Source organism: Streptomyces angustmyceticus (assembly GCF_019933235.1).
GTDB classification, from domain to species: Bacteria; Actinomycetota; Actinomycetes; order Streptomycetales; family Streptomycetaceae; genus Streptomyces; species Streptomyces angustmyceticus.
On the sequence record NZ_CP082945.1, the window covers coordinates 6,779,212 to 6,835,894 of the forward strand.

The following is a 56,683-nucleotide window of genomic DNA, read 5'->3' on the forward strand; positions in this document are numbered from 1 at the left end:
TGCCGGGTCCTGGGCGACGACCGTGATCGCGGGACGGACGAGATCGGCGAGTTCGAAGTCGTCGAAGCCCACCAGCGCGACGGGGCGCGGGCGTTCGCCCAGGACGCGCACGGCGGTGACGGTGACCCGGTTGTTGCCCGCGAAGAGGGCGGTGACCGGCTCCGGGGCGTCCAGCATGCCGGTGGCGGCGGCGCGTACCCGGTCGGGTGCGGTGGAGCCCAGCGACAGCCAGGACTCGTCGACGGGCAGGCCCGCTTCGGCCATGGCCGCGCGGTAGCCGCGCAGCCGTTCGCGGGCGGTGTGGATCCGCGGCTGGTCGCCGATGAAGCCGATCCGGCGGTGGCCGTGCGCGATGAGGTGGGCCACCGCGTCCCGGGCCCCGCCGAAGTTGTCGGAGACCACGACGTCCGCGTCGATCCCGCCGGGCGGGCGGTCCACGAACACGGTCGCTATCCCGGCCGAGATCTCCGGCTCCAGGTAGCGGTGGTCGTCGGCGGCCGGGATGATGACCAGCCCGTCCACCCGCCGTGCGCACAGCGCCAGCACCAACTCCTGCTCGCGGGACGGGTCCTCGGCGCTGGAGCCGTTGATCAGCAGCGCGCCGTGGCCGCGGGCGACCTCCTCGACGGCGCGGTTGAGCGGGCCGTAGAACGGGTCCGCGAGGTCCTCCAGGACCAGGCCGATGCTGGCCGTGCGCCCCTTGCGCAGGATCCGGGCCGAGTCGTTCCGGCGGAACCCCAGGGCGGTGATGGATTCCTGTACCCGTCGCTCGGTGTCCGGCGTGACGCCCGGTTCGCCGTTGACCACACGGGAGACCGTCTTGAGGCCGACCCCGGCGCGCGCCGCGACATCCTTCATCGTGGGCCGGGTGCCATAGCGGCGGGAGGTGCCCCGCGCGGTGTCGGTCACGGTGTGCGGTCCTGATTCTGTCGGCGTCGGCTGTGGCGTCGAGCATAGCCTCTAGACAACGTTGTCAATCAGGGGAAGACTGGCGTTCTCACGCCGGGCCGGTACGCTCGGCCCCCGGGCCCACCAGGAGATTCCACACCGATGCAGACCGATCTCAGCGCAGCGTTGGACATTGGCGGCACCAAGATCGCCGGTGCTCTGGTGGACGCCCGCGGCAGACTGGTCGAACGGGCCGCCCGCCCCACCCCCGCCGACAAGGACGGGGCGACGGTGATGCGTGCGGTGGCCGAGGTGGTCGCCGAGCTGGCGGCGGGGCCCGGCTGGGCGCGGGTGACGGCCGTCGGCATCGGCAGCGCGGGCCCGGTCGACGCCTCCTCCGGCACCGTCAGCCCCGTCAACATCCCCGGCTGGCGCGACTTCCCGCTCGTCGCCGGAGTACGGGCGCTCGTCGGGGAGCGCCCGGTCGTGCTGGTCGGCGACGGCGTCGCGATGACCGCGGCCGAACACTGGCAGGGCGCCGCGCGCGGCCACGCCAACGCGCTGTGCATGGTGGTCTCCACGGGCGTCGGCGGCGGCCTCGTCCTCAACGGCCGGCTCCACACGGGCCCCACGGGCAACGCCGGGCACATCGGGCACATCAGCGTCGAGGTCGACGGCGATGCCTGCCCGTGCGGGTCCCGCGGCTGTGTCGAGCGGATCGCCAGCGGCCCCAACATCGCCCGCCGGGCACTGGCCAACGGCTGGCGGCCCGGCCCGGACGGCGACACCAGCGCGGCCGCCGTCGCCGCCGCCGCGCACGCCGGCGACCCGGTCGCCGTCCGCTCCTTCGAACGGGCCGCCCGCGCGCTGGCCGCCGGCATCGCCGCGACCGCCACGCTCGTGGAGATCGACATAGCGGTGATCGGCGGGGGAGTGGCGGGCGCGGGCGAGGTCCTCTTCGCCCCCTTGCGGGCCGCCCTGCGGGACTACGCGACGCTGTCGTTCGTGCGGGACCTGACGGTCGTCCCGGCCCAGATGGGAACGGACGCCGGGGTGGTGGGCGCCGCCGCAGCCGCCGGGCAACGGCCCCGCCCCGACGCCTGCGTCCCCGCGCCCTGACGCTTCCGGGGGCTCGGACCGGCCGGCGAACAGGCAGCCGCTGCCGAGCGACGGAGTGGGGCGCATACCGTACCCGCGCGGCCCTTCTCACCTCACGGGCCGCCTCCACCCCGCGCCGTCGCTCCCCGGGCCGCTCCCGCTAGTGCCACCTCTCGTAGGCGGCGGAGGAGTCGCAGGCCGTTGTCCGCGGCTGGGTGCCGTTGGCCACGCTGCTGGTCGTCATGCACTGTCCGTTGGACACGTTCTGCCACACCTTGAACAGGCCCCGGGGCTCCTCGTAGAAGACGCGCCACTTCTGGGTGTCGGGGAGGAGGCTGCACTCGTCCATCCAGAGACCCGGGTGTGCGGCGGTCGGCCCGGTGATGCACCGTCCCGTGTTCTGATTGACGAAGCGGTACATGCTGCCCGGGAGGAACTCCGCGAGCCACTTCTGTTCCGGCCCACCGGTGCAGTTCCACATCTGGAGCTTCGCGGCGTTCTCGGTGGCGTTGTCGAGGCAGTGGCTCGAATTCCAGATGCTCATCGTGTTGAACCCCGCGGCCTGCGCCGGCGCGCCGGACAGAGCGATGACCGGCATCGTCAGCGCGGCGGTGACGAGCGCGAGCAGAGCGCGTCGTTTCGACATGGGGCAACTCCACTTTTCACGTGAGGATTCATGGGGTCGTACGCGCCGCGGTCGGCGGCCGTACTCCGCCACCCGGCCCGGCAGAGCAGGCAGCAGAGTAGACCTCGCGCCGGTGTATGGGCATGGACGCGTACAAAAGAGGCCGGAAGTTGCCGTATCGCGGGAAACCTGTCGTGCGCCGGGTACTCCGGACGGGCCGAGTGGTCCGCGCCCGCCCGAAGTCGTCAACTCACTTACTGCTAGCCGCAGTTGGGAATCAGCAGGTGAACTTCGCGTCCGCCCAGTCGGCGTGGTCGTAGTCGATGCCGTCCCCGCCGTCGGTCACGACGAGCCGGACGGACCGGGCTCCGGCGAGCGGGGCGCTGACGGCCTTCGCGGCGTCGGCGCCGGTCATCGTGGGGCTCGTGGCGACCTTCTTGCCGTCGGCCCACACCTGGAAGCCCACCGAACCCCGGTCACCGGCCTCGTCGTCGATGCCGACCTGCGCCGTGAAGGCGGAGCACCGCCCGCCGGTGTAGAACTCCACCTCGCTGGGGGCGTGCGCCCCGAGGCCCTTGGCGTAGCCGGTGCCGCCGATGCTGAGCGGCCTGCCGTCCCCGGCGTCGCGCTCGCCGACGCTGGTGTTCTTCTCGACCGGGCCCCAGCCGTTGCCGGCGGTGAGCCAGGGGAGGGCGGCGGCGTCGGTGGTTCCGGACGGTGGCGGCACCACGACATGGGCGGTGCCGGGCAGCGTGTCGGTGATCCGTGCGCCGCGGGGCGAGCGGTAGTCGGCGGTGAGCGGCAGATCGTAGGCGCCCGGCGTGGTGCCGGCCGGTGCGGTGATCTGCCAGCCGGTGCCGAGCGTCCGGCCGCCGGGCAGGGCGCGGGCCGTCGCGGGGGAGGTGGCACGGACCCGCCAGCCCTGCGGGGCCTTCAGCGTGACGGTGAGGTTGCGCGCGGGGGTGCCGCCGAGGTTGCGGACGGTGGAGCGGAGGGCGGCGGGGGTGCCGGCCTCGGCCAGCGGCGTACCGTCGGTGCCGGTCTCCACGGCCGGTGGGTAGCCGGCCCAGCGCTTGTCGGCGGAGACCCGGTAGACGGTGGTGCCGTGTGCCGGGACGGTCGCCGAGACGGTGCCCGTGGTGTGGGTGTCCTGGTGCCGCCACAGGTCGCGCAGCCGGTAGCCGTCGGCCCGCGGGAGGCCCAGTTCCGCGGCGGTGGTGGTGATCCGCTGCGGCCGCCCGGTCTCGTTGAACAGCGCCACCGCCCGGTCGCCGTCGGCCAGTTGCCGCACCAGCGTCCAGCGGCCGGATGCGGACTTCAGCACCGTGGCCTGCTTGCCCAGGCGGTCCTGGTCGACGGCGATGAGGTCCTTGTTGGCCAGGATCTCGAACGTCTCCGGGCCGGCCTTGCGCAGGTCGGAGCCGATCAGCAGCGGGGCGGCCATCATCGACCACAGGGAGAAGTGGCTGCGGTACTCGGTGTCGGTCATGCCGCCGTTGCCGACCTCCAGCATGTCCGGGTCGTTCCAGTGGCCGGGGCCGGCGTGCGGGGCCAGCGGCAGGTTCTGCTTGGCGATGTCGAGCATGCTCGACCACGAGTCACTGATGTCGCCGGTGGTGCGCCACAGGTGCCCTACGTCCGACGCCCACTCCCAGGGCTTGTTCTCGCCCCATTCGCAGATGCTGTAGACGATGGGCCGTCCGGTGGCCCGGAGCGCGTCCCGCATCGTGCGGTACCGCTGCTTGGCGTCCACACCGAGGTTATTGCAGTTGTCGTACTTGAGGTAGTCCACGCCCCAGTCGGCGAACTGCTGCGCGTCGGACTTCTCATGGCCCAGACCGCCGGGGAATCCGGCCGTATTGCAGGTTTTGATTCCGGCGCTCGTGTAGATGCCGAATTTCAGACCCTTGGAGTGGACGTAATCGGCCACCGCCTTGATGCCGTGGGGGAAGCGCCGCGGATCCGGTACGAGCTTGCCGTTCCCGTCGCGGGTGGGCAGTGCCCAGCAGTCGTCGAGATTGACGTACTGATAGCCGGCGTCCTTGAGGCCCTTGGCGACGAAGATATCGGCGATGCCCTTGACCATCTCCTCGTTGAACTCGGCCCGGCAGTTGGTGGAGTTCCAGTTGTTGAAGCCCATCGGGGGCGTCGCGGCCAGCCCGCCGGGAAGCCGGGGAGCGGGCGCGGTGCGCGCGGTGCGGTCGGGGGCGGCGCCCGGGGAGTCGGGGGTACGGGCCGCGGCGGGCAGGGCGGTCACCCCTGCCGTACACAGCAGCGCGGCGGACAGCGCTCCGACGATTCTTCGGTGGCTTCGCCGGTGGGTGGTGCGGATATGAACGCGCATGGTTCGCGTCCTCCGTCTTCGCGAGAGGTGTCGTGGGGTCGTGTACCGGTCGCGTGCGAGTGTTTACGGTAGGGCTTGTTGGAGTCTGTTGGAAGAGGAGCGGTATCGGTTCCTGCTGCGCCTGCCAAACTCCTTGACTGGCGCGGGCGTTCGGAGTGAGATCCCACCACTCGCGTTCGTTTCTGTTTGGTTCCACCCCTGAGGAGGGGGACATGGTCCAGTCAACGCTCAGCGGTCCGGATCCGTACGGGGAAGCGGCGGGACGTCGGATGTCCCGCCGGGCGCTGCTGCGGAGCGCGGCGCTGGGCGCGGGGGCCGTGGCCCTCCCGTCGCTGCTCGCCGCCTGCTACAGCGGCCCGGACGGCATCACCATGGGGTCGAACGCCTCGGACGCGGTCCCGAAGAAGGCGTTCGCCGCGGCCTTCGCGGCGTATGAGAAGAAGTCCAAGAAGACGGTGCGGGTCGACACCGTCAACCACGAGAACTTCCAGGAGAACATCAACCGCTATCTCCAGGGCGCCCCGGACGATGTCTTCATGTGGTTCGCCGGAAACCGCATGCAGTACTTCGCGCAGAAGGGCCTGCTCTGTGACATCAGCGATCTGTGGCGGGACTTCGGCGGGTTCTCGGAAGCGCTGAAGAAACAGTCGACGGGGCTGGACGGCAAGCAGTACCTGGTGCCGTACTACTACTATCCGTGGGCCGTGTTCCACCGGAAGAGCGTGTTCCGGGAGAAGGGGTACGAGATTCCCCGGACCTTCGACCAGTACCGGGCGCTCGCCCGGCAGATGCAGAAGGACGGGCTGGTGCCGTTCGCCTTCGGCGACAAGGACGGCTGGCCGGCGATGGGCACCTTCGACTACCTCAATATGCGCGCCAACGGCTACGACTTCCATATCGCGCTGATGCGCGGCCAGCGGGCCTGGAACAGCCCGCAGGTCAAGCAGGTCTTCGACCTGTGGCGCGGGCTGCTGCCCTATCACCAAAAGGGCGCCAACGGCCGTACCTGGCAGGAGGCCGCACAGGCCCTCGCACAGAAGAAAGCCGGGATGACCGTGCTCGGACTGCCGCACCCCGGCCAGCAGTTCAGCGCCGCCGACCGGGCGGACCTGGATTTCTTCCCCTTCCCGGAAATCGATCCGGCCTACGGTCAGGACGCGGTCGAGGCCCCGATCGACGGATTTCTGATGTCGAAGAAGGCCAAGGACAAGGCGGGGGCCAAGGACCTGCTGCGGTTCCTCGCCACGCCCAGGGCGGAGGACATCTATCTCGCGTCCGACCCCAACAACGTCGCGGTCCACAGCGGCGCGGACACCGCCGCCTACACCCCGCTGCAGAAAAAGGCCGTCCAACTCGTCTCGGAGGCCCGGCAGATATCGCAGTTCATGGACCGCGACACCCGCCCCGATTTCGCCTCGACCGTGATGATCCAGGCGATCCAGCAGTTCCTCAGCAGCCCGGACGACATCGACGGCCTGGTCAACGACATCGAACGCCAGAAGAAGCAGATCTTCTCCGCCGAATGACGTCGCCGGAAGGCCGCTCGGGAAGACGGGAGCGAACCGCCGTGCCGAACCCCCTCGCACGGCGCGCCGGAAGACCGGGACCACGGCGCCACACCCGCCGTGACCTCCTCGTCCTCGGCGTGCTGCTGGGCCTGCCCATCCTGCTCGACCTCGCCCTGATCTGGGGCCCGACCCTGGCCTCCGTCGGGCTGTCCTTCACCACCTGGGACGGCATCGGCGACATCCGGTGGGCGGGCCTGAAGAACTACGACGCCCTGTTCACCAGCTACCCCCAGTTCTGGCCGGCGGTCCGCCACAACCTGCTGTGGCTGCTCTTCCTCGGGCTCCTCGCCGCCCCCTTCGGCCTGCTGCTCGCCGTCCTCATCGACCGCGGTGTCCGCTTCAGCCGCTTCTACCAGTCGACGCTCTACCTGCCGGTGGTGCTCTCGCTCGCCGTCGTCGGCTTCATCGCCCAGCTGATCCTCTCCCGGGACCAGGGCGCGCTGAACGCCGTCCTCGGCGGCGGACATCCCACCGACTGGCTGGGAGATCCCGGACTCAACATCTGGATGGTGCTGCTGGCCGCCTGCTGGCGGCACACCGGCTATGTCATGATCCTCTATCTCGCCGGACTGAAATCCGTCGATCCCGGCCTGAAAGAGGCCGCCGCCCTCGACGGCGCCACGGAACGGCAGACCTTCTTCCGGGTCGTGCTGCCCACCCTGCGCCCGGTGAACGTCGTCGTCGGCGTCATCACCGTCATCGAATCGCTGCGCGCCTTCGACATCGTCTACGCCGTCAACAAGGGCCGCAACGGCCTGGAACTGCTGTCCGTACTGGTCACCGACAACATCATCGGGGAGGCCGGCCGGATCGGCTTCGGCTCGGCCATCGCCGTCGTCCTGCTGCTGGTCTCACTCGGATGCATCGTGACCTATCTCGTCCAGGAACTCCGCGGGGAGGAAAGGCGATGACCGCACCCGCCACCACCGCGCCGCCCCGCCGCCGCGGCCGGCTCGGCGTCCACCTCTTCCTCTCCGCGGTCTCGCTCGCCTTCCTCGCCCCGCTGCTGCTGGCGGTCTACGCCTCGCTGCGCCCCTACGAGGAAACCGCGGCCCACGGCTATTTCTCCCTCCCGCGCCACCTCTCTTTCGCCTACTACCGGCAGGCCCTCACCGAATCCGGAATGGGCCGGTACTTTCTCAACTCGCTGCTCATCGCCGTCCCCGGAGTCCTGATCACTCTTTTCCTGGCCTCGTTCGTGGCCTTCGCGGTCTCCCGGCTGCGGATACGCGGCGGCCTCGCCCTGCTGATGGTGTTCACCGCGGGAAACCTGCTGCCCCAGCAGGTGATCGTCACCCCGCTCTACGTCCTGTTCAACATGGTTCCGCTGCCGTACTGGATGTCCGACTCCCGCACGATGTACGACTCCTACTGGGCCGTCATCGCCGTGCAGATCGCCTTCCAACTCGGTTTCTGCGTCTTCGTCCTGGCCAATTTCATGCGGACCCTGCCGCGGGAAATCCTGGAGGCCGCGATCGTCGACGGCGCCGGCGTCTGGACGCAGTACCGGCGGGTCACCCTTCCGCTGTGCCGGCCCGCGCTCGCCGCCCTGGGCACCCTGCAATTCACCTGGATGTACAACGACTTCCTGTGGGGCCTGGTCTTCCTCTCCGACGGCGACAAACTCCCCGTCACCTCGGTCCTCAACAATCTGCGCGGGCAGTTCTTCACCGACTACAACCTGCTCGCCGCGGGCTCCGTGCTCGTCGCGCTGCCCACGATGGTGGTCTTCCTGCTCCTCCAGCGGCATTTCCTCGCCGGACTGACCCTCGGCGCGAGCAAGGGATAGCCGATCGCGCCGCGCGGAACAAGAGGGCGGCCGCACCATGGGCCGCCGTCATATGCGGAGTCTCCCGGGCCGTCGCGGCCCGGGAACTCGGTATGCGTATGAGGGTTTCGGTACAGGAGGGGCGGGGGAGCGCTTGTTTGCCGGGGGCGTCGCGGCGGTGGGGACAGTGACCGGCACCCACCGCGCGAGGCATTTCGCGACCGGCGTGTCCCCGGGGACGGGAAGCCTCCCCGGCCGCGCCGATGGTCGAATGCGCAGGCGTTCCCGGTCGTGCGCGCGGCCCGTGACCCCGAGCGTTTCCGTGGCAGGGTGTGGCGGGCAACTCACCTGGGTCTAGGGAAGAGGGGAAACCGTGATCGTCTGGCTGAACGGCACGTTCGGTGCGGGCAAGACCACTACGGCTCATGAATTGCTCGACCTGCTTCCCGGAAGCACGCTCTACGACCCCGAACTCCTCGGCAGCGGACTGCGGTTGATGCTGCCGGCCAAGCGGTTCGAGGAGGTCGGCAATTTCCAGGACCTGCCGTCCTGGCGGCGGATGGTCGTGGACACCGCCGCGGCCCTGCTCACCGAGGTGCCGGGACCGCTGGTGACCCCGATGACGCTGCTGCGCCAGGAGTACCGCGACGAGATCTTCGGCGCCCTCGCCGCCCGCCGGATCCCCGTACGGCATGTCCTGCTGCACGCGGAGGAAACGATCCTGCGGGCCCGGATAGCGGAACGCCAGGACCCTTCGGCGGATGCCGAGGCCACCGCGTCCCTGCGCCGGTGGAGCCTGGAACACCTGGGCCCGTACGCCGACGCCCTGCCCTGGCTCCAGGGCGACGCCCACGTCGTCGACACCACCCGGCTCACGCCCCGCCAGACCGCCGAACGTGTCGCCGAGGCCGTCCGCACCGGCGCCGGCGCCTGCGACATCGTGCAGACCCCCGAACCGACCGCCGAGACGCTCGCGGCCGGCGTCCTGCTCTTCGACGACCAGGACCGGGTACTGCTCGTCGACCCGACCTACAAGGCCGGCTGGGAGTTCCCCGGCGGCATCGTCGAACGCGGCGAGGCCCCCGCCCACGCCGGCGTACGCGAAGTCGCCGAGGAACTCGGCATCGAACTGCCCCGCGCGCCCCGCCTGCTGGTCCTCGACTGGGAAGCCCCCAACCCACCCGGCTACGGCGGCCTGCGCCTCCTCTACGACGGCGGCACCCTGACCGACGACCGCATCAGCAAACTCCTCCTCCCCGGCGCCGAACTCCGCGAGTGGCGCTTCGCCACGGAGTCCGAGGCGGAGAAGATGCTGCCCCCCGTACGGTGGAACCGCCTCCACTGGGCCCTGCGGGCGCGGGAGCGGGGTTGTCCGCTCCACCTTGAGGCGGGGGTTCCCGTGGGGTAGCCGAACGTTCCGCTGCGCTTGGCTTTTTTCCCACGTTTTTGGCTTTTCCGCCGTGGGGGTTGGTCGCCGTGTTTCGCCCCGCTGCGCGGGTGCGCCCTCCGTGGCGCCTGCGGCGGGCGGTGCCGCTGCGCGGGGCTGTTGGGGTGCGGTGACGGGCCTGCGCGGGTGGGGTGCCGGACTGCTTCGCTTTACGTCCGGCACCCCACCCGCTCCGGCCCGTCCCCTCCCGTTGAGGGGAGGGAAAGAAGGCCGGTGGGGGTGGATCTGGGTGGTCCGGTGCGCGTTGTGGACGACGTAGGGAAACGGCCGTGGGCATCGGGAATGGCTGCGGCGCGGGGAATCGGCTGTGATCGACGCCCGCCCCCCCTCACGATCACTTCACTCACTCACGGGAGGGGACGGGCCGGAGGGGCCTGGTGTGTGGACGTAAAGCGAAGCAGTCCACACACCAGGCCCCGGAGGTCCGTCACCGCACCCACAGCCCCGCGCAGCGGACCCGGCCCGCCGCAGGCGAACAAAGAGAAACCCCCACGGCGGGACAGCCGAAAACGGGGCGAGGCAAAGCGCAGCGAACCGGCCCGCCGCCAGGCGCAACGGCGAGAAACCCCTGCGGAGGGAGAGCCGAAAACGCGACGGAACTACTTCGCGAACCGACGGAGGAACAACGCCTCCGCGAGAGACAGTCGCTCCAGCTCCCGCGGGGACACGCTCTCGTTGACGGCGTGGATCTGCGCCTCCGGCTCGCTCAAACCGATGAGCAGGATCTCGGCGTCGGGATAGAGCGAAGCCAACGTGTTGCAGAGGGGGATGGAGCCGCCCATGCCGGAGGTCTGCATCTCCTCGCCGTCGTAGGCCTCGCGCAGGGCCTCGGCCATGGAGGTGTACGCGGGGCTGCCGGTGTCGGCGCGGAACGGCTGGCCCTGGCCGATCTGCTCGACGGTGACCCGCGCGCCCCAGGGGGCGGCGCTCTCCAGGTGGGCGGTCAGCAGCTTCGTGGCCTCGGCGGCGTCCGTGCCCGGGGGCACCCGCAGGCTCACCAGGGCGCGGGCGCCGGCCTGTACGGAGGGGGTGGCGCCGACGACCGGCGGGCAGTCGATGCCGAGTACCGTGGCGGCCGGACGCGCCCAGATCCGGTCCGCGACCGAGCCGCTGCCGACCAGGCCGACGCCGTCGAGGACCTTGGCGTCCTTGCGGAAGTCCTCCTCGGCGTACTGCAGGCCCTCCCAGGAGGCGTCCGCGGCCAGTCCGTTGACGGTGGTCGAGCCGTCCTCGGCGCGCAGCGAGTCCAGGATGCGGATCAGCGCCGCCAGCGCGTCGGGGGCCGCGCCGCCGAACTGGCCGGAGTGCAGGTTGCCCTCCAGGGTGTCGACCTGGACCCGGACGAGCGTCATCCCGCGCAGCGTCGCGGTCACGGTCGGCAGCCCGACCCGGAAGTTTCCGGTGTCGCCGATGACGATGGCGTCCGCGGCCAGCAGCTCGGGGTGGGCCTCGGCGTAGCGCTCCAGGCCGCCGGTGCCCTGCTCCTCCGAACCCTCCACGATCACCTTGACGTTGACCGGGACCCCGCCGTGCTCCTTGAGCGCGCGCAGCGCCGTCAGATGCATGATCAGGCCGCCCTTGCAGTCGGCCGCGCCGCGCCCGTACCAGCGGCCGTCGCGCTCGGTGAGTTCGAAGGGCGGGGAGAGCCAGGCGGACTCGTCCAGCGGCGGCTGCACGTCGTAGTGGGCGTACAGCAGCACCGTGGGGGCGCCGGCCGGGCCGGGCAGGAAGCCGTACACGGACTGGGTGCCGTCGGGGGTGTCCAGCAGCGCCACGTCCTGGAAGCCGTCCGCCCGCAGTGCCTCGACGATCCAGCCCGCGGCGGCCTCGCACTCGCTCCGGGGGAACTGGTCGGGGTCCGCGACCGACTTGAAGGCCACCAGTTCGGCCAGCTCGGCCCTGGCGCGGGGCTGCAACGCGGCGACGGTACGTGCGAGCGGGCTGTCAGACATGGAACGCTCCTTGTGGGCGCGACGTTGTGCGTACGGGCCGTCCGGCCTCGTGAGCCGGACGGGCCGGACGTACGGGCATCAGTGCCCCCGATCTTCCCACAGGCCCCTTGCGCAACAGCGGCCCGTAGGATGCGGGCGGTACGCGCAGCCAGGCATCGGACGGGAGCAGAAGCACAGGTGAGCAGCGAGCACGCAGCCGAGGACAACCAGCAGGTGTGGGACGTCGTGGTGGTGGGTGCGGGGCCTGCGGGCGCCTCGGCCGCGCATGCCGCGGCCTGTACGGGGCGCCGGGTGTTGCTCCTGGAGAAGGCGGAGCTCCCGCGCTACAAGACCTGTGGCGGCGGCATCATCGGGCCGTCGCGGGACGCGCTGCCGCCGGGCTTCGAGCTGCCGCTGCGGGACCGGGTGCACGCGGTGACGTTCTCGCTGAACGGCCGGCTGACCCGCACCCGCCGTTCCAGGAGCATGCTGTTCGGGCTGATCAACCGCCCCGACTTCGACGCGCGGCTGGTCGAGTCGGCCCAGGACGCGGGCGCGACGGTCCGTACGGGCGTCACGGTCTCGCGGGTGGAGCAGCACGGCGCCGAGGTGCCCGACCGGCGGACCGTCGCGGTGGTGCTGGGCGACGGCGAGGTGGTGCTGGCGCGCGCCGTGGTCGGCGCGGACGGCAGCGCGGGCCGGATAGGAGCCCATGTCGGGGTCAAGGTCGACCAGGTCGACCTCGGGCTGGAGGCGGAGATCCCGGTTCCGGCGTCGGTCGCCGAGGACTGGGCGGGCCGGGTGCTCATCGACTGGGGCCCGATCCCCGGCAGCTACGGCTGGGTCTTCCCCAAGGGCGACACCCTCACCGTCGGCGTCATCTCCGCACGGGGCGAGGGCGCCGCGACCAAGCGCTATCTGGAGGACTTCATCGGGCGGCTGGGCCTCGCCGGTTTCGAGCCGAGCATCTCGTCCGGGCATCTGACGCGCTGCCGCGCGGACGACTCTCCACTGTCCCGCGGCCGGGTGCTGGTGTGCGGCGACGCGGCCGGGCTGCTGGAGCCGTGGACGCGGGAGGGCATCTCCTTCGCGCTGCGCTCGGGGCGGCTCGCGGGGGAGTGGGCGGTGCGCGTCTCCGAGGCCCATGACGCGGTGGACGCCCGCCGCCAGGCACTCAACTACGCCTTCGCCATCAAGGCGGGCCTCGGCGTGGAGATGGGGGTGGGGCGGCAGATGCTCAAGGTCTTCTCGCGCCGCCCCGGTGTGCTGCACGCCGCGATCACCGGTTTCCGCCCGGCCTGGCAGGCCTTTGCGAAGATCACCCGCGGGACGACCACCCTGGCCGAGATCGTCCGTACCCACTCGATGGCCCGCCGGGCGCTGGAGGCGATGAACCGGGGGTGAGGCGGGGCGGCCGTCCCCCGGACCGTGGCGCGCGCGGCCTGCCCCGTACGCCCCGGGGAGTACGGCGGAGCACCGCGCCGGGCTGACGCCGCCGGGCCCCGCCGCGGTCTAGCGTGACGGCATGGAGCACCACGCATGGCCGCCGGGGGCGCGGCGCCGCCCCGGCACGGCCCGGGAGCGGTGGCTGCCGTCCCCGGCCGGGGACGCCGGGAGCCGGTCCGGGCTGCCGTGGCTCTCGACGCTCGCCGTGACGGTCTTCGTGCTGGTCGGCTCCGGTTTCGCCGGGCACGACCAGCCGGGCCGCGTCCCGCTGGACGGCTTCGCCCGCGCGCTGCTGGTCGTGGGCGCGGCCCTGCTGCTGTTCCGGCACCGCTGCCCGCGCACCGTCGCCGTCGGCACCGCCGTCACCACCGCGGTCTACCTCGCGGCCGGCTATCCGTACGGCCCGGTCTTCGTCACCCTCGCGTTCGGCGCCTTCGCGGCGATCGTCGCCGGGTACCGCGGGGTCGCCTGGTGCGCGCTGGGCGGGGTGTGGGTCTGTCACGTCCTGGTGGCCTACTGGCTCTACCGGTGGCTGCCGCCCCCGCACGACGGGCCCGCCCCCTGGGAGCAGGAGTTCTTCGTCCTGGCCTGGGTGGTGGCCGTGGTGGCCCTGTCCGAGCTGGCCCGGGTGCGCCGCGAGCAGCTCGCGCGGGCGCGGGCCGAACGGGCCGCCGCGGAGCGCCGCAGGGCGGACGAGGAGCGGCTGCGGATCGCCCGCGAGCTGCACGACGTCCTCGCCCACAGCATCTCCGTCATCAACGTCCAGGCGGGCATGGGCCTGGCACTGCTCGACAGCGACCCGGAGCAGGCGCGGTCCGCGCTGACCACCATCAAGGACGCGAGCAAGGAGGCGCTCGGCGAGGTCCGCCAGGTCCTCGACACCCTGCGCGCCCCGGGGGACGCCCCGCGCTCCCCGGCCCCCGGCCTGGACCGGCTGCCCGAACTCACCGAGCAGGCCCGAAGCGCCGGACTCGCCGTGGAGGTCACCACCGAGGGCGCCCCCGCGACCCTGGCGCCCGGCACCGATCTCGCCGCCTTCCGCATCGTCCAGGAAGCGCTCACCAACGTCGTCCGGCACTCCGGCTCGCGCACCGCCCGGGTGCTGCTCATCCATGCGCCCGGCGCGCTGGAGATCAGGGTCGACGACGACGGGCCGGCGACCGCGGCCGCGGTCGGCCCGGCCGGCGGCGGCAACGGCCTGGTCGGCATGCGGGAGCGGGCCGCCGCGCTGGGTGGCACGGTGGAGGCGGGCCCGCGCCCGGACGGCGGTTTCCGGGTACGGGCCCGGATCCCGCTGCCCGGGACGCCCGACCCGGGCCGGGCTGGGCCGGACGCGGATACGGTGCTCCCGGCCGATACCGAGGAGGAGTCGTGATCCGGGTACTGCTCGCCGACGACCAGCTGCTGGTCCGGGCCGGGTTCAAGGCGCTGCTGGACGCCCAGCCCGATATCGAGGTGGTCGCCGAGGCCGGGGACGGGCAGCAGGCGCTGGCGGCGGTCCGTGCGCACCGCCCGGACCTCGTCCTGATGGACATCCGGATGCCGGTGCTGGACGGCCTGGTCGCCACCCGACGGATCACCGGGGACCCGCGGCTGCCGGAGGTGAAGGTGGTCATGCTGACCACCTTCGAGCTGGACGAGTACGTCTTCGAGGCGCTCCGCTCCGGCGCCTCCGGGTTCCTGGTCAAGGACACCGAACCGGAGGAGCTGGTGCGGGCCGTGCGCGCGGTCGTGGCCGGTGACGCGCTGCTCTCGCCGGGCGTCACCCGCCGCCTGATCGCCGAGTTCGCGGCCCGCTCCAAGGAACCCGCCGCGGCGGACGCGCTGTCCGCGCTGACCGAGCGGGAGCGCGAGGTGATGGCGCTGGTCGGCATCGGCCTGTCCAACGAGGAGATCGCCCGCCGGCTGGTCGTCAGCCCGCTCACCGCCAAGACCCATGTCAGCCGCACCATGGTCAAACTGGGCGCCCGCGACCGCGCCCAACTCGTCGTCCTGGCCTACGAGTCGGGTTTGGTGCGGCCCGGCTGGCTGGGCTGAGACCAGACGACGTCCGCGGGGGACGGACCGGTCCCCGGCCGGCCGGGCAGGCGCCGGAGCACCCGCACCACCCGCACACCGCACAGCAGTCCGCCGAGGGCCTCGCTCACCGTGAGCCACGGACCGCGCCACGGGCCCGGGAGCCCGCCCCACAGCGCCACGCCGCCCAGCGCCAGGAACCCCACAACGCCCAGAAAAGCGCCGCTGACCAGGGCGAACATGATCTCGACGGTGAGGGCGTCCCGTTCGGCCCGGGTACGGCTGGGTGACATCCCGCCAGTCTTCCAGGCCGTGCCCCCTTCGGTCCGTCAGATGCCGGAACGCTCCCGCCACAGCTGGGCCAGCGACTCCTCACCGGTGATCGTCATCGCGTCCCAGGGCAGCCGGTTCCACAGCGCGAGGTAGAGCTCCTCGGCCCGGCCCTCGATCGTGCAGTCCGCGGGCCCGGCGGCGTCCGGTCCGTCGGCGCCGGCCTCCGGGGCGGTGCGCACCGTGTGCGGCGGCGCCTCGGTGAGGTGCACGGTCCAGTCGGCGCCGGGGGCGTCGGTCGCGCGCAGCCGCAGCGTGCGGGGGACGTCGGTCCGCAGCCGGCTGCGGTCGCGGGCGTGAAAGCCCGTCAGGAGTTCGTCGATCCCGTCGGCCGCGAAGGCGGAGGGGAGCGGGGTCAGGGAGGCACCGGCCGCCTGCTGCGCGTCGACGCGGTGCACCGAGGTCTCGTGCGCCTGCCGGCGGGCCCAGAACGCGAGCGGGGACGGGGCGGGCAGGAACGTCCAGGCCGACAGGCCCTGCGGGGCGGAGTGCAGCGCCAGGACGAGGTGGTGATGGCCCTCGCGCAGCCAGGACACGAGGTCGTCGTCGGGCAGCTCCGGGGCCTCGGGCGGCGGGCCGGGCTGCTGTGCGCCCTGCTTCACGAAATCCGTCGCCCAGCGGTGGATCCGCCCGATGTGGGTGACCAGATCCCGCACCCGCCACTCCGGACAGGCCGGAATGCGGGCATCCGGTCCCGCTTCCTCGGCGGCGTCGGCAAGCAGGCTGCCGTCCAGTCGCAGCGTTTCGACGAACTCAGTGATCTCCATGGTCATGAGTGTGCCAGCCGGTACCGACAACGGATCCGCGCGGGTCGGGGCGCCCGCCCGGCACCGGGGACGGGCGGAGCGGCGTACGCGCGAGGCCGCCCGCCGGCCGCCTCACCGCCGCCCGGCGTGGTGCGCGCCGCGGGTGGCGTATCCGATGACCGCGGCGACCGCGGCCAGCAGCGCCGGCGTCGTCAGGGCCACCGGCAGGCCGGCCGCCTCGGCGAGGAAGCCGATGGCGGGCGGGCCGAGCAGCATGCCGCCGTAGCCGACCGTGGAGGCCACGGCGACCCCGTCCGGGCCGCCGCTCTCACCGGCCCGGGCGATGGCGATCGGGAAGATGTTGGCGAGCCCCAGGCCCGCGACGACGAAGCCGGCACAGGCCGCCCCGGCCGAGGGGGCGAGCGCGCCGAGCAGCAGGCCGGCGAACGCCGTGGCCCCGCCCGCGATCAGGGTCCGCGCCGCGCCGAAGCGCTGTACGAACGCGGTCCCGGTCAGCCGTCCGACGGTCATCGCCAGCGCGAACACCGCATACCCGGCGGCGGCCGTGCCGGGCCCGGCGGCCAGGTCCTGGGAGAGGTGCAGCGCGCCCCAGTCGGCCATGGCGCCCTCGCCGTACGCGGTGCACAGCGCGATCAGCCCGAAGACCAGGACCAGACCGCGGCCGCGGCCCGCCCGGCCGCCGTGCGGGCGGCTCTCCCCGGCGGCGGGCAGCCGCTCGGGGACCTCCGGAGCGGGGTGTGCGCGCAGCCCGTAGCCGGCAACGGCCGTCACCAGCAGCCCGATCGCGGCGAGCAGCAGCAGATGGACGGTGGGCGACAGGCTCCCCGCGAGCAGCCCGCCCAGGCCCGCGCCGAGCATGCCGCCGAGGCTGAAGGCGGCGTGGAAGCCCGGCATCACGGGGCGCCGCAGCGCGCCGATCAGGTCGACCGCGGCGCTGTTCATCGCGACGTTGAGCGAGCCGTACGCGGCGCCGAAGACCAGCAGGACCAGTCCCAGCGCGGTCGCCGAGTGGGTGAGCGGCGGCAGCACGATGCTCAGCGCGAGGGCGGCACCGGAGGCGGTCGTCACGGTGTGGCTGCCGAACCGCCGGCACAGCCTGCCGGTGAGCATCATGAAGGCGACCGCACCCGCCGACACGCCGAGCAGCGCGAGCCCCAGCGCGCCCGCGCCGGCGCCGGTCTGGGCCTTGATCGCGGGGATGCGGACGACCCAGCCGGCGAAGAGGAAGCCGTCCATGGCGAAGAACGCGGTGAGGGCGATACGGAGGCGGAGCAGGCGCGGACCGGCGGAATCGGGGCCCCGGCGCGGCGTGCGGACCCTCCGTATTTTGTTTAGTGTCGGCACAAAGCCAGAATAGGGGGGTGACCCAGACTCGGACAACCAGGCTGGAGCGGGGCCGTGGCGCCCTCGGACCCGCACTGGAGCTCGTACACACCGGACGCGCGCCCACCCGCGCCGTCCTGACCTCCGAACTCGGCGTGACCCGCGCCACCGCGGGGGCGGTGGCCGCCGAGCTCGAAGCGCTCGGTTTGATCACCGTCGACTCCCGGCCGACGGCCTCCGCCGGCTCCCAAGGGCGCCCCTCCCACCGGCTGTTCGTCGCCGAGCGCGGACCGGTGGTGCTCGCCGCGCAGATCCACGCCGACGGGTTCCGGGTGGCGCTGGTCGGCCTCGGCGGCCGCATCGTGGCGACCTCGACCGGCTGCGGCACCATCCCCGCCGACCCGGCGCACGTCCTCGCCGACGTGGTCGCGGCCGGCTCGGAGCTGCTGCGCCAGACCGGGCGGCGCTGCCTCGGCGCCGGACTCGCGGTGCCCTCCGCGGTCGCCGAACCGGACGGCGAGGCCCTCAACCCCCTCCACCTCGCCTGGCCCTCCGGCGCCCCCGTACGCGCACTGTTCCTGCGCTCGCTGGCCGACGCCGGCATCCCGGGAGTCACCGAGGCGATCGGCTTCACCGGCAACGACGTCAACCTCATGGCCCTCGCCGAACACCGGCACGGCGCCGGCCGGGGCGCCCGCGACCTGCTCTGTGTGGCGTCCGGCCACCGGGGCGTCGGCGGGGCGCTGGTGCTCGACGGCCGCCTGCACAGCGGCAGTTCGGGCCTGGCGCTGGAGGTCGGCCACCTGACGGTCAACCCCGAGGGGGCGCCCTGCCACTGCGGCAGCCGCGGCTGCCTGGACGTCGAGGCGGACCCGCTCGCCTTCCTCGGCGCCGCCGGCCGCGAACCCGGCCCCGAGGTCTCCCTGCTCCAGCAGGCCGCCGACCTGCTGCGCGACGAGTACGCCGACCCCGGCGTCCGGGCCGCCGCCGACCTCCTCATCGACCGTCTCGGCCTCGGCATCGCCGGCCTCGTCAACATCCTCAACCCCGACCGCATCGTCCTCGGCGGCCTGCACCGCGCCCTCCTGGCGGCCGACCCGGAACGACTGCGCGCGGTCGTCGCCGACCGCAGCCTGTGGGGCCGCAGCGGCGGCGTACCGATCCTCCCCTGCAGTCTCGACCACAACAGCCTCGTCGGCGCGGCGGAGCTGGCCTGGCAGCCGGTGCTGGACGATCCGTTGGTGGTTCTTGAGCGGTGAGCGGTGACCGGTGACCGGTAGTCCTAGGCTGAGCCCATGATTCCCGAAGTGGTCGCGCGCAGTCCCTACGTCAGCCTGGTCACGTACCGCAGGAGCGGGACCGCGGTGGCCACTCCCGTGTGGGCGGTGGCGGAGGGGGACGAGCTGCTGGTGTGGACGCGGGACGACAGCTGGAAGGTGAAGCGGCTGCGCAACGACGCGCGGGTGACCGTCACCCCGTGCGATGTGCGCGGCCGGATCGCCGAGGGTGTGCCGACCGTCGAAGGGACCGGCCGGCTCCTGGAGGGGAAGGACGCGCTCGGCCGGGTGCGCAGGGCGATGGCGGGCAAATACGGGCTCCGGTTCCGGCTGATGGACAGCGTCGGTGCGCTGGTGCGCGGCGGAAAGCGGCCGCACGTGGGGATCTCGGTCACGCTGTAGCCGTCGGACCCGTCGGACCCGTCGGACCCGTCGGACCCGTCGGACCCGTTCCCCGGCCCGGCTGCTGGGGCCGCGTCCAGGCGGCGGCGAAGGCGCGGGCCGGGTTGGCGGTCAGGAACTGGGTCACCAGCTCCGCGCCCAGGGCGGTTTCGAGGCGTTCGCGGTGGCGGCGCAGCAGGTGCGGCATGCCGGGGCCGCCGTTCACCGACCGGGCGCCGGCCGTCGTGGTGTCGCCGCCCAGCAGGATCCGGTCGCCGAAGCCCGCCTCGGCGAGTGCGGCCAGCGCGTCGGGCAGCCGCCAGTCGGTCGCATGATGGGCCCGCGAGGGGCCGTCGAAGGCCAGATACGCGCCGGCCGCGGCGGCCGCCCGGTGGACGACGAGGTCCGGCGAGCGGTTGAGGTGGCCGAGGATCACCCGGTCCGGCGGGACCGCCAACTCGCCGCAGAGCAGGTCGAGTACGTCCAGCGCCCCGGTCCCCAGCTCCAGATGGACGCCGATGACCGCACCCGTCGCCCGCTGGGCCTCCGCGGCCGCGGCCATGGTGTGCCGGGAGTGCGCGTCCAGGCCGTGGAAGCCGCCGGCCACCTTGATCATCCCGGCCCGTGGGCCGGTGCCGCCGATGCCCTCGGTCAGTTCGGTGACGAACCGTCCGGCCAGACCCGAGCGAACGCGCTCCAGCACCTCGGGCGGGTAGTGCGCCGCCTGGTGCAGCCCCGTGGCCGCCACGATCCGCACCCCCGACTCCCGCGCCAGCCGCGGTAGTTCGGCGGCGCCGCGGCCCATGCCGTACGGCGTCCACTGGATCACCGCCGCCCCGCCGGCCGCGCGGAAGGCACGCAGTTCGGCGGCCGCGGCCCCGGGGTCGTCCAGTTCCTGGCCCGGCAACTGCGGACTGCGCAGGAAGAGATGGTCGTGTGCGTCGCAGACGCCGAGGTCGGCCGGAGGAATGTCGCCGAGGACCGTACGGACGGCGGGGGCCGGAACGGGCGGTGGCGGGCCCGCGAGGGGCCCGTGGGCCACTGTCGTCCCGTTCACCACTGCCGTCCCGACGTGAGCCGGCCGGCCTCCGGGGCGGACAGGTGCAGCACCTCGTAACGGTCCCCGGCGGACCGCGGGGAGGCGTCGGCCCAGAGGGTGAAGTGCACCAGCTCCCAGTGCCGCGGGTCCAGGCCCAGCGCGGTGGTGTGCACCCCGTCCGTCGCGGCCAGCTCCTCGTGCCCGGCCATCGCGCCGGCGACGGCAGCGGCGAGGTCGGCGTCCTCGGCGAGCGTCTCCGTCCGCCGGGTGAAGGCACACGGGACGGCGCCCGCGGCCGGCCCCGGCCGGTGGAACAGCCCCTGCCAGTGCTGGACGGGCGGCCGCCCGAAGTCGCGGACCACACCACGGAATCCGTCACCGAGGAGGAAACGGTTCATGGCGTCCGGGTCGGCCCAGAGGTAGAACGGCGCGTACTGGTTGACGGGCGAGCCGTCGACCCCCCGCTCCCGGATGCCGTAAGCCTTGAGACCGAGGCCGGTGAAGTCGTCCAGGAGGTGGCCCCTGGACTTCACCCGGTGCCGGATGATCTGCATGTCGTAGTCGGCGGGCAGCGTGATCGCGTACTGCATGGCGTGCATGACGGGCTCCGTACGGTGTGGGGGAGGGGCACTCAGGCGGTGCTGTCCGCGGCGGGCGTGACCTGCGCGGCGAGCAGCGACAGTGCGCCCTGTACGGCCGCGTCGAAGGGCGCGCTGTCATCGGCCGCGCGGGCCAGGACGTAACCGCCCTGGACGACGGCCGCGACGGTGGCGGCAACCGCCGACGGGTCCAGCCCGGCTGCCAGTTCGCCACGGCGCTGCCCCTCGGCGAGGACCTCGGCGATCCGGCCCCGGAGCCAGCCGAACATCTCGTCCAGCGGCTGCCGCAGCTCGGGGCTGCACACCACATCGCGGTCCTGGGTCATCCGGCCCACCGGGCAGCCGCGCAGCACCTGCCGCTCGCGCAGCAGATAGCCCTCGACCCGCTCGTACGCCGTACCGGGAGCGCTCAGACTCTCCTCGGCGACCGCCTTCATGCCCTCGGCGGTACGCCGGATCGCGGCCAGCGCCAGCGCGGACTTGCCGGCGAAGTGGTGGTACATGCTGCCCTGGCCGACGCCCGCCCGCTCCAGGATCGCCTTGGGGCTGGTGCCCACGTACCCGCGCTCCCACAGGAGTTCCTGGGTGCTCCGCAGGAGGCGCTCCTGGGTGGTGGGGGTGCCTTGGGGGCTGGGGGTGCCGGGTGGTGCTGCCTGGGTGTCCAGCGCTTCCCGAGTGCTCATGACGGCACTGTACATACTAGTAGTTACAGAACTCAAGAGGTGACCGAGCGGGGGAGGGGCGGCGGGAGATGCATTTCGGCCCCCGGAGCGGGTCGGAGCAGGTCGGCGTGGGGTGGAGCGGCTCGGGGCGGCTCGGGGTGGCTCGGAGCGTGCGGGTGTCTCCCGTGTACGTCCTGCGGCGTACGGACACCGCCGCCGGCCGTACGACGACGCGAAGCCGCCCGAGGGCGAGGCTCGGAGTGGACCGGAATTCCCGGTTCTCTCCGGGGCCGGAATCCTCCGGTCCCGCCTCACCTCACCGAGGAGCTGATCGTGATGATGCCCGAACTCGCCGAACCCTGGACCGGCGGCGGCCCCGGCCCCTGGATCCTTTTCGTCCCCGTCCTCTGGGCGCTGGTCATCACCGGCGTGGTGACGCTGCTGCGCCGTACCGGGCGACGTCACGGCGGGCCGGGCGGGCGGTTCCGCGGCCCGCGGTACTCCGCCCTTGCCGACGCGCCCTCGCCGCTCGCCGTGCTCGGCCGGCGCTTCGCCGCGGGCGAGATCGACGAGGAGGAGTACTGGCGCCGGCTCTCCGTACTGGAGGAGCACTTCGGGGCGGGCTCCAAAGGGGGTGCGGCCTGACGGCCGCCGACGGACCGCCCGACGGCGGCATCGCCCAGGAGGTCCAGGGCTTGTTGAGGGCGCTCGGGCCTTGGGGCTTGTCGCCCGCGGGTCCCGCGCCATCCGTCAGCCCACCTTCGTACCCCGTATTCCGGGGCACGGCCCGGACGGTGTGCCGGTGTTCTCCAGCGGCAGGGGGGCCGGGTGGCCGCGGGCCGTGCAGGCCTCTTCGGGGGCGGTGGTCAGGGCGGGAAGGGTGAACCACACGACCTTGCCGCTGCCGTCCGGGCGCATCCCCCAGCTCTCGCTGAGCGCCGCGATCAGCGGAAGGCCGCGGCCGCAGGTGTCCCAGCTGTCCGCGACCCGGATCCGCGGCAGCCGGGGATCCTCGTCGTGCACCGAGACCGTCAACTGGTCCAGCAGGACGCACAGTTCCACGACGCACTCTTTGCTGGGGCGGGCGTGCCGGTGGACGTTGGCGAGGAGTTCGGTCACCCCGAGCGCCGCCGGGTCTATCAAGGCGTCGAGACGCCAGTACCGCAGCTGGGCGGAGACGATTCTGCGCACATGTCCGATGCGAGCCGGGACGGCTTGGAGCTTCACCGTGCAGTGCCTGCTGGGCTGCCTGATCACGACCGCGACTCCCTGATGAGGCCGGGCGCCCCTCTCACCGGGCAGGGGCGAAGATCGGATCCAGCGATGCCGACTGCCACCACAGCGTCACCGCTGGTGAACCCTCAGTGATACGAGTCCAGGGTCATGCAGCCGGTGCGTTGCCGCAACCGCACCTTCCCGTCCGGAGGGGGCCGTCAGGAGCGTGGCGGACGTGCCGCTTCCAGGGCCTTGAAGAAGAGCTCCGGGGCGCCCAGGGTGAGCGAGTAACGGTGGCCGTTGAGCCGGGCGAGCGCCCGGTCCCGTGCCGCGAACAGGGGTTTATGGGCCTGTACGGCCTGCAACGGGGCGCTGTCGATCTCCGTGCCGTAGCTCGTCAGCAGCGCCAGCCGGCCGTCTCTGATGACGACCTGCCCGGCGCGGGTCAGCGACCGCAGCCACCGCTCGATCCGTACGCCGGTCGCGTTGAACTCAGGCTCCGCCATGCCGGCACCTCCTCGGTGAGACGGGCAGTTGCCCTCCACCGCCCCTTGGGGGGAAGTCTGCCGGTGCGGCGCCCGGCGCACCAGTGCCCCTGGCGTCACAGCGGGCGAGCGGGCCGGCCCCACGGCCTCCTTGGGGTATCCCAAAGTGATGTTTATGCAGGTGAGAAGGGTGCGAAGGGTGGTTATAGTCGAAGTCCGCCCGCCGTAGCGCGCGGGCTTCGCCACCCCAGAGGAGCGCGCCGGTGAGCACCGCACAGCAGCCGCAGAGCCGGCCCGACCAGGAGGCCGGGGCCGGGATCTCGATACCGGGCGAGGGCGGTGCCCAGACGACCTCGACGCCGGCCGAGGCCGGGTCCGGCGCCCCGATGCCGACCATGGACGGCGACCGCTCGGATCCGGCCTACCGGAGCTGGCTGAAAGAGGCCGTCCGCAAGGTCCAGGCGGACGCCAACCGCACCGCCGACACCCACCTCCTGCGCTTCCCGCTGCCCGAGGAGTGGGGCATCGACCTCTACCTCAAGGACGAGTCGACGCACCCCACCGGCAGCCTCAAGCACCGGCTGGCCCGCTCGCTGTTCCTCTACGGGCTGTGCAACGGCTGGATCCGCCCCGGCAAGCCCGTCATCGAGTCCTCCAGCGGCTCCACGGCCGTGTCCGAGGCGTACTTCGCCTCGCTCATCGGGGTGCCGTTCATCGCGGTGATGCCGGCCACCACCAGCCGCGAGAAGACCCGGCTGATCGAGTTCCACGGCGGCACCTGCCACCTGGTGCAGGACCCGCGGACCGTCTACGAGGTCTCCGCCCGGCTCGCCGCGGAGTCCGGCGGTCACTACATGGATCAGTTCACCTACGCGGAACGGGCCACGGACTGGCGCGGCAACAACAACATCGCCGAGTCGATCTACCAGCAGCTGCGGCTCGAACGCTATCCCGAGCCCGCCTGGATCGTGGCGACCGCGGGCACCGGCGGCACCTCCGCGACCATCGCCCGCTATGTCCACTACATGCAGTACGACACCCGTATCTGTGTCCCCGACCCGGAGAACTCCTGTTTCTTCGACGGGTGGCTGACCGGCGACGCGAAGACGGACTGCGCCACCGCCTCCCGCATCGAGGGCATCGGGCGGCCCCGTATGGAACCGAGCTTCGTCCCCGGCGCGATCGACCGGATGATGAAGGTGCCGGACGCGGCCAGTATCGCCGCCGTACGCGCCCTGGAGACCGCGATAGGCCGCAAGGCGGGCGGCTCGACCGGCACGGGGCTGTGGAGCGCCCTGAAGATCGTCGCGGAGATGGTCGCCGAGGGCCGTCGGGGATCGGTCGTCACCCTGCTGTGCGACCCGGGCGACCGCTACCTCGACAAGTACTACTCCAACGACTGGCTGGCCTCCCAGGGGCTGGACATCACGCCCTACGCGCGCACTCTCGACACGTTCCTGGCCACCGGCTCCTGGCCGGCCTGAGGCCGCTGTTCCGGCCGGCCGGCCCAGGAGAGCGGTCCGGGGCCGGGGCGCCTGAGGGCGGTGGGCCGCGGGTGGTGGCCGGTTGGGATCAGCCGGGGCGTCGGGTCGGTGTGGTGGACAGCGGTGGCCGCTGCCTCGTACGGCGCTGCCCCCAGGGTTCCGGCCCCCCGCCGCCGTCCCAGGTGGTGTCCGCCCGAGTTGCCTCAGGTCTCCGCGAGCCGGCGGTCCAGGGCCCGCGCCGACTCCCTGAAGGCGCGTCCCAGGCCCGGCCTGGCCAGCGTCAGCAGGAAGCGGACCGGGGCCGGGCCGTCCGCCGCGAACATCCACCGCAGCCGGGTGCCGCCGCCCGAGGGCGTCAGGCGCCAGTCCTCCAACAGGGCGTGCAGGCCAGGGGCGTTGGTGGTGTCGACCCGGTAGGCGTAGTGGCTGTCGGGCTCGGCCGCCAGGACCGTTTCCGTGAAGCGGGTGCCGCCGGTCAGGTGCACCTCGCGGCCGGAGCCGCCGTGCGTCGGCGCCGACCGGGTCACGCCCGTGAACCAGTGCGACCAGCCCGCCACATCGTCCGCCAGCGCCGCAAACACCTTCTCGGGCCGCGCGGTGACCTCCGCCGCGAACACCAGCCGCAGCGGTGCGGACTCGGCGAAGTCGAGTTCCACGGGGCGGAGTTGGCGTGCCATGGGACGAGCACCCCCTACGGGACGGTCGGCGGGCCTGCGTGCCTCACGATAGCTGACGGGCCGTCAGTGCGTCAGCCGGTACGCCAGCAGGTCGTCAGAGGTCCGCGTCGACCGGCTGCTCGCCCGCCACCACCAGCTCCGGCGGCAGCTCGGCGAACTCCGCGCGGGCCTCGGCGGACAGCCCGGCATCCGTCACCAGCACCTCCACCTGATCCAGTGTCGCGAACGAACTCAGGCCGACCGTGCCCCACTTGGTGTGGTCGGCGACCACCACCACCCGGCGCGCGGACCGTACGAAATGCCGGTTGGTCTCGGCCTCCGCCAGGTTGGGGGTCGACAGCCCGGCCTCCACCGATATGCCGTGCACCCCGAGGAAGAGCACATCGAAGTGCAGCGAGCGGATCGCGGCGTCCGCCACCGGGCCCACCAGGGTGTCCGACGGGGTACGCACCCCGCCCGTCAGCACCACCGTCGCGGCGCCGGCGCGCGGCCCCGCGCCACCGCTGGCCGCCGCCCGCTGCGCGCTGTAGAACACATCGGCCACCCGCACCGAGTTCGTCACCACCGTCAGGTCCGGAACGTCCAGCAGCTGCTGGGCCAGCGCGAACGCGGTCGTACCGCCCGCCAGCGCGATCGCGCTGCCCGGCGCCGCCATCTCGGCCGCCGCCTTGGCGATGTCCTCCTTGGCGTTCAGCTCCAGCGCCGACTTCACCTCGAAGCCGGGCTCGTGCGCGCTCGGCTCGCTGACCGGCACCGCGCCGCCGTGCACCTTCTCCACCATGCCCTGCCGGGCCAGCGCGTCCAGATCGCGACGGACCGTCATATCGGACACGTTCAGCTTGCGGGTGAGTTCATTGACCCGCACCCCGCCGCGCCGCCTGATCTCGTCGAGAATCAGGGCCCGCCGCTGCTCCGCGAGGAGGTTCTGGTTGTCGCTCACCCCGGCCCGTCCCTTCCGCCCCGGCTCGCTGTGTCGGGTCGTACGCGCTGGCTGCCGCCTGCGATCACTGATGCCCTCATCCTCGCACGAGGTACTGACAGTGGGGCTGGTGACGGGAGAAGTGAGGGCTGGTGGGGGACGCGCGGGCGCGCAAAGCGACCCGCCTCCCGCCCCACCCCCAAGTGCCGCCGCGGTGTGGGTGCTGGATGCGCGGTGCGGGGGAAGAGACAATCCGGGGGGTGCCGCACCGCGCGACGCGCACACGAACAACAACGGGGCACCACCGCACGGCACGAGCCACCGCGCGCACCACCCGGCGAACGAAGCAACGACAGCGCAGGCACCACCCCGCGCACGAACCGATCTCAGCACACGCACCACCCGCGCACGAACCCAAAGCAGCACAAGCACCTCACGGCACGAGCGCCTCACAGCACGAGCCTCACAGCGCCATCACCACCCAGCACGACGCCCACCACGCACCACCCCACCCGCGAGAAGCCCGAGCACCACACACCCAGCCCGCACCGCACGGCGCACGACTACGGGGGACACCAGTGGAGACCGCGGACCCGACACCGCAGGCGCGTTCAACGGACCGCGAGGGAGGTCCGGAGGGGCCGCCGCCCGGCGTGCCGCAGCTGTCCCTGGAGCTGCTGGTGCACGGCGTCGGCGGCACCACCGCACAGGAGATGCTCGGCGACCCGCGCGTCCAGTTGATCACCGGCGACGACACGGCCGCCTGTTACCGGCGCACGGACGACGCGGACGCCGAGCAGCGGCCCGACGACTACCGCGGCGAGCCGGTGCGCGAGGCGTACTGCTGGTCGAACCTCACCTCGGGCAACGGGGCCCGCGCCCTGTGGCTGCTGCTGGTGCCCTTCATGGTCGCCAACCTCGCCCACTGGATGCGCCCGGCCGCCCCGCCCGAGCATCCGGCCCAGCGCCTCTACGACCTTCTGGTGCGCATCCTGGCCCTCACCCTCACCGTCCTGCTCGCCGCCGCGGCCTGCGAGGTCGCCCTCGACCTCACCGCCTGGCAGTGCGCCGGCACCACCCTCTGCGCCGCGGACAAGTCCTGGATGGGCTTCCTCAGCCCCGACAACTCCGGCTGGTGGAGTGCCCCGGGCCGCCGTCTCGCCCTCGCCTCGATGGTGCCGTTGCTGGTCGTCGGCTTCCTGTGGTGGCTCTCGCACCGTACGTGGAGCGCCTACGAATCCGCCTCACCGCCGCCCCGGCAGCCCGGTACCTCCCGCGACACCCCCGTCGCCGAACGCACCGCGCTCAGCCTCAACGGCTTCTGGTACGGCCGCCGGCTGGTCGCCCGGCTGCGCGCCGCGCACACCACGGCCGGCGTGCTGACCATCGCCGCCGTGCTCCTCGCGGCCGGCGCCCGGGCCGACGGCCGCGACGGCGGCCACACCGCCCTCGCGGTCACCGGACGCGCGCTGGCCGCCCTGGTCATCCTGCTCGCGGCCGTCACCGTCGTGGTCGTCTGGCGCACCGCCCGCAGCGAGGCCGCGCCGGACGACGAGTCCGACCATCTGGTGGTGCGGGCGCTGCCGTTCGCCTCCCTCGGGGCGCTGGCACTGATCGTCGTGCACACCGGCTGGGCGCGGCCCGGGGCCCACAGCCACGGCGCCCTGCCCGGTGCGGCGGCCTTCGGCGGGATCGCCGTCTTCCAGGGCCTGTTGGTGCTGGCGCTGGCGCTGACCGCCTGGGTCCTGCAGCGTTCCGCCCCCGACGACGCCCGGACCGCGCTGTGCGGCATGGGCGGGCCCGCCGTGGCCCTGCTGGCGTGCGCGGTCGGCGGGGTGCTGTCCGGGGGAGTGGCGCAGCGGTTCGCGGACTGGCTGGACGGCGGGGCGACCCCCGGCCAGGACCACGCGCCCATCCCGGGGCCGCCGGTCCTGCTGTCCTGGCAGGCGTCGGTCATCCCGGTCCTGCTGGTCGTCGTCGTGCTCGTCGTGATGCTCGCCGCGGTACGCGTGATGATCGTCAGCCGCCGGGTGGCCAAGGACGTCCCCGGGCTCTACGACCCGCGCGAGCACCCCGACGAGCGCCGGACGAAGCGGATCGCCGGCACCATCGCAGGCGCCGGACTCACCGACTCCGCCCCCGTCCTGGTCGCGGCCACCGCCGCCGTGACCCTCGTGCTCGGCGCGGGCGCGGTGGCCGGCGCCTGGCTGAGCGACCGGGCGCCGGGCCGCGCCACCGAGGGGGCGCCGCCGGTCCTGCACGCCGCCGCGGAGACCGCCGAGTCCCTGGGCTCCTGGCTGATGAGCGCCGGCGTCATACTGCTGATCACCATGGGCCGGCGGGCCTACCGCGACCACTCCGCCCGCCGCACCATCGGCATCCTCTGGGACGTCGGGACGTTCTGGCCGCGCGCCGCCCACCCCTTCGCGCCGCCCTGCTACGCCGAGCGCGCGGTCCCCGACCTCACCTGGCGGATGGCCACCTGGACCGAGCGGTTCGACGGCCGGCTGGTGCTCTCCGGGCACTCCCAGGGCAGTGTGCTGGCGGCCGCCGCCGTCTGGCAGCTGGACCTGGTCACCCGCAGCCGGGTCGCGCTGCTGACCTACGGCAGCCCGCTGGAGCGGCTCTACGGACGCTGGTTCCCCGCCTTCTTCGGGCCGCCGGCGCTGACCGGACTGCACCGTCAGATGGACGACTGGCGCAACCTGTGGCGCTTCACCGACCCCATCGGCGGCCCCATCCGGCTCACCTGCGACGACGGCCGCCGGATCGACGAGGGGCCGCTGCGCGACCCGCTCGCCTTCGGCCGGACCCTGCAGAACCCGCTGCCCGCCCAGATACTGGGCCACGGCGACTACCAGGCCGACCCGGTCTTCGGCCGGGTGCGCGCCGAGCTGATCGCCCGGCTCGGCCCGGACCTGCCGGGCCAGCGGCCCGCAGGACACCGCGCGTCCGGCGGGTGTCCGGACGACCGCCCGGCACAGGGCAGTCCGGGCGCTCAGGGGAGTTCGGGCAGATCGTCCGGGTAGAGCAGGCACAGGTCGTCGGTGTCCGGGGCGGCCAGCTGCGCCACCCGCCCCGCGTGCCGCTCGACCATCGCCTCGAAGGTCTGCCGCGCGGTACGGCCGTTGCCGAACGACGGCCCCTTGGGCAGTGCCGTGAAGTACTTCAGCAGCGCCTCGCCGGTCCCCTCGGCGAGGCGGTACTCGTGCTCCTCGCCCTGCTGCTCGACGATCCGCAGCAACTCCTCGGGGGCGTAGTCGCCGAAGGTGATGGTGCGTGAGAAACGGGACGCCACACCGGGGTTGACCGCCAGGAAGCGCTCCATCTCGGCGGTGTAGCCCGCCACGATCACCACCACGGCCTCGCGGTGGTCCTCCATCAGCTTCACCAGGGTGTCGATGGCCTCCCGCCCGAAGTCCCGCCCGGAGTCCTCGGGGGAGAGGGCGTACGCCTCGTCGATGAAGAGCACCCCGCCGCGCGCCCGGTCGAACGCCTCCTGGGTACGGATCGCCGTCGACCCGATGTGCTCGCCGACCAGGTCCACCCGGGACACCTCGACCAGATGGCCGCGTTCCAGCACCGCCAGGGACGCCAGGATCTCGCCGTACAGCCGCGCCACGGTCGTCTTGCCGGTGCCGGGGGAGCCGGTGAACACCAGGTGGCGGCGGACGGACGCGGCCTTCAGGCCGGCCTCCTGGCGCCGTCGGCCGATCTCGATCATGTTGATCAGGCTGCGCACCTCGCGCTTGACGCTCTCCAGCCCCACGAGGGTGTCGAGTTCGCCCAGCACCTCGTCGGAGGGCCGGCTGCTGACGGCCGGTTCCGGGGCGGCCGGGGCGGCCGGGGCGGCCGGCGGCGGAAGCTGCGCCGGGACGGTGCCCAGCAGCCCCGCCGTCTGCGTCGCCTGCTGCACCGCGGGGGCCGCCACCGCCCCGGCCGCCGGCGTCTGCACGGCACGGCTCTCGTCGCTGGTGCAGTCCTGGACCGTCGGCCCGTCGCTCTGTCCGGCGCCGCCGTCGGCGAACTCGTAGCCGCCGCGCGCACACCGCTCCGTACGGCACCGGGTCAGCGCCGTACGGCAGCCGTCGATCACATGGAAGCCGAACCCCGAGCTGCCGGTGACGCGGCAGCCCTGGAAGGTGCCGCGGCCCTCGGCGGAGACGTAGAAGCCGGCCTCGGCCGGTGAACTGACCGTGCAGCCCTCGATGGTGGGGTCCGCGCCCTTGGTGACGATCACCCCGGTCTGCGCGCCGTCGATGGTGCAGTTGGCGAGGGTGCCGCCGCTGCCGTGGTCGCGGAACCACGCACCGGTCGCCGCCTCCCGGATGCGGCAGTCGTCGAGCTGTACGGTCGCCCCGTCGCTGACCGACACCGCGGTGTTGCGCACCTGCGCGATGTCGCAGTCCACGACGTCGGCGCGGGAGCCCCGGTCCAGCACGAACAGGGCGTCCGGCACGTCGTGCACCCGCGTCGAGTCCAGCAGCGCGGTGGCGCCGTCGCTGACCCACACCGCCGGATAGTCGCCCGTGCTGTCGTGGATCTCGCACTGGTTGGCGTCCACGCGGGTGCCCGGGTCCCATACGGACAGGCCATTGCGTCCGAAGTGCCGCACCGTGCTGCGGGTCAGCGTCAGCACCGAACGCGACCGCAGATCGACCGCGTTCTCCGGGATGTCGTGGATGTCGCAGTCGGCGAGGGTGAGCACCGCGTCGGTGTCGAGGGTGACGCCGTCGGCGGAGGTGCGGTGCACGGTGCAGTCGGTGAGGTGGCCGGTGGCCCGCGCGGCCACCTGGATCCCCGCGCCCTTGATCTCGTACAGCTCGCAGCCCACCGCCTCGACCGCGCTGCCCTCGCCGTTGACCGACAGGCCGGCGCCCGAGGCGTGGTGGATCCGGCAGTTCTCCAGCCGGGGGTGGGCCCCGCCGCGCACCGCCACCCCCGTCTGCCCGGCGGCCATCACCTCGCACTCCTCGAAGACGCCGCCCGCGCCGTCCAGGACGCTGATGCCCACCCCGCCCGCGTTGTCGACCGTGCAGCGCCGCACCGTCGGGCGGGCGCCGCCGCGCACCTCGATGCCGGACGCGGAGCGGGTCACCACCCGCAGGCCGGTCAGCTCCGGGGCGCCGTCCTCCACCAGCAGCGCGGGCGAGGCCGAGTCCGTGGCCTCCAGGTGCAGATCGTGGACGGTGGCCGAGGCGCGGACGGTCAGCGCGACGCCGTCGGCGGGGGCGATCCGCACCGAGCCGCGCGCCCCGTCCGGGCCTCGCAGCGTCACCGCGCGCACCAGCACCAGGTTCTCCCGGTAGGTGCCGGCCGGGACGGTCAGCACATCACCGTCCCCGGCGGCTTCCAGGGCGGCGGCGAGCGAGTTGTACTCCCCTGTGCGGCGCCGCCAACGCGACGTTCCGGAGTGCGTCACCTGGACCGAGCCCTGTGCCATGGCGCTGTCGTGTCCCCACTTCGTGCGGCTGTCGTCGGCCCGGCACCATCCGTCCGCGGATGTCCGCATTCCGGTCTGCGAGGCCCCAGCCGAGAGGCTGGCGCCACCACCGTAGCGCGCCCGGCGGACGGGAGTTGACACGGTCGGCAGCCCGGAAAGGCGGCCTCTCAACTCCCCGCGCCGGCCCGGCCCCAGTCCTGGCCGGCCCGCTCCCACGCCTCGTCCCAGCGGCGGAAGCGACGCACCATCAGCAGCCAGACGATCAGCCGCCGGGCGCCCTCGATCATCATGCCGACCCCGGCCGCGGTGCCGAGACCGGCCAGCACCGCGTGCGTACCCGCCGTGCTCGCGTCCATAGGCCGCGGCACCACCCGGCCCCGGCCGTCCGTCCAGATCCGGAACCGCTCACCGGTCTCCACCGGACGCGGCGCGGCGAGCTGCCCCATGTGCGCGGTGCCGTCCCGGCCCGTCCAGCGGGCGACGACCCGGCGGTGCGCATCGCGCTGCGAGGAGGTCTCGGGATCGGGGTCGAGCGGGGTACGGGAGACCAGCCGGTCGACCGTCACCCACTCCAGATGCCGCTGCTGGTGCTGTATCCGTACGGTCGTCAGCAGCGCGCCGTGCGTGGACCGCCCGGCGAGCAAGCCCGCGGAGGTCGCCCCGAAGACGACCAGCAGGGCGGCGGCGAGCGCCACCCAGGCCTCGACCCGGTCGGTCCGGCGCCGCAGCGGGTTGTGCCGCCAGCGCCATACACCTCTCATCGCTCGCATCCTGCCCCCTCTCCGTGTCCGTGGATACCTCATGAGGGGTGGTCCACGCGAGACTTCCGCCAAGAGAGAGCAACTTCACCCGGTACAAAGAGCGACAACCGGACGTATGGCGCGTGAACCGGGACCCGCGCGCCGGAGCGCGCGGCCCGCACGGCATCGCGCTCAGTGCAGCCGTACCGCCGGCGTCACCACGGCACCCGGCCCCGCCGTCCCCGGAGCCCCCGCGGCCACCGTGAAACGGTCCGCCACCAGCCGCGCCGGCCACAGTCCGCGGCCCTTCGGCGCGCCGTCCCTCGCCGTCCGCGCCGAGCGCGCGCACCCAGCCCATGTCGATGTACGCCCGCAGGCCCGCGTAGCCCTCGGCCGTCGTCCGGTCCGTCTCCGCGTACAGCCGGCCCATCTGGCGCGCCGCGGTGAACTCCGTGTCCGGCCGGATCACCTCGCGCATGCTGCTCACCACCAACTGGCCGCGCGCCCGCCCGAACCGGCGAACGGCCATGGCGGCCCGTCGGGTGCGTACCGTGCCGGCCGGTCAGCCGAGTATCTCGAACGGGTCGCCGATGCGGATCGTGCCCAACCCGCGGGGGATCAGATTCTGGCCGAAGACCAGCCGGTCACCGAAGCGGCGGTGCCGGGCGAGGGTGCGCAGCGGCTCCTTGCCGCGCTCGGCGGTGAGCTGGTCGGTGGTGGTGATCACGCAGCGCGAGCTGGGCTTGGCCACCTCGAAGTCCACCTCGCCGATGCGGACGCGCCGCCAGTCGTCCTCCGCCCAGGGGGCGGTGCCGTCCACCACCACATTGGGCCGGAAACGGTTCATGGGCAGCGGGCCCTCGTCGGCGTGGTCGCCCTGCGCGATGAGGGAGTTGAGGGCGTCCAGTGACGAGGTGGAGGTCAGCAGCAGCGGGAAGCCGTCGGCGAAGCTGACCGTGTCACCGGGCATGCAGTGGTCCGGGTCGATGGGCCGGCGCTTCTCCGGGGCGTCGAGGTGCACCAGCCGGCACTCGACGCCCAGATAGCCGCCGAACCACTCGGCCGCCGCCGGGTCCGCCGGCACCGCCTCGACCTCTTCGTTCCACATCCGGACCGGGACCGTCTCCCCGAAGGCGGGCACCTCGACCGTCAGCGGCTCCCTGCCGGGCGCGGTGCACCGGAGCCCGCCGCCGGGCTGCTCCTCGGCGCGGGCCAACGCGAGGGTCCGCTGCTGCCGTTGGGTGATCTGCCTGCCCTCGGCGTCCACCAGCAGCCAGCGTCGGTCCCCCGCGAGCCCCCACGGCTCCACGACCGCCTCGCCGGGACCGGACCCCGCAATGGATTTGACCGGGTAGAGATGGATCGACCGGAGGGCAGGCTTGAGCATGCCCTCCATCCTGCCAGCAGCCTCGGACAGCCGGCCGGTCGGCCGGGTCAGTACCCCCGCGGATCCTGCCGGCCGTACGGGTCGTCGTACGGCGACGCCTGCCGGGGCGCCACCGGAGCGGCCGGGCGCATCGCCTCGTAGCCCGTGCCCATGGGCGGCCGCTGGGGCTGCTGCTGTTGCGGGGACTGGTAGCCGCGGCCGCCGCCCGCCTGCTGCGGGATGTACGGCGCCGGGGCCTGCTGCAGCGGGGCGACCGGCTGCGCGGCCGCTCCCGGATAGCCCTGGGGCGACGGGTGGGAGGGCGCGGCCGGGAGTGCCGGCAGCGCCGAGGGGAGCGCCGGCAAATAGGACGAACCCGTCTCGTACGGGGAGGGGTTCACCCGGATCGGGGCGATCTGCGGCGTACCCCGTTCGGCTACGAGGCTGTCGTAGATCGGGGTGTCCGGGAAGGAGGGCGAAGCGTAGTAGCCGCCGTAGGTAGAGCGGGGGGAGGTCATACCTCATAAGTTAAGCCCACGATGTGCCGATTGGGGAGCCTGAAAAGAGGGTTGTTTTGCGTGTGGTGAGTGGCCATGGAGCGCCAATGCGAGCGAACTTGCGGAAATCGGTCGCGATCGCCCGTAGGGATCGTGTAAAGACGCCGCTTCTCGCAGGTGAACACGGTGCGTTCGGAACGGTTCGGGCCAAGTAGGTTGAGAGTGCCACCGGACAGGAGGCACGGCGGACGAGAGGAAGGCGCGGCGATGTCGATGCTCAAGGGCAGCAATGTCCCGGTACCTGCCCCGGAGGTCCGGGTGGAGCTGGGCTGGCAGACGGCCCCGGGGACACCGGACGTGGACGCCTCCGCCCTGCTGCTGGTGTCCGGACGGGTCCGCGACGACGGGGACTTCGTCTTCTACAACCAGGCCGCGCACGCCTCCGGCGCCGTACGCCACGAGGGCAAGCGGCCCGCCGGCGGCGCGGTGACCGACACCCTCACCGTCGCCCTGGCCTCCGTCGAGCCCGCCGTCGACACGGTGGTGCTGGCCGCCTCCGCCGACGGCGGCACCTTCGGGAGCGTCCCCGGGCTGCACATCCGGGTGCTGGACGCGGCGAGCGGCGCGGAACTGGCCCGCTTCGACAGCCGGGACGCCGGCACCGAGACCGCCTTCGTGCTCGGCGAGCTCTACCGCCGCCAGGGCGCCTGGAAGTTCCGCGCGGTGGGGCAGGGCTACGACACCGGGCTCGCCGGACTGGCCACCGACTTCGGCATCAGCGTCGAGGAACCGGCACCGCCGCCGCCCGCCCCGCCCGCCGGGGCCCCGGCCCCACCGGCCCCCGTCATGCCCGCCCCGCCGCCTCCGGCGCCCGCGCCGCCCATGGCCCCGCCCCCGATGGCCCCCGCGCCGCCGCCGACGGGCCGGCCCGCCGGGTCCGTTCCGCCTCCGCCGGGGCAGCCCGCGCCCGCACCGCAGGCGCCTCCCGTTCGTCTGACGAAAGTCACCCTCACGAAGGACGCCCCGGCCGTCTCCCTGACGAAGCAGGGCGGCACCTCCGGGGCGATGCGGGTGAACCTCAACTGGAGCGGCGGCTCGGCGGGCAAGCAGCTCGGCAGGAAACTCGGCCGCAAGGCGATGCAGGCCATGGGCGCCCGCGGGTCGCTGCTGCCCCCGTCCGGCGAACTCGACCTCGACCTGTGCGCGCTGTACGAACTCACCGACGGCGCCGCCGGGGTGGTCCACCCGCTCGGCGGCAACTTCGGCGCCCTGCACGCCCCGCCGTTCATCCAGCTCGACGGAGACGACCGCACGGGCGCCGTCGAGGCCGGCGAGAACATGACGATCAACCTCGATCACCAGGCACGCATCAAGCGCATCCTGATCTTCGTCACCGTCTACGCCGGCGCCCGCAGCTTCGAGGGCCTGAGCGCGACGGTCACCCTCCAGCCCCAGCACGGCGCCCCCGTCGACTTCTCGCTCGACGCCTGCACGGTGCCCTCCAACGTCTGCGCGCTCGCCCTGATCACCCACACCGGCGGCGAACTCGTCGTCCAGCGCGAGTCCCGCTACCTCGTCCCCGAGCCCGGCGTCAGCCCCCAGCGCACCGTCGACCACGCCTACGGCTGGGGCCTGGACTGGTCACCGGCCCGTAAGTGACGGCGGCACCGGGGGCGCCGCTCAGGGCGCCGGATACGTCCGCCCCTTCCAGGCCGCGCCGCGCCCCCGGTAATGCCGCACCGCCGAGTCCACGGTCATCAGCAGATACAGGAGCGCGGTGAAGGGCAGCAGCGGCGCCCACCACGGCCGCTGCCCGTAGTAGCGCAGCATCGGCAGATACGTCCCGCACATCACCGCCCAGGCGGCCCCGCCGAGCACGGCGACGGCCGTACGGCCGGCGGCCAGCCCGGCCACCAGCGCGACGGGCGGGGCCAGATACACCAGCGCGAGACCGAGGACCGTGCCGAGCAGCAGCAGCGGCTGGTGCCGGAGCTGGGCGTAGGCGCTGCGCGAGACCATCCGCCACAGCTCGGCCGGCCGCGGATACGGCCGCACGCTGTCCACCCGGTCCGCGAGCCCCAGCCAGACGGTCCCGCCGGAGCGCTTCACCGCACGGGCCAGCGTCACATCGTCGATCACCGCGTGCCGGATCGCCTCCGGCACGCCCGCCCGCTCCGCGGCCTCCCGCCGCAGCAGCACACAGCCGCCGGCCGCCGCCGCGGTCCGCGCTCCGGGCCGGTTGACCCACCGGAACGGATACAGCTGCCCGAAGAAGTACACGAACGCCGGCACGATCAGCCGCTCCCAGAACGTCACCACCCGCAGCCGCGCCATCTGCGACACCAGATCGAGGCCGGCCGACCGGGCCGCGGCCACCAACTCCCGCAGGCTGTCCGGGGCGTGTGCGATGTCCGCGTCGGTCAGCAGCAGGTACTCCGGGGCGGTCCGCTCCCGCGCCAGCGCGATGCCGTGCCGCAGGGCCCACAGCTTCCCCGTCCACCCCGGCCCGGGCTCGCCCGGCGAGGACACCGTCAGCGGCAGCCCCCCGCGCGCGGCCGCCAGCTCCCGGGCCAGCGCGCCCGTCCCGTCCGTACTGCCGTCGTCGACGAGGAACACCTCCGCCCGGCCCGGGTACTTCTGCCCGAGCAGCGACGGCAGGCTGTCGGGCAGCACCGCGGCCTCGTCCCGCGCCGGGACCACCACCGCGACCGACGGCCAGCGCTCCGGGTCCCGGCGCTCCGGCAGCCGCAGGTCCGTCCGCCAGAAGAAGCCCTGCCCCAGCAGCAGCCACACCCAGGCCAGCAGCGACCCGGCACCGATCCACTCCATCGCGCTCACGGCCGCAGTCTGCCGCACCGCCACCGCACGGCACCGGTGATCGACACGGGTGTCACGGCGCGGGACGGAACCGAGCGGCACCCTTCCGCCGTCCACGGCCCCGCGGGACCGCCCCGCCGCCGTGCCCGGTATGACAAGCCGTAGGTGCGACTGAGTAAAGTGTCCGGGTGAAGATCGCGCTGATGGACTCCGGGACCGGGCTGCTCGCGGCGGCCGCCGTCATGCGGCGACTGCGGCCGGACGCCGATCTGGTCCTCTCCTCCGACCCCGACGGCATGCCCTGGGGCCCCCGCACCCCCGAGGACGTCACCGCACACGCACTGGCGGTGGCCCGCTCCGCGGCCGCACACCACCCCGACGCCCTGATCGTCGCCTGCAACACCGCGTCCGTGCACGCGCTGCCGGCGCTCCGCGCCGCACTCGAACCCGGCATCCCGGTCATCGGCACCGTCCCGGCCATCAAGCCCGCGGCGGCCGGCGGCGGCCCGCTCGCCATCTGGGCCACCCCCGCCACCACCGGCAGCCCCTACCAGCGGGACCTGATCGAGCGCTTCGGGCGGGGCGTGGAGGTCACCGGAGTGCCCTGCCCCGGGCTCGCCGACGCGGTCCAGGCCGCCGACGAGGCGGCGATCGACGACGCCATCGCGGCCGCGGCGGCCCGCACCCCGCGGGGCCTGCGCAGCGTCGTCCTGGGCTGCACCCACTACGAGCTGGTCGCCGAACGCATCCGCGCCGCCCTCCAGCAGCCCGGGGCCCCCGCCCTCGTCCTGTACGGCTCCGCCGAGGCGGTCGCCGCCCAGGCGCTGCGCCGTATCGGTGCCGAACCGGCGCCGGCGGCCGCCCCGACCGGCGCCCTCAGCGTGATCCTCAGCGGGCGCCCCGCCGGACTGCCGGCCGAGGCGCTCGCCTTCGCCGAGGGCCGGCTGCTCGCCGGGGGCCGTACGGACCTCGCGCCGGACACCCCGGCCGGGGGCTTGGCCCATGCCGACGGGGTCGCCGCGGCCGTCCGCCGCTGACGTCGGCCATGACGTCGGCGCCCCGGGGCTCCGGGCCGTGAACGCCCGGCCGACGCCCTGCCGCAGCGTGCAAAGACGCGTACGCTGCGTCTCATGAGGGACCACCCCCACGAGGGGGCAGCAGCCCCCGACGACCCTGGTACGACCGATGGCGCCGACAGCGGAGCGCGCCCCACCGGCGGCTCCCACGCGGAGATTCCCGAGGTGTGGCACGGCAGTGCCACCAACCGCGTCCAGTGGCTGCTGGCCGCGGTCGGTGCGGGCTGTCTCGCGCTGGGCATCGAGCTCGCCGTCGAGAGCAGCTGGACCGCGGGTCTGGCGCCCCTGGTGATGTCGGTGGTCGGCTGCGTCGCCGTCGGCCTGCTGGTGCTCTTCGGCACGCTCGCCTACGTCCATGTCGCGGTCCGCATCGACAAGGACTGCCTGGAGGTGCGGTGCGGCCATATAGGAGTGCCGCGCCGCCGCATCCCCCTCGACACCGTCGTCGGCGCCGATTTCACCCCCCAGGTCACCCCGCGCCACTGGGGCGGCTGGGGCTACCGCTGGCGCCCCGAGCAGGGCACGGCCGTGGTCGTGCGCCGCGGCGAGGGCATGGTGGTGCGGCTCGGCGACGGGCGCGACTTCACCGTCACCGTCGACGACGCGGAGGGCGCCGTCCGGGCGATCCGCGGCCGGCTGCGGCCGCGCGAGGGGACCCCGGCGGGCGCCTGAACGCGCCGGGCGGGGCGGCCGGCGGCATCTCGCCCGGGGGGCCGGGGCCCGTCGGGGACGTCCCGTAGGGTCGGAGCATGGCTACCCCCGAATTCATCCGTCACCTCCGGACCTCCATCGGCCGGCAGCTGCTCTGGCTGCCCGGGGTGAGCGCGGTGGTCTTCGACGACCAGGGCCGGGTGCTGCTGGGCAAGCGGGCCGACACCGGCGGCTGGTCGGTGATCGGCGGCATTCCCGAGCCCGGTGAGCAGCCCGCCGAGACCGCGATCCGCGAGGTCTACGAGGAGACCGCGGTGCGGGTCGCCGTCGAGGGCGTCGTCCTCATCGAGACCATGCCGCCCACCCACTACCCCAACGGCGACGTCTGCCAGTTCATGGACGTGACGCTGCGCTGCCGGGCGATCGGCGGCGAGGCCAGGGTCAACGACGACGAGTCGCTGGAGGTGGGCTGGTTCGACGTGGACGCCCTGCCGGAGCTGGAGGAGTACGCGCTGACCCGCATCAAGCGGGCGCAGGAGGCCGGGCCGACGTGGTTCCACAAGATGGGGGAGGAGCCGGAGGGGCAGCAGCCCTGAGGCACCGTCCCCCGGCGGGCGCCCGCACTCCGGCGGCTACAGCTCCTCCGTCGACGGCTCGTCCATCGGGTCGGAGGGCGCGCCGGGCAGCGTGGGCAGCTGGGATCCGTCCGGTCCGCCGGGCTCCCCGGACGGCTGATCGGTCGGCTCCTCGGTGTGCATCTCCCGTTCGCCCTTGCGGCAGGTCGTGATCCAGGTGCCGGTGGGCCCGCTCTCGTACTGGCAGAACCAGCCCCGGACGGCCAGGGTTCCCCGGTCGTCCCGGCCCTCGTGCGGGACCCGCAGGAAGAACTCGGACATCACCCGGCGGGCCTCGCCGCATTCCACCGTGCCACCGGCCGCCGGGTCCGCGTAGAGGGTGACGTCACCCGCCTTGCCCAGGGCATCGCGCAGATCGCCGCAGTTCATCGGCTGTCCGGGGACGGTGGGGGACGCGGAGCCGGGGTCCTCGCCCAGGGTCTCGTCGGGGCCCGGCGCGGTGCCCGCCGCGGAGGACGCCGCGGCCGTGGGGTCCCGGCCGCCGTCGGTGTCCCCGCAGCTCGCCGCGGCCAGGGCGAGCAGCGCCGTCGGCACGGCGATGAGCCTGTGCATGTCGGTCTCTCCCCTCGGGGCGGCGGTGCGCGGACGGTGTGCGGACAGCACGCCGCACCGTACGACGCTAGGGGCGCGGAGGGGGGCACGGCGATCCGGGACGGCCGGTCGGGTGAAGCGGACAGGCCGCCGCGAGCGGCGGTGGGGCGGCCGGGAGCGGGCGCGGGCACCACATCTGACGTGGGCCGCCGCCACCCCCGGGCCGCGAACTGTGGCGCCGGACCACATCGGTGACCGACCCGGCCGCTGCCTAGGGTGCGGGCATGACCGTGATCGGCACCCCAGGCCCGGTATCCCTCGATCTCGACGGCCGCACCGCGCTCGTCACCGGAGCGGCCAGTGGCATCGGGCGCGCCTGCGCGCTGCGGCTGGCGGCGGCCGGCGCCACGGTGCGCGCGGTCGACCGGGACGCCGACGGGCTGGCCGCCCTCGTGGCGGATCACCCGGACGGCGGCCGCGGCGGCATCGAACCGCGGTCGCTGGACCTCACCGACCTCGACGCCGCGGAACGGGCCGCGGCCGGCGCCGATCTGCTCGTCAACAACGCCGGCCTCCAGCTCGTACGCCCCCTGGAGGAGTTCCCGCCCGAGGTCTTCCACCAGGTGCTGACCGTCATGCTGGAGGCGCCCTTCCGGCTGCTGCGGGGCGCGCTGCCCCATATGTACGCGCAGGGCTGGGGCCGCGTCGTCAACATCTCGTCCGTGCACGGCCTGCGGGCGTCCCCCTACAAGTCCGCGTACGTCGCGGCCAAACACGGCCTGGAGGGGCTGTCGAAGACCGCCGCCCTGGAGGGCGCCCGGCACGGCGTCACCAGCAACTGCGTCAACCCCGGCTATGTCCGCACCCCGCTCGTCGAACGGCAGCTCGCCGACCAGGCAGCCGCACACGGCATCCCCGAGGAACGCGTCCTGACCGACCTCCTGCTCGCCGACTCCGCCCTCAAGCGGCTGCTCGAACCGGAAGAGGTCGCCGAGGCCGTCGCCTACCTCTGCACCCCGCAGGCGTCGTTCATGACGGGTGCCTCGCTGGTGCTGGACGGGGGCTGGAGCGCGCACTGAGCGGCCGCCGGTCCGGTACCCGGCCGCGGAGGCTGGCGGACCGCGGCGACCCGGAGGTATCCCTGTGACCATGTCCTGCGATCAGCCGGCGCCCGAGCCGGACCCCGCGCCCGTGGCGACGCCGTCGCCCGGCCCCGCGGCCGCCCGTCCGCCGGCGCCCGTTCCGCCCGCCCGGGACCACGCCCGGGCCGGCGCGCCCGCCGACGACCCGGCAGAGACCGCCTTCCTCGGGCTGCTGGCGGCCGGGGCCCCCGCCGAGGACTACGAGCGTCCGGTGCTCCGTGCCCGTGCCGACGGCGCGTCCGCCGCCCGGCTCGCCGCACTGGAGCGGGCCAAGCTCCTCGCGCTGCGGGTCCGTGCCGAGCTGGCGGGCCGCCGGCGGCGCGAGGCCGAACTGTCCGCGCTGCACGCCACCGCCCACGACCTCGCCGGGCTGCGCGACCCCGACGCGGTGCTGCGGGCGATCGTGCGCCGGGCCCGTTCCCTCCTGGGCACCGAGGTCGCCTACCTCACCCTCCACGACCCCGCCGCCGGCGACACCTTCATGCGGGTCACCGACGGCTCGGTCTCCGCGCGGTTCCAGCAGCTGCGGCTCGGCATGGGCGAGGGCCTGGGCGGGCTGGTCGCACAGACCGCCCGTCCCTATGTCACCGACAGCTACTTCCACGACGAGCGGTTCCGGCACACCCGCAGCATCGACTCGGGCGTGCACGACGAGGGCCTGGTGGCGATCCTCGGGGTGCCGCTGATGCTCGGCAGCGGCGTGATCGGCGTGCTCTTCGCCGCCGACCGCCGCGAGCGGGTCTTCGAACACGGCGAGATAGCCCTGCTCGCCGCGCACGCGGCGCACGCCGCCGTCGCCATCGACACCGCCCGCCTCCTCGCCGAGACCCGCAAGACCCTCACCGAACTGGAGGCCGCGAACGAGATCATCCGCGACCGCAGCGCGGCCGTCGAGCGGGCCTCGGACATCCACGACCGGCTGACCGAACTGGTGCTGCGCGGCGGTGGGGTCCTCGACGTGGCCGACGCGCTGGCGGAAGTCCTGCACGGCGACGTCGAGTTCACCGAGCCCGGCGGGGCCCCGGCCGCGGTGCTGGACCGCTCCCGCGCCGACGGCCACGCCGTACGGGAGGGCGACGAATGGGTCGCCGCGGTCGGGGCGGGCGGTGAGGTGCTGGGCGCGCTCGTCCTGCGCGGCCACCCGGCCCTCGACCCGGTCGACCAGCGCACCCTGGAGCGGGCCGCCATGGTCACCTCGCTGCTGCTGCTCGCCCGGCGGACCGCCGGCGAGGCCGAACAGCGGGTGCGCGGCGAGCTGTTGGACGACCTGCTGAACGCCGCCGACCGCGACCCCCGCCTGCTCGGCGAACGCGCGGCCCGGGTCGGCGCCGACCTCGGCGTCCCGCACGTCGTCCTGGCGGCCCGGACCGACGAGGCACCGCCCGCCGCCGGCGCCGCGCCCCCGCCCGACGGAGCCGACCGCCGCCGCCTGTGGTCGGCGGCCTCCCACCTCGCCGCCACCCGCCATGGCCTGGCGGCCGTACGCGACGGCGGCGCCGTCCTGCTGCTGCCGCTCGGCTCCGACGGCGACCCGGCACACACCGCCCGGGAGATCGCCGCCCGGCTCGGTGCCGCGCTGCACCAGCCGGTCACGGTCGGCGCCTCCGCCCCGGTCCCGGCCCCCGCCGCCCGCCCCGCCGCGGTCGCCGACGCCTACGCGGAGGCCCGGCGCTGCGGGGAGGCGCTGCGCGTACTGGGCCGGGCGGGCCAGGGTGCGGCCGCCGCCGACTTCGGCTTCCTGGGTCTGCTGCTCGCCGACACCCGCGACGTGGACGGCTTCGTCCACCGCACGCTCGGCGCGGTCGCCGACTACGACGGCCGCCGCGGCACGGAGCTGCTGCGCACCCTCGGCGCCTACTTCGCCTGCGGCATGAGCCCGGCCCGCACCAAGGACGCCCTGCACGTCCATGTGAACACCGTCGCCCAGCGCCTGGAGCGGGTGAGCCGGCTGCTGGGACCCGACTGGCAGAGCCCGGCGCGCGCCCTGGAGATCCAGCTGGCACTGCGGCTGCACCAGTTGTCGTCAGCCGTGGCACGCGATACCGGCAGGTAGCCGGTGACGGTGCCCGGCGCCGGCGTCCGAACCGGCCGGTACCGGTAGCCGCCTCCGGGTGCGGGCCGCCGCGACCTGCGGCAGCGTGGTGGCGAAGCTTTCCCCCTACCGCACAAGAGGAGTTCGTCATGACCGACAGAGGCGCCATGGACAAGATGAAGGGCAAGGCCAAGCAGAAGGCCGGCAAGGCCATGGGCGACGAGCGCATGAAGAGCGAGGGCCGCACCGACGAGGCCAAGGGCAAGGCCAAGAGCGCCATGGGCAACGCCAAGGAGAACATCCAGGGGATGAAGGACTCCCTGAAGAGCAAGAACTCCTGACGCCCGGCGGGGGCGTGGCGGACCTGCTGCCCCGTCTCCCGGAGCGTCCCCGGCCCGCCACGCCCCCGCCGAACATCAGGTTCCCCGGCCCCTCGGCCGGGCCCCTCAGGACGGTACGGCCGACGAGGTCCCGCCCTCCGCCACTCCCGGGCCCGCCGCCCGGAGCGCGCCGGCCGTCGCCGTGCCGTCCACCGCGGCGAGATCCCGGTGACGGGTCTCCCGCGCCACACCCACCGCGAGCAGCGTCAGCAGCGCGGCCGCGATGACGTACAGGGCGATCGGCGCCGGGCTGTCGAAGTCCGCGAGCAGCGCCGTCGCGATCAGCGGCGCGGGCGCGCCGGCCGCGACCGAGGAGAACTGGGCGCCGATCGAGGCGCCCGAGTACCGCATCCGGGTCGCGAACATCTCCGCGAAGAAGGCCGCCTGCGGCGCGTACATCGCACCGTGGAAGACCAGCCCGACGCTCACCGCGAGCAGCAGCAGCCCGAACTGGCGCGAGTCCACCAGCGCGAAGAACGGGAACGCCCAGACGGCGACGCCCACCGCGCCCAGCAGATAGACCGGCCGGCGCCCGACCCGGTCCGAGAGCGCGCCCCAGGCGGGGATGACCGCGAAGTGCAGCGCGGAGGCGATCAGGACGGCGTTGAGGGCGGTCTGCTGCGACAGTCCCGTGTGCGTGGTGGCGTAGACGAGCACGAACGCCGTGATGACGTAGTACGAGATGTTCTCGGCCATCCGCGCACCCATCGCGATCAGCACATCCCGCCAGTGGTGCCTGAGCACCGCCACCAGCGGCAGCCGCTCCACGGCGGCGCCCTGTGCCCGCCGCGCCTCGGCGCTCGCCAACGCGGCCTTGAACACCGGCGATTCATCCACCGAGAGCCGCACCCACAGCCCCACGACCACCAGCACGCCGGAGAGCAGGAACGGCACCCGCCACCCCCATGACGCGAACGCCGCGCCGGACAACAGCGCCGTCATCACCGACAGCACACCCGTCGCCAGCAACTGCCCCGCGGGCGCACCGGTCTGCGGCCAGGACGCCCAGAACCCGCGCCGCCGCGCGTCACCGTGCTCCGACACCAGCAGCACCGCCCCGCCCCACTCACCGCCCAGTGCGAACCCCTGGACCAGCCGCAGCACGGTCAGCAACACCGGCGCCGCGGACCCGACCGTCGCATGCGTCGGCAGCAAACCGATCGCGAAGGTCGCCCCGCCCATCATCAGCAGACTCAGCACCAGCAGCTTCTTGCGCCCCAGCCGGTCCCCGTAATGCCCGAACACCAACGCCCCGAGAGGCCGCGCCGCGAACCCCACCGCATACGTCAGAAACGACAACAACGTCCCCACGAGCGGATCGGACCCCGGAAAGAACAGCTTGTTGAACACCAGCGCCGCGGCCGACCCGTACAAAAAGAAGTCGTACCACTCCACGGTGGTGCCGATCAGACTGGCGGCGACGATACGCCGGAGCCCCGCGCGCGGCGGGACAGCGGTCACGGAGGAGGACATCGACACCACTTCCTGACGTTGAACGGAAACGCCTACGTGTCGCCACACGGTAGGAACACGCAGGTCAGGGGCGTATGTGGTGGGGCGCCATAGTTCGGCCTCCAACGGTGCGCGGGGGCACCATTACGGGCGTGGGAGAGTGGGCGAAGCAAGCGGTTGCTCGGGAGGCTCTCGTCGATCGCCGGTCCGTGCCGGTCCGCATGGAGGGACGCCAGTCACCCGTCCCTGGCGCGGAAATGGGCTTGCCTGAACTGCTGCCGGCTCTCCGCCGGCGAGAACTTCGGGCGGAGAGCCGGCAGTCACGAACCCGCTGGGCTAATTTGTTCCAGGTCCATCTCGATGGGCAAGGAACGACTGGAGCTCACTGAAGAGAACTGAGATCGCCTCCATGCTTTCACTATGCGAGGCAGTGACCCAGAATTCGTCAGCTTCGGCAGGATAGGCCATCCTGATCACCATCACCTGCCAGGCCAGGTTGGGGCCGAGGTGTGACTTGTCGGCCAGGAATTGGCGGAAACCGCCGAGGAATTGCCATTCAGTTGCGGCATCCACGCCGGTCACGAATGCTGCCACCTCGCCGAATGTAGTCAAGCCATATGCGTGAGGTCGCCTCTGTACGTCAGCGAGCCTTTCACGGAGATCCACTACCGTCACTTCCTATCGCGGAGCCGGCTTGAAGACGAGGTCGTCGCCGTACTCAAAATTCGACCGGTACTGATCAATTGGCTCGCCCCGTCTCCCGGTTGTGGCATCGAATACACGGCCATCCTTGACGACGACGTCGTGGTAACCCCAACCGCTGTCGACACCACGATACTTGCCCAGTTGTGGTGCGCCGTACTTGTCGGTGATGCGCATGATGTCGCCTCCGATAACCGACTGGATGCGGTCTGCGACAGCTTCGCAGCCGCCCTTTCCGCATACCTGTGACGCAGGCTTTGGCTTCCAGAACTCGCCCAAGTCCGGGCCACAGTCGACATTGTGCACCAACACAGGCGTCTTACCTGCGAGTACATAGTACGTGTGCAGGTTGTCGACCGTCAGGTTGTACGTCCTGGCGTTTTTGGTGAAGGGACGATTCCCCGTGACCGTGACCGCGCCGCCATCGACGGTTCTCAGCGTCATGCCAGGACGCAAGTGGGCGGCTTCGGTCCAGGCGTTCTGTGAGGGCGACCAGAAGGGGTGCTCGTTGGTGGCGGTGAGGTGGCGGTTGCCCTTGGGGGTGGCGATGGTGAGTTCGTTGAAGTGTTTGTCGTGTTCCGTGACGATGAGCTCGGCGACGGTCTGCTTCCTTGTTCGACCGCTGACCGGGTCGGTGGCGATCACCTCGTCACCGGTCTTGATCGACTCGATGTTCTTCGTCGAGTGATCTGCCATGAGTACTTTGGTGCCGGCGAGGAAGCACTTGAAGCACTTCGCCTTTTTGGCGACCCTTGAGCCTTCAGCGATGTCTTCGATGCCCTCGCCGAGCTTCTTGAGGAGCTTCACCTTGCCGACGGGGAGGACGGATATAGCGAAGGCGGTGCATGCTCCGAAGGCGGGGTTTTTGATGCAGTCCCTGAGGTCGTTGAGTCCGGTGATTTCCCAGACCACGGCGGTGAGGGTGGGGTCGATGACGGGAGTGACGTCGCCGCCGGCCATCACGCAGGGCAGGAGCCCGGCTATTTCGTTGCCGGTGTGGGAGACGCAGTGGGGCTTCTTGGCCTTCTCCTTCTCCTGTTGCTTGCGGGCTTCTTCGGCCTTGCGGCGTGCTTCGGCCACCTCGCTCTCGCGCTTCTTCTTCACCTCCGTCCATGCCTGGGTGGCGAGGGTGGTGGCTTCCTTGGCGCTCTTGCCGGCGTCGAGTGCGGCGGCACGGGCGTCGTCGGCCGCCGACGTGGCGAGGTAGGCCGATTCACGCGCGTAGTTCTCGGAGAACTCGGCCTTCGCTGCCGAGGTTTCGGCATCGGCCGCGTCGCGGTCTGCCGTATTCGCGGCGTTGCGTGCGGTCTTGGCGGACTTGGCTGCCTCGGCGGCGCTGCCTTCTGCGCTGGTGGCGGACTTGTCGGCGTCGTCGGCGTACTGCTTGGCGAGGTTGGCGGACTTCTTCGCCCCGTCCGCGGCCTTGGCGGCGTCGTCCTTGGCGTCGGCGGCCTTGGCAGCGGCTTCCGCCGCCTTCCAGCTGTTGTACCGGGCCTTGGCCGCTACGCCGGAGGCTTCGGCGATCAGGCGCTGCATCTGCGCGATGTGGGTGCTGGCGAGTTTGTCCTTGCGGTCGGCCATGTACTGGCCGACCTGGACGAATTCGTGCAGCTCGTCAGCGGAGCCGGCCAGGGCGATCTTGGCGGCGGCCTTCATCTCCGGGCCGCCGTCGTTGACGAGCTTGGAGGCGATGACCTGCTCGTCGGAGTTCAGCGCCGCATACTGGCCGTTGCTGATGAACGCGGCGAGCACCTTGCCCTTGCCGTTGGCCAGTGCGGCCTTGGACGCCTCCTTCACGCCGGGGCCGCCGGCGTTGTTGATCTGGGAGACGCGTACGGCGTAGTCGGTGGCGGCCACGTCGTACTGACCGGTCGTGTAGAAGTCGCTGACCTGCTGGTCGGAACCCTTGAGCGCTTCTGCGGCACCCTTGCGCACGACCTCGTAGGGGCTTTGCGTGCTGAGCTGGGAGACCTGCTCGCGGATCTCGTCCTGAGCAGCCTGCTTCCACCCCGTGCGCAGGTACTCCAGAACCTCGTCGTCCGCGCCGGACAGGGCCCTGGCGGCTGCCTCCTGATGCCAGGGACCGCGGACCTTCAGGGCCTTGAGGGCGAGGGCGCGGCCCTTTTGCGCGAGGGCCTTGGTGTCGGCGTCGGGCTTGTCGGCCTCGGCAGCCAGTTCGGCTGCCGTGGTGTCCAGGGAGCGGGACTCGACCAGGCCGGCGGCGGAGGCGGAGGTGACAGAGGCGGTCTGTGCCGCGTGGGTCCGGGCCTGTTCGATGGCGGCGGCGGTACGGGTGGTCAGGTCCTCCGCCTCGGTCTCGCGGGCGATGGTGAAGACCTTCTTGGCCGTCGCTGCCGCCGACTCAGCCGCGTCCGCCGCCTTCTTGGCTGCACCTGCCTGCTTCTTTGCCTGCTCTGCCGCCTTCGCTGATTCGCCGGCGTGCTTGGCTGCTTCTTCTGCGGCCGCGGCGGCGTTGTCGGCATGTGTGGCCGCGGATTCCGCGGCGTCACGTGCCTCGTCGGCGGCGTTGGCGGACTTGCCGGCCAGGGCCTCGGCGGCGTTGGCTGCGCGGTCGGCCTCGTTGGCGTGGCGGCGGGTCTCCGCGGCGGCCGCCTTCGCCTCGCTGGAGTGCACGCCTGCGGCCTCGGCATAGCTGTTGGCCTCATCGGCGGCATCCGCCGCGGCGTTGGCGTTGCTGCTGGCGCTGCGGGAGGCCTTCGCGGCTGCGCCGGCGGCCAGTGAGGCGGCGCCGGCCTGCTTGGCCGCCTGTGCGGAGGTCCGAGCGAGGGTGGCCGCGGCGCGGGCCTTCTTCGCCATGTCCCTGGCTTCGCCTGCCCGGCCCGCGTCGTACGCGGCCGCGATGGAGGCGTTGTAGGCGTCGTTGGCGGCGTCGGCGGCATTGGCGGCTGCCGCGGCGGTCTGCGCCGCGGCGAAGGCGGCGATACGAGCCGAGCGGTTGGCGGCGTTGGCCGCGCTGATGGCCGTCTGCGACGCGGCAGCGGCAGCCCGGGCCGCGTCGGCGGCCTGCTTGGCCTTGACTGCCGCCCGCTGGGAGTCGTTCTTGGCGGCGTTGGTCTCCCGTGCCGCCTTCCGCGCGGCTTCCTTGGCGAGATCCGACGCCTCGATCGCACGCGTGGAGGCTTCCTGCGCCTTCTCGGTCGCGTCCTTGGCCCGCTTGCCGGCCAGGGTGGCCTGCTCGGTCAGCTGGGCGATGGTGGCATGTTCCTGGTCGCGATTGCGCGCGACGAACTGCCCCACCTCCAGGAACTCGGCGATGTCGTCGGGCGTGCCCTTGAGCGCGACCTTGCCGGCTGCCTTGACCGCCGGGCCACCCGAGTTGACGAGCTGCGAGACCTCGACCTCGTTGTCCGTCTCGCGCGCCGTGTACTGCCCCTCCGCGAGGAACTTCGCCCGGTCTTCAGCGGTGCCCTTCAACGCTGCCTTGCCGGCGTCCTGGACCCCGTTGCCCCCGAAGTTGATGACCCGGGAGACCTCGACCTGCTGGTCCTCCTCCAGAGGAGCTTTCCAGCCGTCCTTCAAAAACGTCCGCAGAGGTGCGGGGTTCTCCGAGGTGCTGTTCTTCAAGGCCGTTTTGGCGGCCTCGCGTACCGCGGGACCACCGGCGTTGAAGATCCGGCTCGCGTCGACATAGTCGTCGTCGAACTCGATGCTGTCCCTCTGGTCGAGGAACGCCTTGAAGTCCTGATCCGTTCCCAGAAGTGCCTGCTCGGCCGCTTCCTTGATCCCCGGACCGCCGTTCATCCATATGCCGACGACCAGTTCACGCATGAAGTGCAGGTCGTCGTCGCTGGTGTCCGCCGCGGCGGCGGACGGCCCTGCACCAACGAGTCCGGCCACCAGCGAGGCGGTCAGCAGCACGGCCCACGCACCACGGCGAGGCGTTCCGCTTCTGCTGGGTAAGGGTCCCTTCTTGAGGAGCCATGGGGCTCTCGCTGCGCTTGACCTGGGTAACATCCGGTCAGTCCTCTCCTGTCTTTTCATGGTGATCGGTAACGCCCCCAGTAACCAGAAAGTCCATTCGGCGAGGGGGCATGCGCGGACGTGCATCAAGGGGCGGGTAGTGCGCTGGGAGGGCCACGATGCTTGAAGAACGTCGATGTGTGCAGATCCCCCCGGCTCAAGGGCTCACGAGGACATGTTCGGCAGCCAGGGAGTTGCTGGTGGTGTCGGGATGGAGGGTGAGTTTCCCTCCCGGCCAGAGCGCGACGAGGTCGTTCTGACGGGTTGGGCCGCCGAAGGAGCCCGCAGTGGCCAGCAAGGCATCGCGCCAGGGGGACTTGGCGGGCATCAGCCGGTGCTCGCGCCCGAAGACTTCGGCGGCGATGTTCTCGTATGCGGTGACCTCGCCGTCGCTCCAGCGGACGAACAGATCCTGGTCTCCCGTTCCCGGGCGGAAGTCGGCCGCCGAGACGTCCCGCGCGTGCGGCCAGGTGGAGTCGGGCGGTTTGACGAGCTGCCGCTCGGCGTGCAGCCCCTTGGCGTCCACGTTCGTGTACAGGGTCACTTCGCCGTCGGTCCAGGTGACCATGAGGTCGTCGCTGCGCGTATTGCCACCGCCGAAGCGCCCGGCGGCCATCGTGCTCGCATGAGTCCAGGTGTCGTTGGGTGCCTTGAGTTCCACCTTGTCCGTCAGCTTGTTGGTTTCGTTGACGTCCTTGAAGAGGGTCAGTCTGCCGTCGGTCCAGCGGACCAGAAGGTCATCACTCGCGTCACCGGTGAAGTCGCCGGCGGTGATGACCGCGGCCTGCTGCCATGCCTTGTCCTTCACGAGCTGGATGTCCTTGCCGAATCCGTATGCGCCGTCGCCCGGGTAGAGGGAGAGTTCGCCGTCGGACCAGCGCACGATGAGGTCGCTGACGTTGTTGCGTACCGAGGACGTGTGGAAGCGGCCGGTTGTCATGACCCTTGCGTGGGTCCAGGTTCCGGCGGTTCCCATGGACGTGCCGGTGCCCGGATCCGGGTCCGACGGCTTCCCCGCGGCGGCCTGCCGGTAGAGCCGGAAGACGTCCTCGTCGAATTGAGACGTGTAGCTGGTGTGGTCGAAGAGGCCGCCGGTCTTGTAACCGCCGATGACACCGACGAGGTCGCCACGCCGGCCGTCGAAGTTCTCCAGGAAGGGACCGCCGCTGACACCGGTGCGGAAGCCGTCGCACTTGATTTCCATGAACCGGCCCTGGAAGGCGGTGGTGTCATTGGTGCACTGAAGAGGAGTCTTCTGGCCACCGGGGTAGCCGACGAGGGTCACGGCCTTGCGTGCGAGCTTCGCGGTGGGCACGGAGGTCAGTTCGTTGCCACGTCCGACGGCGTCCTCCAGGAGCTGGCCTCGGGTGTTCGGGCCGACATTCAGGAAGGCGAAGTCGAGGTCATCGTCGGGGGTGGAGGCTCGGTAGCGGGAATCCACCCAGATTTTGTCCTCCTGGACCGGGAAGATGCCGTAGGGCGCCTCCCCCGCCTGCCCGGAGGTCGAGGCTCCGGTGCGGTAGCCGGGCACGAAGGCGAAGTCGTGGTGGCGGCGGTCGCCCTTGAGGCAGTGCGCCGCGGTGATGACGAGGCTCTCGGTCGGCGAGGCCACCGCACTGGCGGTGCAGAACTGGTCCGCAGTGGCCGAGCCATCGGTGGCACGGATCAGGAACACGCCGACCGTGGCGATCCCCTCGGGGACCTGGCGGGACGGCTCGTTCGCCAGCGAACGCTTTTGGCGCGGTCCAGGCCCGGCCGGTGATGGTGTATCTGCCTTCTCCCGCGAGGCATCCACCGGAACGGCGGCACGGATGCGCTCCGGCGTCCAGTACCGCTGCGCCTCCCGCGCCTTCTCGGCCTGTTCCTGACTCATGCCGTGCACATGATCGCGGCCTTTGCCGGACTGAACGGTGACGGGGCTCGCGATGGCGGGCACGGGGCGGGGTGAACTCGGCCCCGCGTGGGAGAGAGCGGCCGCCGGGGCGGTGGCGGCCAGTAGTGCGCACAGGGCCACGGCGGTGGCGCGCATCCACGGTATGCGTCTCATGAAGTTTTCCGTTGCGGCGTCGGGGCGGGAAGGGTCGGCGGAGCCGCGTGACGCGGCGGGGAGCATTCCGTCCCGTCGCGTCACGCGGCGTCGGCTCATTCGACGATCTTGATTTCCTGGTGTGTTCCCGCGGCGTCCACACCCGGGTAGAGGCTGACCGTGCCGTTGGCCCATCTCACGATCACGTCGTCGGCCCGGTCATTGGCGACGAACGCACCAGCGCTCATCACGGTCGCATTGGTCCAGTAGGACTTCTGAGGACGGACGTTGATCTCGCCGTGGAGTCCGGCCGTGTCGACGCCTGGGTAGAGGGTGGCTTCGCCGTCCGACCACCGCACCAGCAGGTCCATGGTCTTCTTGCCGGTGAACTCTCCGGCGCTGATCTGGGTGGCGTGCGGCCAGGTGGTGTTCTTGTTGACGAGTACCTTCTGGGCCTTGTCCGCCACGCCGTTGGTGTCGAGGTCGGGGTGGAGGGTGACGCGGCCGTCGTCCCACGTCACCAGCAGGTCGTCCCGCTGCTGGTCGGCCGAGTAGCGGCCCGCCGTGATCTGGGTGGCGTGCGGCCAGAGGGTGTTCTTGGCCTTGGCGAGCTGCTTCTCGCCGTGGAAGCCCTTGGCATCGACGTGGGTGTACTGGGTCAGCTCTCCGTCGCTCCAGCGCACGACCAGCCCGTCGGTGCCGCCGCCGAAACTGGCACTGGTGATCTGCGTGGCGTACTGCCAGATGCTCTTCTCGCCCGGCTTCGGCGGTTCGGCCAGCTGGTATTCGGCGGAGAAGGGGTGGCGGGGGTCCTTGTCGTCGGAGCCCTGGTAGAGGGTGACTTCCGCGTCGTTCCAGCGCACGATCATGTCCATGTGCCGGGTGCCGCCGGCCGAGCCGCCGGTGAAGTACCCCGAGGCGATGTGGGTGGCCTTCTCCCACGGAGCGGCGGCGAAGGTGGGGCGATAGCGGACCTGCTGCACCCAGGCGCCCAGATCATCCACCCGGGCGTCGACAGCGCCGGTGCGAGTCTCGGAAGGGTCCGTGCCCAGACAACCGCCCTGCCAGGACGTGCTGTTGACAGCGGCCACCTCGACTCGGCCACCGCTCTCCCGCAGTGCCGGTCCGCCGGTGTCGCCCGGGCACACGGCCGCGCTCTTGCCGGTGATCTCCAGCTTCCCGTCCTGCACCGCGTCGACCGTGAAGGCGGCCGCGTGCAGCTTGTCGGGCACCCACTCGGTCTTGGTCCGCCCAAAACCGATGACCTTCAACTCCTCGCCCTGCGCGGGAGGAGCCGAGGCGACGGCCACGGGCGTGACGCCGCTGACCGGCTTGGCCAGCCGGGCCATCACCACATCGCGCCCCGGATACGGCACGACCTGGGTGACGTCGGAGACCGTTCCTGCCGAACCGCTCAGGTCGGTCCGGCCGACGGTCGCCGTGGTCTTCCACTTGGGCGCGCCCTCGGTGACCTTCGGGCTCTTGGGGTCGTCGGCGAAGCAGCCGGCAGCGGTGAGCACCCACTGCTTGTCCACCAGCGCACCGGAACAGCTGCGCTTGCCGTCACCGATGTCGAGCTTCACGGCGAACGTGTAGGTCCCGCCCGAGACGGCGGTGCCACCGGCGACTGCATACGCCGGCACGCCCGCCATGAGGGAGGCCGTGCATAACCCTGATATCCACGCGGTGCGCGAACGTCTGCCCATCACTGACACTTTCTGTTCGATCGAGGAGGGGCGCAGTTTCGGGCACGCTCAACAGCGTGCCCTGCCCACTTGTTGGAGCTGCCGCCGGACGGCGTCAGCTGGTGACGCGGAGTTCCACAAGGACCGAGCGCTTCTCGGAGCTGCCGGACTCGCCCAACGGCTTGTAGTCGTCCTTGGGCGCGTTGACGACGGTTTCCTTCCCGTCAGCGGTGATCGTGGCCTGCACCGGATGCCCCACGGTCCACATGCCGAATGTGTCGGCCAGTTCCATGGCCAGGTAGCCCTTGGTGCCACGGACCGAGAAGCAGAATTCCTTCGCGCCGGTACGGGACTTGACCATGATGTTGTAGGCGGAGTCGCAGCCGGTCAGCACGATGTGACCGTCGCCCCGCTTCAGGGAGATCCCCTGATCCTTCAGGATCCGCGCGGCGTCCGGGTAGCCGAAGTCCTCGACCGCGGAGGGCATCTCGGTTGCGGCCGCGGGCGGCGGATCATCCTGCGGGGCGGCCTGCGCAATCGTCAGGCCGGCCATCGCAACCGACAGCGACATTGCGCCAACAAGGCCAGCTAACAGCGCTTTTCGGGCATGAGGTATCACTGCGGCGTCCTTCTGGTCAAAGGGGTGGATGTCAACATGTGTCGTTGCAGTGAAGAAGTAAAGCATATGTAAGGCATGTGTGAACGTGTTCATGACTCGTTCGTGACGACGGTTGCCAACTTTCGCCCGCTCGCCCGCCCCTGATGCATGTCTGTCGTGCCTGCAGCCGTTGCTTGAGCGGGCTCTTCGGGGGGCTGTGTTCGGCTGATTGATAGTGGTTCGGTGTTATCTCTTCGACTGCGCGAGGCGCCGAGCAGCCTTGCTGTTTCCCGTAGTGGGGGCCATCGACCGGCGATGCCTGGGAACCGCGCGATGCCGGGGTAGCGTCTGCGGGGGAGAGCTGAAAGGTGGCGTCAGAGCTTTGGGGGACGGCGGAGTGCAGCCAGGCAGCGGACCCGATGTCGGCCATAGCCCGAGGGACGTAGCCGCCCACTTGCTGGACAAGATCCGCCAGGGCAACGACTACGCCCGCGGCAAGAAGAAACGGTTCGGACGAAGCGCCTCCCTCACCAAGGTGGCGACACTTGTCCTGTCCGCTGCGTCCACCGTCATCCTGGGTCTGCAGGATCTCAACGCGTGGGCTGGTCTGGCCCTGGCCTGTGTGGCACTGGTGACGCTGCTCGGAGCCGTCGAGCCGTTCTTCAACTGGCGCTCCCGATGGGTTCTGATGGAGGAAGCGCAGCACCGGTTCCAGCGCCTTGCCGATGACCTCGAATACCTCATGGCATCGACGCCCGCCGACGCGCTCACGACCGATCAACTGGGCGAGATCTTCGGTCGGTATCAGGCGATCTGGGACGACCTGAGCCGCACGTGGCTGGAGCATCGCCGGGAACCCGCGCCGTCGAACGATGTCTAGAGGCGTGCGTCCGTAGGATGCGGCCCGGCCAAACCCACGGATCGTTTCCGAACGGCTCACGGAGTCACCTCAAGGCCGCCATGGTGACGCCGGGCAGGGAGCCGGCCGCACGCTGCCGGCTCCCCTTGCGGCTACGGCAGAGTGGTTTGCTCCAGGTAGCACGCCGCCCCGGTGCGGCGGGCCCGGGCGACCGCGTCGAGCCGGGCGAACGACTGCGGGGAAATGTCCTTCCGCCAGACGTCCAGTGGCTTGACGGCGACCTCGGTGTGCTCTTCCGGGTCCAGGACGATGCTGTCGATCTGCTGCCGGGTCAGCCGGCCTCCGTCGAAGATGAAGCCGATCTTGTGGGTGGTCCATTGCCCGAGCGGGGGCAGGAAGTGCACGGCCAGGAGGCATGGTGCGACAGTGAGACGCAAGCCGGTCTCTTCGCGGCACTCGCGGAGGGCGCACTGCCAGGGAGTTTCGCCCGGGTCCATGTTGCCGCCGGGCCACTGCCACAGGTCGGGGTTGCGGGCGGCGCGCAACTGGATCGGTTGGTCGGCCTCGTCGGTGACGAACAGGCACCCGTAGACGGTGGCTTTGGGCAAGGTCGCGATGTACTGCTCGGGAGGCAGCCAGGTGCCGCTCATGCCGGCTCCTTCGGGGACGGACGGTCGGCGGCCGGCGCACCGGGAAGGAACTTGGCTGCCTTCGCGGCCAGTTGGCGCCGGAGGTACTGCTCGGCGTCGTCGGGGCGCATGCGGGCGAGAGCGACCATGCCCGTGATGATGACGTCGGCGACTTCGGCGAGGACGTCCTGCCAGGTGTGGCTGTCGCCCTTGCGGGGGTTGGTGCCGCGGGCACCGATGACGGCCTGGGAGGCTTCGCCGGTCTCCTCGGCGATCTTCAGCACTTGCAGGGTCCACTGCTCTGCCTGATCCAGGCCGCGGGCGTCTTCGTGGGCGTCGAAGCGACGGGCAAGACGGAGGATGGTCTCCCAGACGTCTTCTTCCGCCGGGCCGGGACCCGCCGCCGACGGCGGCGGCGTCTGCTTCGTCCTCGTGGTCATCGGCTCCCTCCCGCCTCTGTGAGGACCGCGGTTTCGACCGTGGACCGTGCGGCGGGGTGCCGGCTGCCCGGCCACTGGAAGACCAGACGGGAGGATGCCTTGTCCAGGACGTGGCCGGTGGGGAGTCCGTGGTCGGGAGTGCCTGCGGGGTGCACGGTCATCTGCGGGTAGCCGGTCCCGCGGACGTGCTGGTCCCAGGACCGTACGCAGGCGGCCATCCGCTCTGCCTGCTCGGCGCAGGCCGGTCCGACGGCGTGGACGATGAACTCGGAGCGGCGCTCTTCAGGCGTCTCTCCTTCCTTGACCAGGACGTGAGTGAGGTAGGCGAGCGAGCCGTCCGCGACGGTGGCGGCGGCGTCCGCGCCGCGCGGCAGGTCGGCCAGAGCGGTGTCCGGGGCGCCCGTCAGTCGGCAGAATCCCCGGAGGGTGGTGGCCGCATAGAGCTGGAGGGTCTCGAAGGACTCCATCCCCGCGACGGTGACGCCGGTGGGCAGTTCATGTCGCGGGCCTCGCCATGCGTCCTCCAGACCGGCGGGATCCGGGGGTGTGCCGTCCTCGTGGCGCAGCTGGAGTTCGCCCCCGGCCAGGGCGGTGGCCGGGGTGGTGCGGGCGGCGGCCCCACGGTCGCGGACGAACCCGCAGTAGGTCCAGTCCCGTGCGTGCAGTACGTCTCCGTGCCGCTGGAGTGCGATGGCGCGGGTATAGCCGTGGA

50 protein-coding genes (2 of these 50 running past the window's edge) are annotated in these 56,683 nt (G+C 72.3%); 21 read left to right on the forward strand and 29 right to left on the reverse strand.

What is annotated here, in order from left to right; translation table 11 throughout:
* A protein-coding gene (locus tag K7396_RS30330) for a LacI family DNA-binding transcriptional regulator (protein WP_086720362.1) crosses the window boundary here: on the reverse strand, positions 1-909 show its 5' portion. Its footprint begins 132 nt before the window's first position; 909 of the gene's 1,041 nt are visible here — the first part of the coding sequence; its start codon is at positions 907-909; its stop codon lies off the left edge, out of view.
* A gap of 141 nt (positions 910-1,050) precedes the next feature.
* Between K7396_RS30330 and K7396_RS30335 the strand changes: the two genes are divergently transcribed.
* Entirely contained in the window at positions 1,051-2,007 is a 957-nt protein-coding gene (locus tag K7396_RS30335) for an ROK family protein (protein ID WP_086720361.1), read from the forward strand.
* Between the two features lie 139 nt (positions 2,008-2,146).
* Here the strand turns inward: K7396_RS30335 and K7396_RS30340 are convergent, their stop codons facing one another.
* Complete coding sequence (locus K7396_RS30340) at positions 2,147-2,632, reverse strand: RICIN domain-containing protein (protein WP_086720360.1); 486 nt, start codon at positions 2,630-2,632, stop codon at positions 2,147-2,149.
* Positions 2,633-2,888: 256 nt separating this feature from the next.
* Positions 2,889-4,955, reverse strand: coding sequence for an NPCBM/NEW2 domain-containing protein (locus K7396_RS30345; protein ID WP_174887031.1), 2,067 nt, complete (start codon positions 4,953-4,955; stop codon positions 2,889-2,891).
* Between the two features lie 269 nt (positions 4,956-5,224).
* On the opposite strand from K7396_RS30345, the gene K7396_RS30350 reads away from it, so the two are divergent.
* The 4 genes from K7396_RS30350 (at position 5,225) to K7396_RS30365 (ending at position 9,699) form a co-directional block, all read left to right on the forward strand.
* Positions 5,225-6,481, forward strand: coding sequence for an ABC transporter substrate-binding protein (locus K7396_RS30350; protein ID WP_086720359.1), 1,257 nt, complete (start codon positions 5,225-5,227; stop codon positions 6,479-6,481).
* A gap of 41 nt (positions 6,482-6,522) precedes the next feature.
* Positions 6,523-7,434 (forward strand): carbohydrate ABC transporter permease, encoded by a 912-nt coding sequence (locus K7396_RS30355; protein ID WP_086720358.1) that lies wholly within the window; start codon positions 6,523-6,525, stop codon positions 7,432-7,434.
* Positions 7,431-8,312, forward strand: coding sequence for a carbohydrate ABC transporter permease (locus tag K7396_RS30360; protein WP_086720357.1), 882 nt, complete (start codon positions 7,431-7,433; stop codon positions 8,310-8,312). Before K7396_RS30355 ends, K7396_RS30360 begins: the two co-directional genes overlap by 4 nt.
* 352 nt (positions 8,313-8,664) lie before the next feature.
* Positions 8,665-9,699 carry an NUDIX hydrolase gene (locus tag K7396_RS30365; RefSeq protein ID WP_086720356.1) on the forward strand — a complete coding sequence of 345 codons (1,035 nt, stop codon included), beginning with the start codon at positions 8,665-8,667 and terminating at the stop codon, positions 9,697-9,699.
* Positions 9,700-10,337: 638 nt separating this feature from the next.
* On the opposite strand, the gene K7396_RS30370 is transcribed toward K7396_RS30365, so the two are convergent.
* The gene (locus tag K7396_RS30370) at positions 10,338-11,690 is read right to left on the reverse strand and encodes a dipeptidase (RefSeq protein WP_086719220.1); all 1,353 of its coding nucleotides are present in this window, start codon (positions 11,688-11,690) and stop codon (positions 10,338-10,340) included.
* Between the two features lie 177 nt (positions 11,691-11,867).
* Between K7396_RS30370 and K7396_RS30375 the strand changes: the two genes are divergently transcribed.
* From K7396_RS30375 to K7396_RS30385, 3 genes are all read left to right on the forward strand, one after another.
* Positions 11,868-13,073, forward strand: a complete 1,206-nt coding sequence (locus tag K7396_RS30375; RefSeq protein WP_086719221.1) for a geranylgeranyl reductase family protein — start codon at positions 11,868-11,870, stop codon at positions 13,071-13,073.
* 121 nt (positions 13,074-13,194) lie between these two features.
* Positions 13,195-14,490, forward strand: a complete 1,296-nt coding sequence (locus K7396_RS30380; protein WP_086719222.1) for a sensor histidine kinase — start codon at positions 13,195-13,197, stop codon at positions 14,488-14,490.
* Positions 14,487-15,152: a response regulator transcription factor gene (locus K7396_RS30385; protein WP_086719223.1), complete on the forward strand. Its 666-nt coding sequence runs from the start codon at positions 14,487-14,489 to the stop codon at positions 15,150-15,152. The genes K7396_RS30380 and K7396_RS30385 overlap by 4 nt, the downstream gene beginning before the upstream one ends.
* On the opposite strand, the gene K7396_RS30390 is transcribed toward K7396_RS30385, so the two are convergent.
* The 3 genes from K7396_RS30390 to K7396_RS30400 all read right to left on the reverse strand — a co-directional run bounded on the left by K7396_RS30390 (position 15,113) and on the right by K7396_RS30400 (position 17,572).
* Complete coding sequence (locus K7396_RS30390) at positions 15,113-15,424, reverse strand: DUF6332 family protein (protein WP_086719224.1); 312 nt, start codon at positions 15,422-15,424, stop codon at positions 15,113-15,115. The genes K7396_RS30385 and K7396_RS30390 overlap by 40 nt on opposite strands.
* A 36-nt stretch (positions 15,425-15,460) precedes the next feature.
* Positions 15,461-16,228: a maleylpyruvate isomerase family mycothiol-dependent enzyme gene (locus K7396_RS30395; RefSeq protein WP_086719228.1), complete on the reverse strand. Its 768-nt coding sequence runs from the start codon at positions 16,226-16,228 to the stop codon at positions 15,461-15,463.
* A 111-nt stretch (positions 16,229-16,339) separates the two neighbouring features.
* The gene (locus K7396_RS30400; RefSeq protein ID WP_174887005.1) at positions 16,340-17,572 is read right to left on the reverse strand and encodes an MFS transporter; all 1,233 of its coding nucleotides are present in this window, start codon (positions 17,570-17,572) and stop codon (positions 16,340-16,342) included.
* Between the two features lie 17 nt (positions 17,573-17,589).
* On the opposite strand from K7396_RS30400, the gene K7396_RS30405 reads away from it, so the two are divergent.
* Positions 17,590-18,810: an ROK family protein gene (locus tag K7396_RS30405; protein ID WP_086719226.1), complete on the forward strand. Its 1,221-nt coding sequence runs from the start codon at positions 17,590-17,592 to the stop codon at positions 18,808-18,810.
* A gap of 36 nt (positions 18,811-18,846) precedes the next feature.
* Positions 18,847-19,230, forward strand: a complete 384-nt coding sequence (locus tag K7396_RS30410; protein ID WP_086719227.1) for a PPOX class F420-dependent oxidoreductase — start codon at positions 18,847-18,849, stop codon at positions 19,228-19,230.
* Here K7396_RS30410 and K7396_RS30415 read toward each other — a convergent pair.
* The 3 genes from K7396_RS30415 to K7396_RS30425 are packed head-to-tail and all read right to left on the reverse strand — an operon-like array spanning position 19,220 to position 21,530.
* Positions 19,220-20,251, reverse strand: a complete 1,032-nt coding sequence (locus K7396_RS30415) for a phosphotriesterase family protein (RefSeq protein WP_223660433.1) — start codon at positions 20,249-20,251, stop codon at positions 19,220-19,222. The two genes, K7396_RS30410 and K7396_RS30415, sit on opposite strands and share 11 nt — an antisense overlap.
* An 11-nt stretch (positions 20,252-20,262) precedes the next feature.
* Positions 20,263-20,847 carry a DUF4865 family protein gene (locus tag K7396_RS30420; RefSeq protein WP_152105071.1) on the reverse strand — a complete coding sequence of 195 codons (585 nt, stop codon included), beginning with the start codon at positions 20,845-20,847 and terminating at the stop codon, positions 20,263-20,265.
* A gap of 32 nt (positions 20,848-20,879) precedes the next feature.
* Positions 20,880-21,530, reverse strand: coding sequence for a TetR/AcrR family transcriptional regulator (locus K7396_RS30425; RefSeq protein WP_223660244.1), 651 nt, complete (start codon positions 21,528-21,530; stop codon positions 20,880-20,882).
* Positions 21,531-21,848: 318 nt separating this feature from the next.
* Between K7396_RS30425 and K7396_RS30430 the strand changes: the two genes are divergently transcribed.
* On the forward strand, positions 21,849-22,154 hold the full coding sequence (locus tag K7396_RS30430; RefSeq protein ID WP_086721341.1) for an SHOCT domain-containing protein: 306 nt from the start codon (positions 21,849-21,851) through the stop codon (positions 22,152-22,154).
* Between the two features lie 105 nt (positions 22,155-22,259).
* Here K7396_RS30430 and K7396_RS30435 read toward each other — a convergent pair whose 3' ends face one another.
* Positions 22,260-22,766, reverse strand: coding sequence for an ATP-binding protein (locus K7396_RS30435; protein ID WP_086721332.1), 507 nt, complete (start codon positions 22,764-22,766; stop codon positions 22,260-22,262).
* A 176-nt stretch (positions 22,767-22,942) separates the two neighbouring features.
* A complete protein-coding gene (locus tag K7396_RS30440) occupies positions 22,943-23,230 on the reverse strand; it encodes a hypothetical protein (protein ID WP_086721333.1) in 288 nt (95 codons plus the stop codon).
* A gap of 242 nt (positions 23,231-23,472) precedes the next feature.
* Between K7396_RS30440 and K7396_RS30445 the strand changes: the two genes are divergently transcribed.
* Positions 23,473-24,693, forward strand: coding sequence for a PLP-dependent cysteine synthase family protein (locus K7396_RS30445; RefSeq protein WP_086721334.1), 1,221 nt, complete (start codon positions 23,473-23,475; stop codon positions 24,691-24,693).
* 203 nt (positions 24,694-24,896) lie between these two features.
* Here K7396_RS30445 and K7396_RS30450 read toward each other — a convergent pair whose 3' ends face one another.
* On the reverse strand, positions 24,897-25,370 hold the full coding sequence (locus K7396_RS30450; protein WP_086721335.1) for an SRPBCC family protein: 474 nt from the start codon (positions 25,368-25,370) through the stop codon (positions 24,897-24,899).
* Positions 25,371-25,464: 94 nt separating this feature from the next.
* Positions 25,465-26,310 (reverse strand): DeoR/GlpR family DNA-binding transcription regulator, encoded by an 846-nt coding sequence (locus K7396_RS30455; protein ID WP_086721336.1) that lies wholly within the window; start codon positions 26,308-26,310, stop codon positions 25,465-25,467.
* 557 nt (positions 26,311-26,867) lie between these two features.
* Here K7396_RS30455 and K7396_RS30460 point away from each other — a divergent pair.
* A complete protein-coding gene (locus K7396_RS30460; RefSeq protein ID WP_373866964.1) occupies positions 26,868-29,318 on the forward strand; it encodes a hypothetical protein in 2,451 nt (816 codons plus the stop codon).
* Here the strand turns inward: K7396_RS30460 and K7396_RS30465 are convergent.
* The 4 genes from K7396_RS30465 to K7396_RS30485 form a co-directional block, all read right to left on the reverse strand.
* On the reverse strand, positions 29,288-31,732 hold the full coding sequence (locus tag K7396_RS30465) for a right-handed parallel beta-helix repeat-containing protein (RefSeq protein WP_086721337.1): 2,445 nt from the start codon (positions 31,730-31,732) through the stop codon (positions 29,288-29,290). The two genes, K7396_RS30460 and K7396_RS30465, sit on opposite strands and share 31 nt — an antisense overlap.
* A gap of 167 nt (positions 31,733-31,899) precedes the next feature.
* Positions 31,900-32,493, reverse strand: a complete 594-nt coding sequence (locus K7396_RS30470; RefSeq protein WP_086721338.1) for an Rv1733c family protein — start codon at positions 32,491-32,493, stop codon at positions 31,900-31,902.
* A 541-nt stretch (positions 32,494-33,034) separates the two neighbouring features.
* Positions 33,035-33,859: an MOSC domain-containing protein gene (locus K7396_RS30480; protein WP_086721339.1), complete on the reverse strand. Its 825-nt coding sequence runs from the start codon at positions 33,857-33,859 to the stop codon at positions 33,035-33,037.
* A 47-nt stretch (positions 33,860-33,906) separates the two neighbouring features.
* A complete protein-coding gene (locus K7396_RS30485) occupies positions 33,907-34,356 on the reverse strand; it encodes a DUF6643 family protein (protein ID WP_086721340.1) in 450 nt (149 codons plus the stop codon).
* Positions 34,357-34,602: 246 nt separating this feature from the next.
* On the opposite strand from K7396_RS30485, the gene K7396_RS30490 reads away from it, so the two are divergent.
* Positions 34,603-35,994: a TerD family protein gene (locus K7396_RS30490; protein WP_152105069.1), complete on the forward strand. Its 1,392-nt coding sequence runs from the start codon at positions 34,603-34,605 to the stop codon at positions 35,992-35,994.
* Positions 35,995-36,015: 21 nt separating this feature from the next.
* Here K7396_RS30490 and K7396_RS30495 read toward each other — a convergent pair whose 3' ends face one another.
* Positions 36,016-37,164 carry a glycosyltransferase gene (locus K7396_RS30495; protein ID WP_086719205.1) on the reverse strand — a complete coding sequence of 383 codons (1,149 nt, stop codon included), beginning with the start codon at positions 37,162-37,164 and terminating at the stop codon, positions 36,016-36,018.
* Positions 37,165-37,340: 176 nt separating this feature from the next.
* Here K7396_RS30495 and K7396_RS30500 point away from each other — a divergent pair, with 176 nt between their 5' ends.
* The 3 genes from K7396_RS30500 to K7396_RS30510 all read left to right on the forward strand — a co-directional run bounded on the left by K7396_RS30500 (position 37,341) and on the right by K7396_RS30510 (position 39,475).
* Complete coding sequence (locus tag K7396_RS30500) at positions 37,341-38,189, forward strand: glutamate racemase (protein WP_086719204.1); 849 nt, start codon at positions 37,341-37,343, stop codon at positions 38,187-38,189.
* A gap of 93 nt (positions 38,190-38,282) precedes the next feature.
* Positions 38,283-38,900, forward strand: a complete 618-nt coding sequence (locus K7396_RS30505) for a hypothetical protein (protein WP_086719203.1) — start codon at positions 38,283-38,285, stop codon at positions 38,898-38,900.
* A gap of 77 nt (positions 38,901-38,977) precedes the next feature.
* Positions 38,978-39,475 (forward strand): NUDIX hydrolase, encoded by a 498-nt coding sequence (locus K7396_RS30510; RefSeq protein ID WP_086720290.1) that lies wholly within the window; start codon positions 38,978-38,980, stop codon positions 39,473-39,475.
* 36 nt (positions 39,476-39,511) lie between these two features.
* Here the strand turns inward: K7396_RS30510 and K7396_RS30515 are convergent, their stop codons facing one another.
* Complete coding sequence (locus K7396_RS30515; RefSeq protein WP_086720289.1) at positions 39,512-40,066, reverse strand: hypothetical protein; 555 nt, start codon at positions 40,064-40,066, stop codon at positions 39,512-39,514.
* Between the two features lie 263 nt (positions 40,067-40,329).
* On the opposite strand from K7396_RS30515, the gene K7396_RS30520 reads away from it, so the two are divergent.
* The 3 genes from K7396_RS30520 to K7396_RS30530 all read left to right on the forward strand — a co-directional run bounded on the left by K7396_RS30520 (position 40,330) and on the right by K7396_RS30530 (position 43,560).
* Complete coding sequence (locus tag K7396_RS30520) at positions 40,330-41,124, forward strand: 3-hydroxybutyrate dehydrogenase (protein WP_086720288.1); 795 nt, start codon at positions 40,330-40,332, stop codon at positions 41,122-41,124.
* Positions 41,125-41,194: 70 nt separating this feature from the next.
* Entirely contained in the window at positions 41,195-43,240 is a 2,046-nt protein-coding gene (locus tag K7396_RS30525; protein WP_152105068.1) for a helix-turn-helix domain-containing protein, read from the forward strand.
* A gap of 128 nt (positions 43,241-43,368) precedes the next feature.
* On the forward strand, positions 43,369-43,560 hold the full coding sequence (locus K7396_RS30530; RefSeq protein ID WP_152105067.1) for a CsbD family protein: 192 nt from the start codon (positions 43,369-43,371) through the stop codon (positions 43,558-43,560).
* 105 nt (positions 43,561-43,665) lie between these two features.
* On the opposite strand, the gene K7396_RS30535 is transcribed toward K7396_RS30530, so the two are convergent.
* The 6 genes from K7396_RS30535 to K7396_RS30560 form a co-directional block, all read right to left on the reverse strand.
* Entirely contained in the window at positions 43,666-45,072 is a 1,407-nt protein-coding gene (locus K7396_RS30535; protein WP_086715289.1) for an MFS transporter, read from the reverse strand.
* Between the two features lie 315 nt (positions 45,073-45,387).
* Entirely contained in the window at positions 45,388-45,645 is a 258-nt protein-coding gene (locus tag K7396_RS30540; protein WP_143589002.1) for a hypothetical protein, read from the reverse strand.
* Between the two features lie 84 nt (positions 45,646-45,729).
* Complete coding sequence (locus K7396_RS30545; RefSeq protein WP_158101068.1) at positions 45,730-49,632, reverse strand: polymorphic toxin-type HINT domain-containing protein; 3,903 nt, start codon at positions 49,630-49,632, stop codon at positions 45,730-45,732.
* A gap of 259 nt (positions 49,633-49,891) precedes the next feature.
* A complete protein-coding gene (locus K7396_RS30550; protein ID WP_143589000.1) occupies positions 49,892-51,781 on the reverse strand; it encodes a trypsin-like serine peptidase in 1,890 nt (629 codons plus the stop codon).
* Between the two features lie 95 nt (positions 51,782-51,876).
* On the reverse strand, positions 51,877-53,412 hold the full coding sequence (locus tag K7396_RS30555; RefSeq protein WP_223660245.1) for a S1 family peptidase: 1,536 nt from the start codon (positions 53,410-53,412) through the stop codon (positions 51,877-51,879).
* A gap of 148 nt (positions 53,413-53,560) precedes the next feature.
* The gene (locus K7396_RS30560) at positions 53,561-54,157 is read right to left on the reverse strand and encodes a hypothetical protein (protein WP_223660246.1); all 597 of its coding nucleotides are present in this window, start codon (positions 54,155-54,157) and stop codon (positions 53,561-53,563) included.
* Positions 54,158-54,497: 340 nt separating this feature from the next.
* On the opposite strand from K7396_RS30560, the gene K7396_RS30565 reads away from it, so the two are divergent.
* A complete protein-coding gene (locus K7396_RS30565) occupies positions 54,498-54,923 on the forward strand; it encodes a DUF4231 domain-containing protein (protein ID WP_223660247.1) in 426 nt (141 codons plus the stop codon).
* Positions 54,924-55,054: 131 nt separating this feature from the next.
* Here the strand turns inward: K7396_RS30565 and K7396_RS30570 are convergent, their stop codons facing one another.
* The 3 genes in view from K7396_RS30570 to fxlM are tightly spaced (each overlapping or abutting the next) and all read right to left on the reverse strand, a layout consistent with a single transcriptional unit that may run on beyond the window.
* The gene (locus K7396_RS30570; protein ID WP_086715277.1) at positions 55,055-55,552 is read right to left on the reverse strand and encodes an NUDIX domain-containing protein; all 498 of its coding nucleotides are present in this window, start codon (positions 55,550-55,552) and stop codon (positions 55,055-55,057) included.
* Positions 55,549-55,971: a MazG-like family protein gene (locus K7396_RS30575; protein ID WP_223660248.1), complete on the reverse strand. Its 423-nt coding sequence runs from the start codon at positions 55,969-55,971 to the stop codon at positions 55,549-55,551. The genes K7396_RS30570 and K7396_RS30575 overlap by 4 nt, the downstream gene beginning before the upstream one ends.
* Positions 55,968-56,683 carry the 3' end of a methyltransferase, FxLD system gene (gene fxlM / locus K7396_RS30580; RefSeq protein WP_086715275.1) on the reverse strand. The gene runs 1,624 nt beyond the window's last position, so the window shows 716 of its 2,340 coding nt (coding positions 1,625-2,340); its start codon lies beyond the right edge, outside the window; its stop codon occupies positions 55,968-55,970. The genes K7396_RS30575 and fxlM overlap by 4 nt, the downstream gene beginning before the upstream one ends.

What these genes read in the sequence shown, in the direction of transcription:
- K7396_RS30515 (WP_086720289.1), bottom strand. Translation starts at nt 40,066, where the DNA reads ATGCACAGGCTCATCGCCGTGCCGACGGCGCTGCTCGCCCTGGCCGCG.
- K7396_RS30470 (WP_086721338.1), bottom strand. Translation starts at nt 32,493, where the DNA reads ATGAGAGGTGTATGGCGCTGGCGGCACAACCCGCTGCGGCGCCGGACC.
- K7396_RS30340 (WP_086720360.1), bottom strand. Translation starts at nt 2,632, where the DNA reads ATGTCGAAACGACGCGCTCTGCTCGCGCTCGTCACCGCCGCGCTGACG.
- K7396_RS30480 (WP_086721339.1), bottom strand. Translation starts at nt 33,859, where the DNA reads ATGCTCAAGCCTGCCCTCCGGTCGATCCATCTCTACCCGGTCAAATCC.
- K7396_RS30495 (WP_086719205.1), bottom strand. Translation starts at nt 37,164, where the DNA reads ATGGAGTGGATCGGTGCCGGGTCGCTGCTGGCCTGGGTGTGGCTGCTG.
- K7396_RS30525 (WP_152105068.1), top strand. Translation starts at nt 41,195, where the DNA reads ATGTCCTGCGATCAGCCGGCGCCCGAGCCGGACCCCGCGCCCGTGGCG.
- K7396_RS30430 (WP_086721341.1), top strand. Translation starts at nt 21,849, where the DNA reads ATGCCCGAACTCGCCGAACCCTGGACCGGCGGCGGCCCCGGCCCCTGG.
- K7396_RS30505 (WP_086719203.1), top strand. Translation starts at nt 38,283, where the DNA reads ATGAGGGACCACCCCCACGAGGGGGCAGCAGCCCCCGACGACCCTGGT.
- K7396_RS30345 (WP_174887031.1), bottom strand. Translation starts at nt 4,955, where the DNA reads ATGCGCGTTCATATCCGCACCACCCACCGGCGAAGCCACCGAAGAATC.
- K7396_RS30425 (WP_223660244.1), bottom strand. Translation starts at nt 21,530, where the DNA reads ATGAGCACTCGGGAAGCGCTGGACACCCAGGCAGCACCACCCGGCACC.
- K7396_RS30530 (WP_152105067.1), top strand. Translation starts at nt 43,369, where the DNA reads ATGACCGACAGAGGCGCCATGGACAAGATGAAGGGCAAGGCCAAGCAG.
- K7396_RS30395 (WP_086719228.1), bottom strand. Translation starts at nt 16,228, where the DNA reads ATGGAGATCACTGAGTTCGTCGAAACGCTGCGACTGGACGGCAGCCTG.
- K7396_RS30520 (WP_086720288.1), top strand. Translation starts at nt 40,330, where the DNA reads ATGACCGTGATCGGCACCCCAGGCCCGGTATCCCTCGATCTCGACGGC.
- K7396_RS30440 (WP_086721333.1), bottom strand. Translation starts at nt 23,230, where the DNA reads ATGGCGGAGCCTGAGTTCAACGCGACCGGCGTACGGATCGAGCGGTGG.
- K7396_RS30380 (WP_086719222.1), top strand. Translation starts at nt 13,195, where the DNA reads ATGGAGCACCACGCATGGCCGCCGGGGGCGCGGCGCCGCCCCGGCACG.
- K7396_RS30420 (WP_152105071.1), bottom strand. Translation starts at nt 20,847, where the DNA reads ATGCACGCCATGCAGTACGCGATCACGCTGCCCGCCGACTACGACATG.
- K7396_RS30350 (WP_086720359.1), top strand. Translation starts at nt 5,225, where the DNA reads ATGTCCCGCCGGGCGCTGCTGCGGAGCGCGGCGCTGGGCGCGGGGGCC.
- K7396_RS30450 (WP_086721335.1), bottom strand. Translation starts at nt 25,370, where the DNA reads ATGGCACGCCAACTCCGCCCCGTGGAACTCGACTTCGCCGAGTCCGCA.
- K7396_RS30370 (WP_086719220.1), bottom strand. Translation starts at nt 11,690, where the DNA reads ATGTCTGACAGCCCGCTCGCACGTACCGTCGCCGCGTTGCAGCCCCGC.
- K7396_RS30465 (WP_086721337.1), bottom strand. Translation starts at nt 31,732, where the DNA reads ATGGCACAGGGCTCGGTCCAGGTGACGCACTCCGGAACGTCGCGTTGG.
- K7396_RS30360 (WP_086720357.1), top strand. Translation starts at nt 7,431, where the DNA reads ATGACCGCACCCGCCACCACCGCGCCGCCCCGCCGCCGCGGCCGGCTC.
- K7396_RS30555 (WP_223660245.1), bottom strand. Translation starts at nt 53,412, where the DNA reads ATGGCGGGCGTGCCGGCGTATGCAGTCGCCGGTGGCACCGCCGTCTCG.
- K7396_RS30535 (WP_086715289.1), bottom strand. Translation starts at nt 45,072, where the DNA reads ATGTCCTCCTCCGTGACCGCTGTCCCGCCGCGCGCGGGGCTCCGGCGT.
- K7396_RS30390 (WP_086719224.1), bottom strand. Translation starts at nt 15,424, where the DNA reads ATGTCACCCAGCCGTACCCGGGCCGAACGGGACGCCCTCACCGTCGAG.
- K7396_RS30550 (WP_143589000.1), bottom strand. Translation starts at nt 51,781, where the DNA reads ATGAGACGCATACCGTGGATGCGCGCCACCGCCGTGGCCCTGTGCGCA.
- K7396_RS30410 (WP_086719227.1), top strand. Translation starts at nt 18,847, where the DNA reads ATGATTCCCGAAGTGGTCGCGCGCAGTCCCTACGTCAGCCTGGTCACG.
- K7396_RS30560 (WP_223660246.1), bottom strand. Translation starts at nt 54,157, where the DNA reads ATGAACACGTTCACACATGCCTTACATATGCTTTACTTCTTCACTGCA.
- K7396_RS30490 (WP_152105069.1), top strand. Translation starts at nt 34,603, where the DNA reads ATGTCGATGCTCAAGGGCAGCAATGTCCCGGTACCTGCCCCGGAGGTC.
- K7396_RS30575 (WP_223660248.1), bottom strand. Translation starts at nt 55,971, where the DNA reads ATGACCACGAGGACGAAGCAGACGCCGCCGCCGTCGGCGGCGGGTCCC.
- K7396_RS30335 (WP_086720361.1), top strand. Translation starts at nt 1,051, where the DNA reads ATGCAGACCGATCTCAGCGCAGCGTTGGACATTGGCGGCACCAAGATC.
- K7396_RS30570 (WP_086715277.1), bottom strand. Translation starts at nt 55,552, where the DNA reads ATGAGCGGCACCTGGCTGCCTCCCGAGCAGTACATCGCGACCTTGCCC.
- K7396_RS30485 (WP_086721340.1), bottom strand. Translation starts at nt 34,356, where the DNA reads ATGACCTCCCCCCGCTCTACCTACGGCGGCTACTACGCTTCGCCCTCC.
- K7396_RS30510 (WP_086720290.1), top strand. Translation starts at nt 38,978, where the DNA reads ATGGCTACCCCCGAATTCATCCGTCACCTCCGGACCTCCATCGGCCGG.